Origin of the sequence: Bacillus sp. SIMBA_008 (assembly GCF_046535495.1) — a bacterium.
Taxonomy (GTDB): domain Bacteria; phylum Bacillota; class Bacilli; order Bacillales; family Bacillaceae; genus Bacillus; species Bacillus subtilis.
The window spans coordinates 916,596-974,266 of the sequence record NZ_JAWRWL010000002.1 but is presented as its reverse complement, the minus strand read 5'-3'; the positions used below and the strand labels follow the sequence as shown (position 1 = coordinate 974,266).

At 43.8% G+C, this 57,671-nt stretch carries 61 protein-coding genes, 1 tRNA gene, 2 pseudogenes and 1 riboswitch (1 of these 65 only partly in view); of the genes and pseudogenes, 51 read left to right on the top strand and 13 right to left on the bottom strand.

Annotated elements, in window-relative coordinates; all coding sequences use genetic code 11:
* Positions 1-22: 22 nt before the first annotated feature.
* Positions 23-226 carry a hypothetical protein gene (locus SB658_RS10550; RefSeq protein ID WP_014479229.1) on the top strand — a complete coding sequence of 68 codons (204 nt, stop codon included), beginning with the start codon at positions 23-25 and terminating at the stop codon, positions 224-226.
* A gap of 88 nt (positions 227-314) precedes the next feature.
* Here the strand turns inward: SB658_RS10550 and SB658_RS10545 are convergent, their stop codons facing one another.
* Complete coding sequence (locus tag SB658_RS10545) at positions 315-587, bottom strand: spore coat protein (protein ID WP_410601576.1); 273 nt, start codon at positions 585-587, stop codon at positions 315-317.
* Between the two features lie 41 nt (positions 588-628).
* Between SB658_RS10545 and SB658_RS10540 the strand changes: the two genes are divergently transcribed.
* Positions 629-1,321, top strand: coding sequence for a Type 1 glutamine amidotransferase-like domain-containing protein (locus SB658_RS10540; protein ID WP_144500841.1), 693 nt, complete (start codon positions 629-631; stop codon positions 1,319-1,321).
* 69 nt (positions 1,322-1,390) lie between these two features.
* A riboswitch (TPP riboswitch) is annotated at positions 1,391-1,498 on the top strand.
* Between the two features lie 132 nt (positions 1,499-1,630).
* Positions 1,631-3,403 (top strand): phosphomethylpyrimidine synthase ThiC, encoded by a 1,773-nt coding sequence (thiC, locus tag SB658_RS10535; RefSeq protein ID WP_144500806.1) that lies wholly within the window; start codon positions 1,631-1,633, stop codon positions 3,401-3,403.
* 38 nt (positions 3,404-3,441) lie between these two features.
* Here the strand turns inward: thiC and SB658_RS10530 are convergent.
* Positions 3,442-3,613, bottom strand: a pseudogene (locus SB658_RS10530) (BBE domain-containing protein); the annotation flags it as partial.
* Between the two features lie 313 nt (positions 3,614-3,926).
* On the opposite strand from SB658_RS10530, the gene senS reads away from it, so the two are divergent.
* Positions 3,927-4,124 carry a transcriptional regulator SenS gene (gene senS / locus SB658_RS10525; RefSeq protein ID WP_003245192.1) on the top strand — a complete coding sequence of 66 codons (198 nt, stop codon included), beginning with the start codon at positions 3,927-3,929 and terminating at the stop codon, positions 4,122-4,124.
* Between the two features lie 26 nt (positions 4,125-4,150).
* On the opposite strand, the gene katA is transcribed toward senS, so the two are convergent.
* Complete coding sequence (gene katA / locus SB658_RS10520; protein WP_144500807.1) at positions 4,151-5,602, bottom strand: catalase KatA; 1,452 nt, start codon at positions 5,600-5,602, stop codon at positions 4,151-4,153.
* 406 nt (positions 5,603-6,008) lie between these two features.
* Here katA and SB658_RS10515 point away from each other — a divergent pair, with 406 nt between their 5' ends.
* The 6 genes from SB658_RS10515 (at position 6,009) to rpsN (ending at position 10,792) form a co-directional block, all read left to right on the top strand.
* Positions 6,009-6,776 carry an ABC transporter ATP-binding protein gene (locus SB658_RS10515; protein ID WP_021479704.1) on the top strand — a complete coding sequence of 256 codons (768 nt, stop codon included), beginning with the start codon at positions 6,009-6,011 and terminating at the stop codon, positions 6,774-6,776.
* 17 nt (positions 6,777-6,793) lie between these two features.
* Positions 6,794-7,792 (top strand): aliphatic sulfonate ABC transporter substrate-binding protein, encoded by a 999-nt coding sequence (locus SB658_RS10510; protein WP_072176039.1) that lies wholly within the window; start codon positions 6,794-6,796, stop codon positions 7,790-7,792.
* Positions 7,789-8,619: an ABC transporter permease gene (locus SB658_RS10505; RefSeq protein WP_072176038.1), complete on the top strand. Its 831-nt coding sequence runs from the start codon at positions 7,789-7,791 to the stop codon at positions 8,617-8,619. The genes SB658_RS10510 and SB658_RS10505 overlap by 4 nt, the downstream gene beginning before the upstream one ends.
* Positions 8,620-8,641: 22 nt before the next feature.
* Positions 8,642-9,772, top strand: a complete 1,131-nt coding sequence (ssuD, locus tag SB658_RS10500; protein WP_029726354.1) for an FMNH2-dependent alkanesulfonate monooxygenase — start codon at positions 8,642-8,644, stop codon at positions 9,770-9,772.
* 102 nt (positions 9,773-9,874) lie between these two features.
* Positions 9,875-10,411 carry a hypothetical protein gene (locus SB658_RS10495; protein WP_003233457.1) on the top strand — a complete coding sequence of 179 codons (537 nt, stop codon included), beginning with the start codon at positions 9,875-9,877 and terminating at the stop codon, positions 10,409-10,411.
* Positions 10,412-10,522: 111 nt separating this feature from the next.
* Positions 10,523-10,792, top strand: a complete 270-nt coding sequence (gene rpsN / locus SB658_RS10490) for a 30S ribosomal protein S14 (RefSeq protein ID WP_003233455.1) — start codon at positions 10,523-10,525, stop codon at positions 10,790-10,792.
* Between the two features lie 17 nt (positions 10,793-10,809).
* On the opposite strand, the gene SB658_RS10485 is transcribed toward rpsN, so the two are convergent.
* Complete coding sequence (locus tag SB658_RS10485; protein ID WP_003245008.1) at positions 10,810-11,283, bottom strand: lipoprotein; 474 nt, start codon at positions 11,281-11,283, stop codon at positions 10,810-10,812.
* A gap of 1 nt (position 11,284) precedes the next feature.
* A complete protein-coding gene (locus tag SB658_RS10480) occupies positions 11,285-11,485 on the bottom strand; it encodes a helix-turn-helix transcriptional regulator (protein ID WP_009966860.1) in 201 nt (66 codons plus the stop codon).
* Positions 11,486-11,678: 193 nt separating this feature from the next.
* On the opposite strand from SB658_RS10480, the gene SB658_RS10475 reads away from it, so the two are divergent.
* A tRNA-Gly gene (locus SB658_RS10475) sits at positions 11,679-11,752 on the top strand.
* A gap of 90 nt (positions 11,753-11,842) precedes the next feature.
* Here the strand turns inward: SB658_RS10475 and SB658_RS10470 are convergent.
* On the bottom strand, positions 11,843-12,466 hold the full coding sequence (locus SB658_RS10470) for a B3/B4 domain-containing protein (RefSeq protein ID WP_003245517.1): 624 nt from the start codon (positions 12,464-12,466) through the stop codon (positions 11,843-11,845).
* Between the two features lie 82 nt (positions 12,467-12,548).
* Here SB658_RS10470 and queG point away from each other — a divergent pair, with 82 nt between their 5' ends.
* From queG to SB658_RS10375, 19 genes are all read left to right on the top strand, one after another.
* Positions 12,549-13,709: a tRNA epoxyqueuosine(34) reductase QueG gene (gene queG / locus SB658_RS10465; RefSeq protein WP_032677424.1), complete on the top strand. Its 1,161-nt coding sequence runs from the start codon at positions 12,549-12,551 to the stop codon at positions 13,707-13,709.
* 66 nt (positions 13,710-13,775) lie between these two features.
* Positions 13,776-14,711: an amidase domain-containing protein gene (locus SB658_RS10460; protein WP_080010597.1), complete on the top strand. Its 936-nt coding sequence runs from the start codon at positions 13,776-13,778 to the stop codon at positions 14,709-14,711.
* A 37-nt stretch (positions 14,712-14,748) separates the two neighbouring features.
* Positions 14,749-15,231, top strand: coding sequence for a tRNA (uridine(34)/cytosine(34)/5-carboxymethylaminomethyluridine(34)-2'-O)-methyltransferase TrmL (trmL, locus tag SB658_RS10455; RefSeq protein ID WP_121572548.1), 483 nt, complete (start codon positions 14,749-14,751; stop codon positions 15,229-15,231).
* A 125-nt stretch (positions 15,232-15,356) separates the two neighbouring features.
* Positions 15,357-15,998 carry a YhbD family protein gene (locus SB658_RS10450; protein WP_003233440.1) on the top strand — a complete coding sequence of 214 codons (642 nt, stop codon included), beginning with the start codon at positions 15,357-15,359 and terminating at the stop codon, positions 15,996-15,998.
* Positions 15,989-16,702, top strand: a complete 714-nt coding sequence (locus SB658_RS10445) for a bactofilin family protein (RefSeq protein ID WP_003233438.1) — start codon at positions 15,989-15,991, stop codon at positions 16,700-16,702. The genes SB658_RS10450 and SB658_RS10445 overlap by 10 nt, the downstream gene beginning before the upstream one ends.
* Before the next feature lie 11 nt (positions 16,703-16,713).
* Positions 16,714-17,421, top strand: a complete 708-nt coding sequence (locus tag SB658_RS10440; RefSeq protein ID WP_144500808.1) for a hypothetical protein — start codon at positions 16,714-16,716, stop codon at positions 17,419-17,421.
* 348 nt (positions 17,422-17,769) lie between these two features.
* On the top strand, positions 17,770-19,665 hold the full coding sequence (prkA, locus tag SB658_RS10435) for a serine/threonine protein kinase PrkA (RefSeq protein ID WP_003239626.1): 1,896 nt from the start codon (positions 17,770-17,772) through the stop codon (positions 19,663-19,665).
* Between the two features lie 179 nt (positions 19,666-19,844).
* Complete coding sequence (gene yhbH, locus SB658_RS10430) at positions 19,845-21,023, top strand: sporulation protein YhbH (RefSeq protein WP_003233432.1); 1,179 nt, start codon at positions 19,845-19,847, stop codon at positions 21,021-21,023.
* Between the two features lie 159 nt (positions 21,024-21,182).
* Entirely contained in the window at positions 21,183-21,647 is a 465-nt protein-coding gene (locus tag SB658_RS10425; protein ID WP_003233431.1) for a MarR family transcriptional regulator, read from the top strand.
* 35 nt (positions 21,648-21,682) lie between these two features.
* Positions 21,683-22,348, top strand: a complete 666-nt coding sequence (locus SB658_RS10420; protein ID WP_014476241.1) for a biotin/lipoyl-containing protein — start codon at positions 21,683-21,685, stop codon at positions 22,346-22,348.
* A gap of 40 nt (positions 22,349-22,388) precedes the next feature.
* The gene (locus tag SB658_RS10415) at positions 22,389-23,987 is read left to right on the top strand and encodes an MFS transporter (protein ID WP_003233429.1); all 1,599 of its coding nucleotides are present in this window, start codon (positions 22,389-22,391) and stop codon (positions 23,985-23,987) included.
* 22 nt (positions 23,988-24,009) lie between these two features.
* A complete protein-coding gene (locus SB658_RS10410; RefSeq protein WP_015252498.1) occupies positions 24,010-24,540 on the top strand; it encodes an NAD(P)H-dependent oxidoreductase in 531 nt (176 codons plus the stop codon).
* A 12-nt stretch (positions 24,541-24,552) separates the two neighbouring features.
* Positions 24,553-24,927 (top strand): hypothetical protein, encoded by a 375-nt coding sequence (locus SB658_RS10405; RefSeq protein ID WP_003233427.1) that lies wholly within the window; start codon positions 24,553-24,555, stop codon positions 24,925-24,927.
* Positions 24,927-25,082: a hypothetical protein gene (locus SB658_RS10400; protein ID WP_003233426.1), complete on the top strand. Its 156-nt coding sequence runs from the start codon at positions 24,927-24,929 to the stop codon at positions 25,080-25,082. The genes SB658_RS10405 and SB658_RS10400 overlap by 1 nt, the downstream gene beginning before the upstream one ends.
* Positions 25,083-25,086: 4 nt before the next feature.
* Positions 25,087-25,848 carry a hypothetical protein gene (locus SB658_RS10395; RefSeq protein WP_029726352.1) on the top strand — a complete coding sequence of 254 codons (762 nt, stop codon included), beginning with the start codon at positions 25,087-25,089 and terminating at the stop codon, positions 25,846-25,848.
* Positions 25,849-25,850: 2 nt separating this feature from the next.
* Positions 25,851-26,216, top strand: coding sequence for a GntR family transcriptional regulator (locus tag SB658_RS10390; protein ID WP_015252495.1), 366 nt, complete (start codon positions 25,851-25,853; stop codon positions 26,214-26,216).
* A 1-nt stretch (position 26,217) separates the two neighbouring features.
* Complete coding sequence (locus SB658_RS10385) at positions 26,218-26,916, top strand: ABC transporter ATP-binding protein (protein ID WP_015252494.1); 699 nt, start codon at positions 26,218-26,220, stop codon at positions 26,914-26,916.
* Between the two features lie 16 nt (positions 26,917-26,932).
* The gene (locus SB658_RS10380) at positions 26,933-27,850 is read left to right on the top strand and encodes an ABC transporter ATP-binding protein (RefSeq protein WP_033883016.1); all 918 of its coding nucleotides are present in this window, start codon (positions 26,933-26,935) and stop codon (positions 27,848-27,850) included.
* Positions 27,843-28,784 (top strand): ABC transporter permease, encoded by a 942-nt coding sequence (locus SB658_RS10375; protein ID WP_015715559.1) that lies wholly within the window; start codon positions 27,843-27,845, stop codon positions 28,782-28,784. The genes SB658_RS10380 and SB658_RS10375 overlap by 8 nt, the downstream gene beginning before the upstream one ends.
* Positions 28,785-28,875: 91 nt before the next feature.
* Here SB658_RS10375 and cspB read toward each other — a convergent pair whose 3' ends face one another.
* Positions 28,876-29,079 carry a cold shock-like protein CspB gene (gene cspB / locus SB658_RS10370; protein ID WP_003224086.1) on the bottom strand — a complete coding sequence of 68 codons (204 nt, stop codon included), beginning with the start codon at positions 29,077-29,079 and terminating at the stop codon, positions 28,876-28,878.
* 435 nt (positions 29,080-29,514) lie between these two features.
* Between cspB and SB658_RS10365 the strand changes: the two genes are divergently transcribed.
* Positions 29,515-30,345 (top strand): MetQ/NlpA family ABC transporter substrate-binding protein, encoded by an 831-nt coding sequence (locus tag SB658_RS10365; RefSeq protein ID WP_003245726.1) that lies wholly within the window; start codon positions 29,515-29,517, stop codon positions 30,343-30,345.
* A gap of 2 nt (positions 30,346-30,347) precedes the next feature.
* Here SB658_RS10365 and dgcK read toward each other — a convergent pair whose 3' ends face one another.
* On the bottom strand, positions 30,348-31,427 hold the full coding sequence (gene dgcK / locus SB658_RS10360; protein ID WP_015252491.1) for a diguanylate cyclase DgcK: 1,080 nt from the start codon (positions 31,425-31,427) through the stop codon (positions 30,348-30,350).
* 171 nt (positions 31,428-31,598) lie between these two features.
* Between dgcK and tcyP the strand changes: the two genes are divergently transcribed.
* Positions 31,599-32,990: an L-cystine transporter TcyP gene (tcyP, locus tag SB658_RS10355; RefSeq protein ID WP_003244685.1), complete on the top strand. Its 1,392-nt coding sequence runs from the start codon at positions 31,599-31,601 to the stop codon at positions 32,988-32,990.
* Between the two features lie 40 nt (positions 32,991-33,030).
* On the opposite strand, the gene SB658_RS10350 is transcribed toward tcyP, so the two are convergent.
* Positions 33,031-33,477 (bottom strand): hypothetical protein, encoded by a 447-nt coding sequence (locus SB658_RS10350; RefSeq protein ID WP_015252490.1) that lies wholly within the window; start codon positions 33,475-33,477, stop codon positions 33,031-33,033.
* Between the two features lie 149 nt (positions 33,478-33,626).
* On the opposite strand from SB658_RS10350, the gene SB658_RS10345 reads away from it, so the two are divergent.
* Together SB658_RS10345 and SB658_RS10340 are read left to right on the top strand one after the other, a co-directional pair.
* The gene (locus tag SB658_RS10345) at positions 33,627-34,196 is read left to right on the top strand and encodes a YhcN/YlaJ family sporulation lipoprotein (protein ID WP_033883018.1); all 570 of its coding nucleotides are present in this window, start codon (positions 33,627-33,629) and stop codon (positions 34,194-34,196) included.
* Between the two features lie 120 nt (positions 34,197-34,316).
* Complete coding sequence (locus SB658_RS10340; RefSeq protein WP_038428666.1) at positions 34,317-35,285, top strand: hypothetical protein; 969 nt, start codon at positions 34,317-34,319, stop codon at positions 35,283-35,285.
* On the opposite strand, the gene SB658_RS10335 is transcribed toward SB658_RS10340, so the two are convergent.
* Positions 35,217-35,870 carry a spore coat protein gene (locus tag SB658_RS10335; protein ID WP_009966881.1) on the bottom strand — a complete coding sequence of 218 codons (654 nt, stop codon included), beginning with the start codon at positions 35,868-35,870 and terminating at the stop codon, positions 35,217-35,219. The two genes, SB658_RS10340 and SB658_RS10335, sit on opposite strands and share 69 nt — an antisense overlap.
* A gap of 148 nt (positions 35,871-36,018) precedes the next feature.
* On the opposite strand from SB658_RS10335, the gene yhcR reads away from it, so the two are divergent.
* Entirely contained in the window at positions 36,019-39,606 is a 3,588-nt protein-coding gene (gene yhcR / locus SB658_RS10330; protein ID WP_038427546.1) for a sortase-dependent nonspecific endonuclease YhcR, read from the top strand.
* On the top strand, positions 39,603-40,199 hold the full coding sequence (srtA, locus tag SB658_RS10325; protein ID WP_072175840.1) for a sortase SrtA: 597 nt from the start codon (positions 39,603-39,605) through the stop codon (positions 40,197-40,199). Before yhcR ends, srtA begins: the two co-directional genes overlap by 4 nt.
* A gap of 29 nt (positions 40,200-40,228) precedes the next feature.
* On the opposite strand, the gene SB658_RS10320 is transcribed toward srtA, so the two are convergent.
* A complete protein-coding gene (locus SB658_RS10320; protein WP_003233404.1) occupies positions 40,229-41,137 on the bottom strand; it encodes an RluA family pseudouridine synthase in 909 nt (302 codons plus the stop codon).
* A 110-nt stretch (positions 41,138-41,247) separates the two neighbouring features.
* Between SB658_RS10320 and SB658_RS10315 the strand changes: the two genes are divergently transcribed.
* From SB658_RS10315 to yhdA, 14 genes and pseudogenes are all read left to right on the top strand, one after another.
* Entirely contained in the window at positions 41,248-41,643 is a 396-nt protein-coding gene (locus SB658_RS10315) for a YhcU family protein (protein ID WP_003233401.1), read from the top strand.
* A 136-nt stretch (positions 41,644-41,779) separates the two neighbouring features.
* Complete coding sequence (locus SB658_RS10310; RefSeq protein WP_003245462.1) at positions 41,780-42,202, top strand: CBS domain-containing protein; 423 nt, start codon at positions 41,780-41,782, stop codon at positions 42,200-42,202.
* A gap of 127 nt (positions 42,203-42,329) precedes the next feature.
* A complete protein-coding gene (locus SB658_RS10305) occupies positions 42,330-42,992 on the top strand; it encodes an HAD family hydrolase (protein WP_003233396.1) in 663 nt (220 codons plus the stop codon).
* 15 nt (positions 42,993-43,007) lie between these two features.
* The gene (locus tag SB658_RS10300) at positions 43,008-44,549 is read left to right on the top strand and encodes a bifunctional GNAT family N-acetyltransferase/carbon-nitrogen hydrolase family protein (protein WP_003233394.1); all 1,542 of its coding nucleotides are present in this window, start codon (positions 43,008-43,010) and stop codon (positions 44,547-44,549) included.
* Positions 44,550-44,719: 170 nt separating this feature from the next.
* Positions 44,720-44,821 (top strand): annotated as a pseudogene (locus tag SB658_RS10295) (AEC family transporter); the annotation flags it as partial.
* Between the two features lie 145 nt (positions 44,822-44,966).
* Complete coding sequence (locus SB658_RS10290; protein ID WP_003233390.1) at positions 44,967-46,319, top strand: aspartate aminotransferase family protein; 1,353 nt, start codon at positions 44,967-44,969, stop codon at positions 46,317-46,319.
* Positions 46,320-46,346: 27 nt separating this feature from the next.
* Positions 46,347-46,925, top strand: coding sequence for a glycerol uptake operon antiterminator GlpP (glpP, locus tag SB658_RS10285; RefSeq protein ID WP_003233388.1), 579 nt, complete (start codon positions 46,347-46,349; stop codon positions 46,923-46,925).
* Positions 46,926-47,103: 178 nt separating this feature from the next.
* Positions 47,104-47,928, top strand: a complete 825-nt coding sequence (glpF, locus tag SB658_RS10280) for a glycerol uptake facilitator protein GlpF (RefSeq protein ID WP_003233386.1) — start codon at positions 47,104-47,106, stop codon at positions 47,926-47,928.
* An 18-nt stretch (positions 47,929-47,946) separates the two neighbouring features.
* A complete protein-coding gene (glpK, locus tag SB658_RS10275; RefSeq protein WP_003233384.1) occupies positions 47,947-49,437 on the top strand; it encodes a glycerol kinase GlpK in 1,491 nt (496 codons plus the stop codon).
* A 140-nt stretch (positions 49,438-49,577) separates the two neighbouring features.
* Positions 49,578-51,245, top strand: a complete 1,668-nt coding sequence (gene glpD, locus SB658_RS10270; protein WP_021479678.1) for a glycerol-3-phosphate dehydrogenase — start codon at positions 49,578-49,580, stop codon at positions 51,243-51,245.
* Positions 51,246-51,376: 131 nt separating this feature from the next.
* Positions 51,377-53,122 (top strand): phospho-sugar mutase, encoded by a 1,746-nt coding sequence (locus SB658_RS10265; RefSeq protein ID WP_032721227.1) that lies wholly within the window; start codon positions 51,377-51,379, stop codon positions 53,120-53,122.
* Between the two features lie 148 nt (positions 53,123-53,270).
* Complete coding sequence (gene yhcY / locus SB658_RS10260; protein WP_085186397.1) at positions 53,271-54,410, top strand: two-component system sensor histidine kinase YhcY; 1,140 nt, start codon at positions 53,271-53,273, stop codon at positions 54,408-54,410.
* Positions 54,407-55,054 carry a two-component system response regulator YhcZ gene (yhcZ, locus tag SB658_RS10255; RefSeq protein ID WP_085186395.1) on the top strand — a complete coding sequence of 216 codons (648 nt, stop codon included), beginning with the start codon at positions 54,407-54,409 and terminating at the stop codon, positions 55,052-55,054. Before yhcY ends, yhcZ begins: the two co-directional genes overlap by 4 nt.
* Positions 55,051-55,575, top strand: coding sequence for an FMN-dependent NADPH-azoreductase (gene yhdA / locus SB658_RS10250; RefSeq protein ID WP_085186393.1), 525 nt, complete (start codon positions 55,051-55,053; stop codon positions 55,573-55,575). Before yhcZ ends, yhdA begins: the two co-directional genes overlap by 4 nt.
* 14 nt (positions 55,576-55,589) lie before the next feature.
* Here the strand turns inward: yhdA and SB658_RS10245 are convergent, their stop codons facing one another.
* A complete protein-coding gene (locus SB658_RS10245; RefSeq protein WP_003233373.1) occupies positions 55,590-55,832 on the bottom strand; it encodes a YhdB family protein in 243 nt (80 codons plus the stop codon).
* A gap of 200 nt (positions 55,833-56,032) precedes the next feature.
* On the opposite strand from SB658_RS10245, the gene SB658_RS10240 reads away from it, so the two are divergent.
* Entirely contained in the window at positions 56,033-56,356 is a 324-nt protein-coding gene (locus SB658_RS10240; protein WP_014476269.1) for a YqzG/YhdC family protein, read from the top strand.
* Positions 56,357-56,397: 41 nt separating this feature from the next.
* Here SB658_RS10240 and lytF read toward each other — a convergent pair whose 3' ends face one another.
* Positions 56,398-57,671 carry the 3' portion of a peptidoglycan endopeptidase LytF gene (gene lytF, locus SB658_RS10235; RefSeq protein ID WP_032721232.1) on the bottom strand. 193 nt of this gene lie beyond the right edge of the window, so the window shows 1,274 of its 1,467 coding nt (coding positions 194-1,467); its start codon lies beyond the right edge, outside the window; its stop codon occupies positions 56,398-56,400.

Below are 57,671 nucleotides of genomic sequence, written 5' to 3'. Positions count from 1 at the left end.
AATATTGAAAATAAAGGAGTGGATGGAAGTGAATAAAGAAAGTTTGGTTGCAGATGAATTACACAGAATGTTTTTGGCTGGTGAGCTGCAAATCACAGTAGAGGAGGATATAAACAATATTTCCGAAAGGCTGAGAAACGGCGATCTCAGTTTAGACCGATTAAGCGGTGAAGACGCGTTTATAAAAGAAACGGTAAATGAGGCTTTAAGAAGAGTGGAGCAATAAAAAAGAGACGGCATCTCATCTTTGAGATCCCGTCTCTTTTTGTGGTCTTTGCTGTAAGATAAATCTAATCGATTTGATTTGGAATTGCTCACCCGAGCCATCCCTTTTCTAACAGAAGATCTGACAGTTCATCATGGAGATAAACAGTTGTATCTAATTGATCATGCAATGATCTTCTGATGTGGGGATTTTCGGCTTCTGTTATTGCGACAGTGTATTTGTTAATGCTGGTTTTTATTGTTGTTAACAAATCAAGAATATCTTTGGGACAAAAACTTTGTTCAATGGGAAACCACCTCCTTTGTTTTTTTAGCAGCTCCTGATAAGAAAGTATTTGGCTTTGTTTCTTGCTTCTATACAAAATGCTATAATAAGCAACAAATTTTGTTGGGGGGTGTGATGATGAAGCAGATTATTTCGATGGGGGGCGGGGGTTTTTCGATGGAGCCGGATAATTTGTCCCTCGATCAATATATCCTCAATCAATCAAAACGAGAGCAGCCTCGTATTTGTTTTTTGCCGACGGCGAGCGGAGATTCCCAAAACTATATTCAGCGGTTTTATCATGCATTTCAAACACTGGATTGTGTGCCGTCTCACTTATCTTTGTTTAAGCCGCCATCAACAGATTTAACTTCTTTTGTTATGGAAATGGACGTGATTTATGTTGGCGGGGGAAATACGCGGAATTTACTTGTGTTATGGAAAGAGTGGGGGCTTGACCAGATTCTCAGGGAAGCATGGAAGAACGGTGTGGTTTTAGCTGGATTAAGTGCCGGTGCGATCTGCTGGTTTGAAGAAGGGGTGACGGATTCAGCCGGACCGCTGACAAGTTTGAAAAGTTTAGGTTTTTTGCAAGGGAGCTTTTGTCCCCATTATGACGGGGAAAAGGATCGGAGACCGGCATACCACCAGCTGATATCTAACAAGTTCTTATGCAGTGGCTATGCAGCGGATGATGGGGCTGCTCTCCATTTCATAAATGATCAGCTGTTTCAGACTGTGAGTTCAAGGTCGGGTGGAAAGGCATATCGGGTGATGATGGCTGAACATGAAATAGCTGAAATCCCGTTGCCGGTCAAATATTTAGGGTGAAATTGGCTGAATATTATCTATATTCCTCTTTTTTTCAGATTGATTTTATGATAAGATGAGTGCGAAATCAATAGTTACTGGGGGTGCCCGCTTTCGGGCTGAGAGAGAAGGTAAGCTTCTTAACCCTTTGGACCTGATCTGGTTCGTACCAGCGTGGGGAAGTAGAGGAATTGTTTTTGTTATTGTCTTGCTGGGCAATAATATGTTTCTTTCTGACTGTAACCGGGTTCATTTATATGAATCCGGTTTTTTGTGCTGGTTATGGGCTTGATTTTGTCCTTTCAAACGTAGAGAGGGGAAGGAAAAGTAATGCAAAACAATTCAGTGCAGCAAGCCAACATTTCCATTATGTCAAGTTTTTCAGGCAGCAAGAAGGTATACGTGGAGGGTTCTTCTTCGGACATCCAAGTGCCGATGAGGGAGATCCTATTGAGTCCGACGACGGGATCGTTCGGCGAAGAGGAAAACGCGCCTGTGCGTGTCTATGATACAAGCGGACCGTATACGGACCCTGAAGTAACCATTAATATTCAAGAAGGATTAAAGCCGCTCCGCCAAAAATGGATCACAGAGCGCGGTGACGTGGAAGAGTATGAAGGTCGGGCTATAAAACCAGAAGATAACGGTTATAAAAAAGCAAATCCAAACGTAAGCTACCCAGGATTAAAGCGGAAACCGCTGAGGGCGAAGGCAGGTCAAAATGTCACACAAATGCACTATGCAAAAAAGGGGATCATTACACCTGAGATGGAATTTATCTCCATTCGTGAGCATGTGTCTCCTGAATTCGTCAGAGACGAGGTAGCTAGCGGCCGGGCGATTATTCCTTCAAACATTAATCACCCTGAAAGTGAGCCAATGATTATCGGCCGGAATTTTCATGTGAAGATTAATGCGAATATCGGGAATTCAGCGGTTACGTCATCCATTGAAGAAGAAGTGGAAAAAATGACGTGGGCCATCCGCTGGGGAGCGGATACGATGATGGATCTCTCTACCGGAAAAGATATTCATACGACGCGTGAATGGATTATCCGCAATTGCCCCGTGCCTGTGGGAACTGTTCCGATTTATCAGGCGCTTGAAAAAGTAAACGGCGTAGCGGAGGATTTAACGTGGGAGATTTATCGTGATACGCTAATCGAGCAGGCAGAGCAGGGAGTGGATTATTTTACGATTCACGCGGGTGTTTTGCTTAGGTATGTACCGCTGACTGCCAAACGGACAACTGGTATTGTGTCACGCGGGGGAGCGATTATGGCGCAGTGGTGTCTGGCTCATCATCAAGAAAGCTTTTTATACACACATTTTGAAGAAATATGTGAGATTATGAAAATGTATGATATTGCTTTCTCACTTGGGGATGGTTTGCGTCCCGGATCAATTGCTGATGCCAATGACGAAGCGCAGTTTGCTGAATTAGAGACGCTTGGAGAGCTGACGCAAATTGCCTGGAAGCATGATGTTCAGGTGATGATTGAGGGGCCTGGACATGTTCCGATGCATAAAATCAAAGAGAACGTCGATAAACAAATGGACATTTGTAAAGAAGCGCCTTTTTACACATTGGGGCCGTTGACAACGGATATTGCGCCGGGATATGACCATATTACTTCAGCGATCGGAGCGGCGATGATCGGTTGGTATGGGACAGCAATGCTTTGTTATGTAACGCCGAAGGAGCATTTGGGGCTGCCAAACCGTGATGATGTTCGTGAAGGAGTCATTACATATAAGATCGCTGCGCACGCTGCGGACCTTGCAAAAGGGCATCCCGGAGCGCAAATCCGGGATGATGCGTTATCGAAAGCCCGTTTTGAATTCCGCTGGCGGGATCAGTTTAATTTATCTCTTGATCCGGAGAGAGCCCTTGAATACCATGATGAAACCCTGCCTGCTGAAGGAGCAAAAACCGCTCACTTTTGTTCCATGTGCGGTCCGAAATTTTGCAGCATGAGAATTTCACAGGATATTCGGGATTATGCAAAGAAAAACGATCTCAGTGAAGCAGAAGCCATAAATAAAGGATTAAAAGAAAAAGCAAAAGAGTTTGTCGATACGGGAAGCAATTTATATCAATAAATAAGATGAAGATGGAGAATGCTCCATCTTCATTTTTTTTAGAAAAACAGAGAGCGTCGAAGCGGAGGAATACTCTGTTCAAAGCGGAAAACATTTTCTGGATCATATTTCGTTTTGACACGGCGGAGTCGTTCAACGTTTTCGCCGTAATATGTTCTTGGCCAGTTTCTGATTTCCGATATCTGGCCAATTTACGTAGTCTCCCATCGTTTAACTCGAAAGTCCGGATCATCCCGTGTCACGATACGTCCGGTCAATTTTGTCTTTTCCACACACCCACATCTCTTTCTCTCGTATTCTAGTTTCTCTAGCTTATGCGTCAGGGGATAAGAGTGTATAAGGAAAAAGCGGGGATGCAATCTGATACAGTATCAACACCCTCAAAAAAATAGTTGACAGGTCGGTATTGTATGAATTAACATGGTCAGTACAAATTTTTCAAATTTATCGCGCTGATCGGGACACCGAAGGCTCTTATCTTTTAGATAAGGGCCTTTTTTGTATGAAAAAGGAGGGATTATTGATGGGAGTCAAAAAAGAAAAGGGGAGAAAACGATTCAGGAAGCGAAAAACCTACGGGAATCAGATTTTGCCGCTTGAGCTGCTGATTGAAAAAAACAAACGAGAGATTATAAACAGCGCGGAACTCATGGAAGAAATTTATATGAAGATTGATGAGAAGCATACGCAATGTGTAACTAAATATAAAAAAACCCGCTGACTACAGCGGGTTTTTGCATTTCTCCATTAAGCATCTTTTTTAATCGGCAATCCAAGGCCTTCTGCCACGCGTTTTCCGTATTCAGGATCCGCTTTGTAGAGGTGCTCGATTTGGCGCAGCTTGATTTCTTCTTTTTCTACCGGCTTCATAGCATTAACGATATTTTCAACAAGGCGGGTACGTTCATCTTCACTCATTAAACGATACAGATCACCGGCTTGAGTGTAGTGATCGTTGTGATCGTAGCTTACGCTGTCAGCGATACCTTGTACCGGATATGCTGCTTGCTTATCCTCAGGTGACTCTTTTGGACCGCCGAAGCTGTTAGGCTCGTAATACACAGATCCGTCGCCGTTATCATCAAAACGCATTTGCCCATCACGCTGATAATTGTTTACTTTGTTGCGTGCGCGGTTGATTGGCAGCGCTTGATGGTTTGCACCGACACGGTAGCGGTGTGCATCATGATAAGCAAAAAGTCGGCCTTGAAGCATTTTATCCGGTGAAACATCAATACCAGGCACGAGGGTTCCAGGTGAAAATGTCGCTTGTTCTACCTCTGCAAAGTAGTTTTCCGGATTTCTGTCTAGAACCATGCGTCCGACCTCGATTAACGGGTAGTCTTTTTGAGACCAAACTTTTGTGACATCAAACGGATCGAAACGGTACGTATTTGCATCTTCTAAAGGCATGATTTGCACATATAGTTTCCATGCAGGATAATCACCGTTTTCGATTGCGTTGAAAAGGTCTTCTGTATGGTAATCAGGGTTTTCACCGGCAATTTTTGCTGCCGTATTGACATCAAGGTTTTTCACGCCTTGTTCTGTTTTAAAGTGATATTTAATCCATACGCCTTCGCCTTCGGCATTTGTCCATTTGAATGTATGGCTTCCGAAGCCGTGCATGTGGCGAAGTGTCGCAGGAATTCCGCGGTCAGACATCAGGATTGTCACTTGGTGCAGTGACTCTGGTGAAAGTGACCAGAAATCCCATACAGCCGTAGGGTTTTTCAGGTGTGTTTTTGGATCTCTTTTTTGTGTATGGATGAAATCAGGGAACTTAATCGCATCGCGGATAAAGAATACAGGCGTATTGTTGCCGACGATGTCGTAGTTTCCTTCTTCAGTATAAAATTTAACAGCAAATCCGCGCGGGTCGCGAACTGTGTCAGCAGAGCCAAGTTCACCGGCAACTGTTGAGAAACGGATGAACAACGGTGTGCGTTTGCCGACTTCAGAAAGGAAAGCGGCTTTCGTGTATTTTGTTACGTCGTTTGTCACTTCAAAATATCCGTGTGCGCCTGCTCCTTTGGCGTGAACAACACGTTCAGGAACACGTTCTCGGTTGAAATGGGCCAATTTTTCGAGTAAATGTACATCTTGAATTAAAGTTGGTCCGCGAGAACCGGCAGTCATTGAGTTTTGATTATCTCCAACCGGAGCGCCCCAGCTAGTTGTCAGTTTATTTGAACTCATGTTATCACCTCTTGGAATTTATAAGAACATAATATCATCTCTAAGTAAAAAGTCAATATTATTTTATAATTATTATAAAATAGTTATCTCTATTAATCGATATCTAGTATCGAAAGTGTTGAAAAGCCTTGTTGTAACAGCTTTTTATGACACTTAATAATTTTTGGAGAAATAATTTTTCCTTCTCTATTTGCGAAACAAGCAGAGTAAGTGATAAACAAGGATATCAAAAATCGTATTTAAAAAAGAGTTGACATATCGGAATAATTTGAATTAACATGTTATTCAAACAAAAAAACAATTGGGCAGCTGATCGGACCGCCGAAGGCTCTCATCTCTACAAGAACAGAGATGGGGGCCTTTTTGTTTTTTTGAAGGCGGGGTTGGCAGAAAGAGAGGGATAAAAGTGGCTGTGACCATCAGCATCAAAGAAAAGGCATTTGTTCAAGAGGGCCGCAAAAACACGGTCTTAGAGAACATAGAATTATCAATCGCACCAGGCGAATTTCTAACGCTTATCGGACCGAGCGGGTGTGGAAAAAGCACCCTGTTAAAGATTATTGCAGGGCTTGATTCTGAATATGACGGGAGTGTGGAAATTAACGGCCGCAGCGTAACAGCTCCGGGTATTCAGCAAGGATTTATTTTTCAGGAACACCGCCTCTTTCCTTGGCTGACTGTTGAGCAGAATATTGCAGCCGACTTGAATTTGAAGGACCCAAAAGTCAAACAAAAGGTGGATGAACTGATCGAGATTGTCAGATTGAAAGGATCGGAAAAAGCATATCCGCGCGAGCTGTCAGGCGGCATGTCACAAAGAGTAGCCATCGCCCGGGCCCTTCTGCGGGAGCCTGAGGTGCTACTTTTAGATGAACCGTTTGGTGCACTCGACGCTTTTACAAGAAAACACCTGCAGGACGTGCTGCTGGATATATGGAGGAGGAAAAAAACAACGATGATTCTCGTGACTCATGATATAGATGAATCTGTTTATTTAGGAAATGAGCTTGCGATCCTTAAGGCCAAACCGGGGAAAATCCATAAGCTGATGCCCATTCACCTGGCGTATCCGCGGAACCGGACGACTCCGGATTTCCAAGCGATCAGACAGAGAGTGCTGTCGGAATTCGAGAAAACAGAAGATTTGGAGTACGCAGAAGGATCAGGGATATAGAAAGGGCGGAAGCGGAAATGAAAAAAGGACTCATTGTATTGGTTGCCGTTATTTTTCTGCTCGCAGGCTGTGGAGCAAATGGAGCCAGCGGTGACCACAAACAATTGAAGGAAATTCGTATTGGTATTCAGCAAAGCTTAAGCCCGCTTTTGATCGCAAAAGAAAAAGGCTGGTTCGAAGATGCATTTGAAAAAGAAGGCATCAAAGTGAAATGGGTGGAGTTTCAAAGCGGTCCGCCCCAATTTGAAGGCCTTGCGGCAGACAAACTTGATTTTTCTCAAGTCGGTAATTCGCCTGTGATCGCTGGACAGGCGGCAGGCATTGACTTTAAAGAAATCGGTTTGTCTCAGGACGGCTTGAAAGCAAACGGCATCCTTGTCAATCAAAACAGCGGCATTCAAGACGTTAAGGACTTAAAGGGGAAGAAAATTGCAGTCGCCAAAGGCAGCAGCGGGTTTGATTTTTTGTATAAAGCGCTTGATCAAGTGGGGTTGTCAGCTAACGATGTGACAATTATTCAGCTTCAGCCTGATGAAGCAGCTTCCGCATTTGAAAACGGATCTGTTGATGCCTGGTCCATTTGGGAGCCGTACTTGTCCTTAGAAACAATGAAACACGGAGCAAAAATCCTTGTGAACGGAGAAAGCACAGATTTATATTCACCGGGTTTTACTTTAGTAAGAACAAAGTTTTCAGAAGAGCATCCAGACGAAGTGGTCCGTTTTCTGAAGGTATTTAATAAAGCCGTTGTATGGCAAAAGGAACATCTGGATGAAGCAGCGGACTTGTATTCTGACATTAAAGATCTCGATAAAAAGGTCGTCGAAAATGTGCTGAAAAATACTGAACCTCTGAATGAGGTCATCAGTGACGACATTGTGAAAGCGCAGCAGGAAACAGCAGATTTTCAATTTCGAACAAAGGCGATAGATAAGAAGATTGATGTGAAGGATGTTGTCGATAACACTTTTATCAAAAAAGCATTAGAGGAACATTCCTCAGGAGGTGATCAATGATGAAAGCAGAGGCTGCGGGCTCGCTGCCCAAAACGAATGCGGAAGCGGTGCGAAAAAAGCCCGGAAGGAAGAGATACGGCTGGATGAAGGGGCTTTTACTGCCCGCTGTCATCATTGCCATCTGGCAGATCATCGGCGGGCTGGGAGTTGTGTCCGCTACAGTGCTGCCTACACCTGTTACGATTGTTCTGACCTTTAAGGAGCTTATTTTGTCCGGCGAACTGTTCGGCCATCTGCAAATCAGCATTTATCGGGCGGCGCTTGGTTTTTTGCTTGGCGCAGGGCTTGGATTGATGATCGGGATTTTGGCCGGATTCTCCAAACGGACGGAGCTGTATCTTGATCCGTCGTTGCAAATGCTTAGAACCGTACCTCATCTGGCCGTCACGCCGCTGTTTATTTTATGGTTCGGATTTGACGAAGTATCTAAAATTTTGCTGATTGCGCTCGGTGCCTTCTTTCCTGTCTATATCAATACGTTTAACGGCATCCGCGGGGTTGACGCGAAGCTGTTTGAAGTCGCCCGGGTGCTTGAATTTAAATGGCATCAGCAGATATCCAAAGTGATATTGCCGGCAGCCCTGCCCAACATATTGCTAGGCATTCGCTTATCGCTCGGCATTGCATGGCTCGGGCTCGTTGTGGCAGAGCTGATGGGCTCAAGCTCGGGAGTCGGCTATATGATCATGGATGCGAGACAGTTTTCACAAACGAATAAAGTCTTTGCAGGGATTATCATTTTTGCAGTGGTTGGAAAGCTGACGGATTCCTTCGTCAGGCTGCTTGAACGAAAGCTGTTAAAGTGGAGAAACAGCTACGAAGGATAAAAGATATAAAGGGGAGATGAATATGGAAATTCTTTGGTTTATACCGACTCATGGAGACGCGAGATATTTAGGATCTGAAAGTGATGGACGGACTGCGGATCATCTTTACTTTAAACAAGTCGCGCAGGCGGCAGACAGGCTGGGATATACAGGAGTTCTTCTGCCAACGGGAAGATCGTGCGAGGACCCGTGGCTTACAGCGTCGGCACTGGCAGGAGAAACAAAGGACTTAAAGTTTTTAGTCGCGGTGAGACCTGGTTTAATGCAGCCTTCTCTGGCAGCCAGAATGACATCCACCCTAGACCGCATTTCAGACGGCCGGCTGCTGATCAACGTTGTGGCAGGGGGCGATCCGTATGAGCTGGCAGGCGATGGCCTGTTTATCAGCCATGATGAGCGCTACGAGGCAACAGACGAATTTTTAACCGTTTGGCGGAGACTTTTGCAGGGAGAAGCGGTTTCCTATGAAGGAAAGCATATAAAAGTGGAAAACAGCAATCTGCTTTTCCCGCCGCAGCAAGAGCCGCATCCGCCCATCTATTTCGGTGGTTCGTCACAGGCTGGGATTGAAGCTGCCGCAAAGCATACAGACGTATACTTGACATGGGGGGAGCCGCCTGAACAAGTAAAAGAAAAGATAGAAAGAGTCAAAAAGCAAGCGGCAAAAGAAGGGAGATCCGTTCGATTTGGCATTAGGCTGCATGTCATTGCCCGTGAAACTGAACAAGAGGCATGGGAAGCGGCAGAGCGCTTGATCAGCCACTTGGATGATGACACCATTGCCAAAGCGCAGGCAGCTTTGAGCCGTTACGACTCTACAGGCCAGCAGCGGATGGCCGTCCTTCATCAAGGCGATCGGACGAAGCTTGAAATCAGTCCGAATCTGTGGGCGGGGATCGGCCTAGTCAGAGGAGGGGCAGGAACAGCTCTTGTCGGTGATCCGCAGACGATTGCCGACCGGATAGCGGAGTACCAGGCACTCGGCATAGAATCGTTTATATTCTCAGGCTATCCGCATTTAGAAGAAGCGTATTATTTTGCAGAGCTTGTATTTCCGCTTTTGCCGTTTGAAAATGATCGGACGAGAAAGCTTCAGAACAAAAGGGGAGAAGCGGTAGGAAACACTTATTTTGTCAAAGAGAAAAATGCATGAGTTTAATAAAAATACAGCCCCCAAACATGGTATGATATTCAAAAAAAGGGGGCTTTTTTTCTGAAAACATTGAGAAGCGCGGCAGTCATTTGCCTCATAGCTATGCTGTCAGCATGCGGACATTCAAAACAGATGGAAATCAAAGCGGCGGACATATCAGAACTTGAAAAAAACAGAATGGATGTCGCAGCTTCACAGGCATTCACTGCCGAAGCCGTCAATATCGGTGAAGGTGTTTCTTCAGCTGACATGTACATCGAACATTATCAAAAGGGAAAGCTTGTTGAGAGGTTTGGACCGGCTAGTGCAGATTATTCAGAGGAAAAACCCGATACCATACAATTTGTTTATTTTGAGAAGGAAGAGGGGGAAGGAAAGAATAAACATACCACCATTCATTTTGGCATTGTGGATAAACAGGGAAATATAGCGGCTGATTCATCGGTGAAACGTGACGATAGCACAACACAGGAAATGACTCAGAATATTTCATCGCCGGAACCGATTACTTTCGAGAAGCCTGCTTTGATCGGCAGCAGTATTAGAGGGACTGACGAGACAATGCACACCTCTGAACATAAAAAAGAGCTCATTAAGCATCAAGATGCGTTACTGTATTATGTGGAATTGCATCATTAGAATGGGCGGCTTCAGGCCGTCTGTTTTACAAAGCGGTATGCTTGCTTTTTTGAATGGTGCATGATACATTTTAAATCGTAACAATTTCGATTTAAAGGGAGGCTATGTGACTTGGCTAAAAAATCAAAAGTGGCAAAAGAGTTAAAACGCCAACAGCTTGTTGAGCAATACGCTGGTATTAGACGCGAGTTGAAGGAAAAAGGAGATTACGAGGCACTCAGCAAGCTGCCAAGAGATTCAGCACCGGGAAGGCTTCACAACCGCTGCATGGTAACGGGGCGCCCGAGAGCATATATGAGGAAGTTTAAAATGTCCAGAATCGCTTTCAGGGAGCTGGCCCATAAAGGCCAGATTCCCGGTGTGAAAAAAGCAAGCTGGTAAGAAAAAACTCCGGCCGATTACAGCGCGCCGGAGTTTTTTTCGTTTTTCTTGAAAGAGATGACGTAGGAAAGGTGCTGGATGATCATGATGATAAACACAATAATAATAGGGAAAAACGGAATGCGCGATTGAAATAGCGGATAAAAAATGAGAAGAACCGCTGCGGCAGGCAGCGAGAAGTAGACAGCGATATATGACGCGCGACATGCTTTTGCCGTCATCATCTGCTCTCTTTCATCCTGCTCTTCAAACTCATCAGGCAGAAGTAGCTGCTTTCTGGCAGGGCGGCTTTTTTTCTGTAAGTACAAATAAACCGCAGACGCCGCAACAAACAGAATAAAGGGAGTGAGGTTTAAATCAAATACCATCCCGCCGCTCTTTGTGCCGAAAAAAGATGCTATGCCTTCTGAGGCTTCAAAGTATGAAATCAGCGCCCAGCATGCAAGGCCAAATAAAACAAGGTGAAAAGCTGCTTTTGTTTTCATGCTCATCTTAGTTTTCCTCCTCTAACCAAAAGACATCCTCCATTTTCATGGAGAAGGCTTTGCAGATTTTCAGTGCTAACAGCAGTGAGGGAACATAATCGCCTTTTTCAATCGCTGCCACAGTCTGTCTTGTGACGCCGACCGTTTCTCCGAGTTTTTCCTGAGAATAGCCGAAGCGTGCCCTCAGCTCTTTTACTTTATTTTTCATCATGACGTCTGTCCCCTTCACAATCTCGATTGATTATATTGTATAGTATACTTAACATTATGTAAATGGAACTTAACAACTTTACAAAAAGATAACTTTTTTTCGACAAAATTTTTATATTCCCTTGACGAAAAATAAATAAACATGTAATATAAAAAAAGTCAGAGCGGTACTGTTGCTGACAATCACAAATGCGGGTGTAGTTTAGTGGTAAAACCTCAGCCTTCCAAGCTGATGTCGTGAGTTCGATTCTCATCACCCGCTCCATACATACGTTATTAACGCAGTGTTTCGTTTCTCAGATAAACGAAGTATTGCGTTTTTTTATGTGAAAAAGAACACGGTATTCGTGTTCTTTTACGTAAGCCAATGTACTGTATGGGTGCCGCCGTGAATTTGTTCAAACATTTTCGTTAATGATGATAAGAGGTTAACAGCGCTGCTTTTCTCAATCGATGGCGGGAAAAAAATGATTTGCAGCATATTCTTAGTCTCGTTTGAAACGGGATAGTGGTTGACGCTGTTTTTGAAATCGCCAAAAATGCCGTTTTCATCAGAGAAAAGCAGTATGTTTTCTTTTTCTCCCAATGAGATCCGGACCGGCTCATGAAGCTTTCCGGCATCATAAATCATAATAGGCAGAGAATATTTTAATGCGAAAAAATCGATTGTGTCATGGGCCGAGTCTTTACTTTCCATGAATTGTTCCTTGGATATCGGGACCAGCATGTCCTCCATTGGGGTTGTTTCTCCCTCAAATGAAGGGTTAAGCTGTTTAAAGAGTTTCTGCCATTCCTTGACGAAGGATTCATCGGATATACCGCCGTCCGCATAGTCGAAAAACAAGGATTCTTGAAACAGGCGGAGTCTGCCTTTCAGCATTTGCGGTGAGGAGCCGACTTCGATATTCTCATAAATGACAGCAGCTGCATGTAAGCCGGCCGCACGTTCAGTAATAACAGAATCAAGTTTGATATTCACTAGCATTCACTCCAGTTACGTGATATCAACCTATTATAAACGCTGTATCGTTTTATCACAAAGAAAGGAGGCTGTGCAAAACATGAACGTTTATCAGCTCAAAGAAGAATTAATTGAATACGCGAAAAGCATTGGCGTGGACAAGATTGGTTTTACGACCGCTGATACTTTTGACAGTTTAAAAGACCGTTTGATTCTTCAAGAATCGCTCGGCTATCTCTCCGGCTTTGAAGAGCCAGATATCGAAAAAAGGGTGACGCCGAAGCTTCTTTTGCCGAAAGCGAAATCTATAGTTGCAATTGCTCTCGCATATCCTTCCAGAATGAAGGATGCGCCGAGAAGCACGAGAACTGAGCGCAGGGGCATTTTTTGCAGAGCTTCCTGGGGAAAAGACTATCATGATGTGCTGAGAGAAAAGCTTGATCTGCTGGAGGATTTTCTAAAAAGCAAGCATGAGGATATCAGAACGAAGTCAATGGTTGATACAGGTGAATTGTCTGATCGCGCCGTTGCGGAACGTGCCGGAATCGGATTCAGTGCGAAAAACTGTATGATCACAACACCCGAGTATGGCTCTTATGTGTATTTGGCGGAAATGATCACAAATATCCCTTTTGAGCCTGATGTGCCGATTGAAGATATGTGCGGGTCCTGCACGAAATGTTTGGACGCCTGTCCGACGGGAGCACTGGTTAATCCCGGGCAGCTTAATGCGCAGCGCTGCATCTCTTTTCTGACCCAGACAAAAGGATTTTTGCCTGATGAATTCCGGACAAAAATCGGAAACCGCCTGTACGGGTGCGATACGTGCCAAACGGTATGCCCTCTCAATAAAGGGAAGGATTTTCATCTACATCCGGAAATGGAGCCTGATCCTGAGATTGCCAAACCGTTATTGAAGCCGCTTTTGACCATCAGTAATCGGGAATTTAAGGAGAAATTCGGGCATGTCTCAGGTTCTTGGCGCGGGAAAAAACCGATTCAGCGAAACGCCATTCTCGCGCTTGCGCATTTTAAGGATGCTTCCGCACTGCCTGAATTGACGGAACTGATGCACAAGGATCCGCGTCCTGTCATCAGGGGGACAGCCGCATGGGCAATCGGAAAAATCGGAGACCCCGCCTACGCGGAAGAGCTTGAAAAAGCGCTGGAAAAAGAGAAGGATGAAGAGGCAAAGCTGGAAATTGAAAAAGGAATTGAGTTGCTAAAAGCTTCAGGCATGACTAAACAAGGCCTGTCCTGACATACGTATAGAGCAGAAGGAAAAAACACTTGAGATCATCCAAGTGTTTTTTCTCTATAAAAAAGTATGGCGGGTGGGGTGAGCTTGAAGTACATTTTAGAACAATTAGCGGAGGAGCGGCTGGGCTTTCTGGTTAACGGGCATGCTATGAGACAGGAGTCTCAAGTCGGAGACCTTAAAGTCATGGAGCGTAAGAAAAAGCTTCTGGAAAAACGTAAAGTTGACATCATAAAAGCGAAAGCAAAGGCCGTGATTAATCATGTGCGGGTTGAGGATGACGGAACGACCTGCCTTTCGTATACCATCCATTACGAATACGTGTGTAAGGAACAAGATGACAGCTTGTATATAGAAGAGCACATAGAGGAGCGGCTGGCTTTCCTGTATGATCACATTTTGATTAGTGATCAGGAAATTGCGAAAAAGCCGGCTGGATTTCATGAAGGGACCAGTATTATTGACTATTCTGAAGCTGAAGAGGAAAGAGAAGCGTTTGGCAGGGCTTTTCAATACGATCGTCTCGGCGCTGTCCAATATGCCGAGAAATTTTGGAACAAGCGCAATCCTGCTTATAAAAATTTCAGCGATAACTGTACAAATTTTATTTCTCAGTGTCTTCATGCAGGAGGCGCGCCGATGCGCGGTCATCCGAACAGGGGATCAGGCTGGTGGATGAAACAAAGCTCATGGAGCTACAGCTGGACGGTGGCGCACTCTATGAAAATGTATTTGTCGAATTCAAAGGCCGGACTGCGTGCGGTGCGGGTGAAATCAGCGGAAGAACTGATGCCGGGCGATGTGATTTGCTATGACTTCGAAGGAGACGGCCGCTTTAATCATACAACGATTGTCGTGGCAAAGGACAAAGGCAATATGCCGCTTGTCAACGCCCAGACCTATGACAGCCGGATGAGATATTGGTCATATGAGGATTCTACGGCATACACGCAGTCAATACGATATGCCTTTTTTCATATCGTTGATGATACGACAAAAGAGTAATTAATGTTATAATGATGGGCGGATAAGAAAAACAGAGGTGAACATTGTGGCATTACATGTCGTTTTATATCAACCAGAAATTCCCGCTAACACAGGGAATATTGCACGTACTTGTGCAGCAACCAATACAACGCTACACCTGATTCGTCCGCTCGGCTTTTCAACTGATGATAAAATGCTGAAGCGTGCCGGACTAGATTATTGGGAGTTTGTTAACGTTGTGTATCATGATTCGTTAGAAGAATTGTTTGAGGCATATAAAAAAGGCAAGTTTTTCTTTATTACAAAATTTGGCCAGCAGCCTCATACATCATTTGATTACACTGATCTTGACGAGGATTATTTCTTCGTGTTCGGAAGAGAAACAAGCGGTTTGCCAAAGGATTTAATTCAAAATAATATGGACCGCTGCCTGCGTCTTCCGATGACAGAGCATGTCAGATCGTTAAATCTGTCCAATACTGTCGCGATTCTTGTTTATGAAGCGCTGCGCCAGCAAAATTACCGTGATTTAAAATAGTGAAAAAACCCGCTCATCGATGATGGGCGGGTTTTTTTGCGGATGTTGAAATGCTTTGTTTCGTTTTTGGGCTTAACAACGTAACAGTGTTATGTTACAATGTACCCATCAAAGGAGCTGGACTTATGGAAGAACAATTAATCTCTAAAAAAGAATTACTTGAAAGAACATCGATTTCATACGGTCAGCTGTATCGATGGAAGCGGAAAAACTTAATACCTGAGGAATGGTTTATTCGTAAATCCACATTTACAGGGCAAGAGACGTTTTTTCCGAGAGAGGAGATTTTAAAACGTATATCAATGATTCAAAAGATGAAAGAAAATTTGTCTTTGGATGAAATGAGGGAAATGCTGTCGCCGAAAATGAAGGATGTCAGCATGACCGCTGATGAATTGCTTCATAAAGGTTTGGTTTCAAGGCCTGCTCTTGAAGCCTATTCAGAAGACGGAGGAAATCCGGTTTTTTCATCCAGCGATTTGCTTTCGCTGTATGTGCTTGAGGGACTGCTGCAGTCTGGAAATGTCAGCCTTGCAGAAGCAAAAATGGCTGCAGAGTTATTAAAGAAGCATGATACTGAAGAGATTGAAAAACAGACGGAGCTGATTGTGCTCCGCAAGCTCGGTGTCACAACTTGTTTTATAGCGGCTGCGGCGGACAGCATTTTGTTTGAATCATCCGTAAAGGTTGTGGAACGGGTAGATTTATTAAAAGCTTCAGAAGAATTAAAAACAACATTTATGCAGGAGGGCCATCAATGGATGTAGTGGAAAAGCTGGTGATAAACGGATCAGGAAGTTCAAAGGGAGGAACATTTCAATCTGTTGAGATTAATGGCAGCGGGACAGTGGCCGGGGACGTGGAGTGTGATACTTTTTCTTTTAATGGAAACGGAAAAGCTGACGGCAGCGTTAAAGCGAAAGCGGTAACCATCAGCGGTTCAGGAAAGATAAATGGAGACGTTGAAGCAGAATCTATCCGGATTAATGGCACTGGTTTTATCCAAGGAGAGGTATCTGCAAAACAATTGAAAATCGCTGGATCATCAACATTTGGCGGCACTGTCAAGGCTGATGGCATTGACATTAGCGGAAAAGCTGTCATGGAAGCAGATTGTGAAACGGAAACCTTTCAATCAGAAGGGAAATGCAAAATCAGCGGGCTTTTAAATGCAGACCAGGTGATCATTAAGCTTTCTGCAGGGGAAAGCTATGCGCGGGAGATCGGCTGCCGCCATCTTCAAGTGACCTGCAGAAAAGGAATGCTGACATTGCTCAGATTGATGCCGCAGCCTGTTCTAACAGCAGGGCTGATCGAAGGTGACGTGATTGAATTGACAAATACAAAGGCAAAAACCGTGCGCGGAAATAAAGTGATCATCGGCCCGGATTGCCAGATTGAAACTGTCGAATACAGCGGGGACTATACCTGTGATCCAAGCGCATCGGTTGAAACATCCACAAAGTTGTAAGGAGGATCGTAATGGAGACAACAAAACTGGGAAATTTAAAATTATATGGCGCTGGGCATGCCGCAGGAGGCGCGTATCACAATGTCAGCATCAAAGGAGAAGGTGTAGTTGGAGAAGGGCTGTCTGCTGTAGGCTGCCGCATATACGGAACGGGCCTTTTTCTCGGAAAAGCAGAGACTGAGCGGCTGCGTGTGCTCGGAGAAAGTGAATGTAAAGGCGATCTGACAGCCGGCAAAATCAATATATATGGGACAATGAAAGTCAGCGGCTCACTTCAATTTGATCGATTCAATCTGAAAGGCCAGACTGAAATTGGCGGGAATATGACTGGAGAATCCTGCGGTGTGAAAGGGAAGCTTAGCGTAAAAGGTGATTGTGAAACAGAAATGTTCCATGTCACAGGCTGTGTTGATGTATCGGGGTTATTAAATTCGGGTGAGATCAAGCTGGGATTGAGCCATGATATAAGCCATGTGCAGGAAATCGGCGGAACAACAATTACAGTGAAAAGACGCGCGAGTTTTTTTAGCCGGAAGAAAGGGAAGCTGATCGCCGATGTCATAGAAGGAGATCGGGTTTATTTGGAGAATACCGAAGCGGCAGTTGTCAGGGGAAAAGAAGTGATCATCGGGCCGGGATGCAGCATCGGAACGATTGAGTACGAAAACAAATGTGAATGCGATCCGCATTCACAGATTAAAGAAAAAACAAAACTGTAAAACATTGTTCTGTTATACAAAAAGGTGCTCTTTCAGGAGCACCCTTTTTTATTCTTTTCCAGGCTTGCTATCGTATCCTGCGGTAAAAATTGATACTAAAAAAGTGACAATGACACCCATCATGATGATTGTTTTCACCGTCTCTCCCCCTCTTCAATTTTTCCGTGCTGTCCGAGTCTGGATGATTCTGTATTTTTCTTTATTATGAACGGTCGCGGTCTGCCTTGTCAACGATGTATAAGTATCTTTATTTTTAAGAAACCAAAGCATGTATCACGGGATGGCGGCATAGATTGTATCAAAGTACCTTATTTGCATAGTGTATCAAACATGATAGAGGAGGTCCTTATGGATATATTAAAGAAAATTGAACAGTACAGAGAGGAAGAGCAGCGGCTGAAATGGGAAGGAACTTTCGCCGATTATTTGGAGATTATTAAAGAAAATCCGATGGTCGCGCAATCTGCTCATTCTCGAGTTTTTAATATGATAAAAGACAGCGGGATAGAGGAGATTGACGGACGCAAGAAGTACAGTTTTTTTGACCGCGAGCTGTTCGGGCTTGAAGAATCTCTGGAGCGTCTTGTGGAAGAGTATTTTCATCCGGCTGCCAAACGTCTAGATGTCAGAAAGCGGATTCTATTGCTGATGGGGCCTGTGAGCGGCGGTAAATCCACGCTGGTCACAATGCTTAAAAAAGGTCTCGAAGCGTACACGCTGACAGATAATGGCGCTGTATATGCGATTAAAGGCTGCCCGATGCACGAGGACCCTCTACATTTAATCCCCCATCATTTACGCGATGACTTTTACAGGGAATACGGCATTAGAATAGAAGGAAGTCTTTCTCCTTTAAATGTCATGAGGCTGGAGGAAGAGTACGGAGGAAGAATTGAGGATGTGAAGGTGGAGCGCATCTTCTTTTCAGAAGATAAGCGTACGGGAATTGGAACATTCAGTCCCTCTGATCCGAAATCTCAGGATATTGCCGATTTGACGGGGAGTATTGATTTCTCAACAATCGCCGAGTACGGTTCAGAATCAGATCCGCGTGCTTACCGGTTTGACGGAGAGCTGAATAAAGCGAACCGCGGGATGATGGAGTTTCAGGAGATGCTGAAATGTGATGAGAAATTTCTCTGGCATTTGCTTTCCTTGACACAGGAAGGGAATTTTAAAGCTGGGCGGTTTGCGTTAATTTCTGCTGATGAGCTGATCGTGGCTCACACGAATGAAACGGAGTATCGCTCATTTATTTCTAATAAAAAGAATGAAGCCCTGCACTCAAGAATCATCGTGATGCCAGTTCCTTATAATTTAAAAGTGTCTGAGGAAGAGAGAATTTATGAAAAAATGATCGCAGAAAGCGATGTGGCGGATGTTCATATTGCCCCGCATACGTTGAAGGTCGCCGCGATGTTCTCAATCCTTACCCGGTTAAAAGAGCCGAAACGGTCGGATATTGATCTGGTCAAGAAAATGAGACTGTATGATGGAGAAAGTGTGGAAGGATATAATTCTGTCGACGTTGAGGATATGAAAAAAGAATATAATGATGAAGGTATGAGCGGCATTGATCCGAGGTACGTGATCAACCGGATTTCTTCAACGATTATCAGAAAAAATATGGAATCGATTAATTCTCTCGATGTCCTTCGTTCCTTAAAAGAAGGTCTTGATCAGCACCCATCAATTTCAAGCGAGGACAGAGAGCGGTATTTGAATTTTATTTCTGCCGCTCGCAAGGAATATGACGACATTGCGAAAAAGGAAGTTCAAAAAGCGTTTGTGTATTCGTATGAAGAATCAGCAAAAACACTTATGGACAATTACCTCGATAACGTAGAGGCTTATTGCAATAAAAATAAGCTTCGTGATCCTTTGACAGGAGAGGAAATGAACCCTGACGAAAAGCTGATGAGATCCATCGAAGAGCAGATCGGCATTTCGGAAAACGCCAAAAAAGCGTTCCGCGAAGAAATTTTAATCCGCATCTCGGCCTATGCGAGAAAAGGCAAGCGGTTTGATTACAATTCCCATGAAAGACTGCGTGAAGCTATTCAGAAAAAGCTGTTTGCTGATCTGAAGGATGTCGTTAAAATTACGACCTCAACAAAAACGCCGGATGAGCAGCAGCTGAAAAAGGTAAATGAAGTCGTGGCCCGTTTAATTGATGAGCACGGCTACAACTCGACGAGCGCCAATGAGCTGCTGAAATATGTCGGCAGCCTGCTGAACCGATAAGCAACGTGACCCGTCCGAATAGGGCGGGTTATTTTGTCCCATTTTCTAAATAGTTTGTCAATTAAATGTGCTTTTATGCATATGATGAATATAAATCTTTTCGAAAGACTTGTTTCATAATCTGGCACAAGCCGGAATACGTATGTATCACGACCACAAATGGTTAAGGAGGGGAATTCATGTCCCAAAATGACAGCGGCCATTTTTTGATTTCTGAGGAAAACTGGTCCCTCCATCGCAAAGGCTTCGATGACCAGCAGCGCCACCAGAAAAAAGTGCAGGAAGCGATCAAAAACAATCTTCCGGACCTCGTAACTGAGGAAAGCATTATTATGTCTAATGGAAAAGATGTAGTGAAGATCCCAATCCGTTCACTTGATGAGTATAAAATCCGTTATAACTATGATAAAAATAAACATGTAGGGCAAGGAGACGGCGAGAGCCAGGTTGGAGATGTTGTGGCCCGGGATGGATCAGACAAAAAACAAGGGCCTGGAAAAGGGCAGGGTGCCGGTGATCAGGCAGGCGAGGATTATTATGAAGCGGAAGTTTCATTAATGGATTTAGAAGAAGCGCTTTTTAAAGAATTAGAGCTTCCGAATCTCCAACAAAAAGAGCGGGACAATATCATTCATACAGATATCGAGTTTAATGATATCCGTAAAACAGGGTTAACCGGTAATATTGATAAGAAAAGAACGATGATGTCAGCCTTTAAACGAAACGCAATGTCAGGAAAACCGTCGTTCTACCCAATTTATCCGGAGGACCTGAAATATAAGACGTGGAATGACATCACAAAGCCCGAATCAAAAGCCGTCGTTTTAGCCATGATGGATACAAGCGGCAGTATGGGGGTTTGGGAAAAATACATGGCCAGAAGCTTCTTTTTCTGGATGACCCGTTTTTTGCGGACAAAATACGAGACTGTGGAAATTGAATTTATTGCCCATCATACAGAAGCAAGAGTGGTCTCGGAGGAGGATTTTTTCTCAAAGGGAGAAAGCGGCGGAACAATTTGTTCTTCCGTATATCGGAAGTCGCTTGAGCTTATTGATGAAAAGTACAATCCCGCCCGCTATAACATTTACCCGTTTCATTTTTCTGACGGTGACAACCTAACATCTGATAACGCGCGCTGTGTGAAACTGGTCAATGATATTATGAAGAAGGCCAATCTATTCTGTTACGGCGAGGTCAATCAGTACAACAGGCATTCAACGTTAATGTCTGCATATAAAAATGTAAAAGATGAGAAATTTAAGTACTATATTTTAAAACAGAAATCTGATGTTTTTCAGGCTCTAAAGAACTTTTTCAGAAATGAAGAGTCTGGTGTAAGCCATCAATTTTCGTAATGAAAAGCCCATTTCAGGGCTTTTTTTTATTTAATAAAAGCAAGAAAACGCTTGCGAAAAAAATACGGGAGAAAAAGAAATTTTTCCTTTGACAAATCTTCTTTCATTTATTAATATTTTATCTTGTGAACTATTATTGAGGAATGAGGTGAAAAGGAGTTGACTGAATCAGAACGTGCTTTGCTCACTTTTGAACAGCTCTTCGATACGTCTCGGGCGATATATAAAAAACAGAAGAAGATATTGGAGATTGTGCTTGAGCCTTTTGATATTACAGTCCTTCAATATTTGCTGATGTTTAAAATTCATCAAAGCGGAAGCACCCCGCTAAGCAAGCTGGCAATGTCGCTTGATCTTAAGCCTGCTTCTGTGACGCGGATGACAGATATTCTGTATAAGCGCCAATTGATGAATCGATATGACAGTCCGGATGACCGCCGTATCGTCATGATTCAGTTAACCGAAGAGGGGGAAGAACTGATAGAAAAAGCCGCTGTGCAATATGCAAAAATGGGTGCGGGCTTGTACCAAAAGCTTGATACCTCCCAGCTGCAGTATTTGCGCAAACTAGCCGGAAGCTTAACGAAGCTTGCTGAAGGCTGTTCAGAAAAAAGCGGTAATTAAAAACTTCTCACATATTTTCACCAGCTTTCCGCAAAATGATAGAGGATGAAACGAAAGGAGAAAACAAAATGAACAGAGGACGTTTAATTCTGACCAACATTATCGGTTTGATTGTTGTTCTTGCAATTATAGCTGGAGGTGCTTACTACTATTATCAAAGCACAAACTACGTAAAAACAGATGAAGCAAAAGTAGCGGGCGATATGGCTGCTATTACTGCTCCAGCAGCAGGTAAAGTATCTGACTGGGATCTGGATGAAGGAAAAACAGTGAAAAAAGGCGATACAGTTGCAAAAATCAAAGGCGAACAAACTGTTGACGTAAAATCCATTATGGATGGAACAATTGTGAAAAACGAAGTGAAAAACGGACAAACCGTACAAGCTGGTACAACAATTGCACAAACGATTGACATGGATAACCTATACATCACAGCAAATATTAAAGAAACAGATATTGCGGATATTGAAGTAGGAAATAGTGTAGACGTAGTAGTTGACGGAGACCCTGATACAACATTTGACGGTACTGTAGAAGAAATTGGCTATGCGACTAACTCAACTTTTGATATGCTTCCTTCTACAAATTCAAGCGGAAACTACACAAAAGTAACACAAAAAATTCCTGTGAAAATTTCAATCAAAAACCCATCTGATAAGGTGCTTCCTGGAATGAATGCATCTGTTAAAATTTCTGAGTAAAACAGATCAGTCATCAAACCATGAAAGGAGGTTGTCTTAGATGGCTACAGGCAAAGAAAAAAATGCAAAAAACCCTATGTCATTGCTGATTGTGCTAATGGCGGGTTTATTTTTGGCAATCCTAAACCAAACACTGCTTAATGTTGCAATGCCGCACTTAATGACTGAATTTGGCGTAAGTGCAACGACGATTCAGTGGCTGACAACAGGTTACATGCTTGTTAACGGTGTATTGATTCCGTTATCTGCTTTCCTGATTACACGATTTGGCCAGCGGAGTCTCTTTCTCGTCGCGATGTTTTGTTTTACGCTCGGTACGTTAGTCTGCGGTATCGCACCTAACTTCTCTACAATGCTGATCGGCCGTTTGATTCAGGCCGTGGGCGGAGGTATCTTGCAGCCGCTCGTTATGACAACCATTCTGTTAATTTTCCCGCCTGAAAGCAGGGGGAAAGGAATGGGGATTTTCGGGCTAGCGATGATGTTTGCTCCAGCGGTCGGCCCGACTCTTTCCGGGTGGATTATTGAGCATTATACATGGCGCATTATGTTTTACGGACTTGTGCCGATCGGCGCAATTGTTATCATTGTGGCTTTCTTCATCTTTAAAAATATGGTGGAGCCGCAAAAAATCAAACTCGATACTCTTGGCGCAATCCTCTCGATTGTCGGATTCGCTTCCTTATTATACGGAGTCAGTGAAGCCGGATCTGACGGCTGGACCGACCCGATTGTATTGTCTACAGTTATTATCGGAGCCATTGCAATTGTTGCTTTTGTGGTTCAGCAATTGCGTCATGATGATCCGATGCTTGATTTCAGAGTGTTTAAATATGACATTTTCTCACTCTCGAGTGTCATTAATATCATTATTACAGTGGCACTTTACACTGGTATGTTCCTTTTACCGATTTATCTGCAAAACCTGGTCGGCTTTACGGCGCTTCAATCCGGTCTGCTTCTGCTTCCGGGTGCGATCGTTATGCTGATTATGTCACCGATCTCAGGTATTTTGTTCGATAAATTCGGACCGAGACCGCTTGCGATTATCGGGCTTCTCGTGACAGTGGTAACAACGTATCAATACACGCAATTGACAATTGATACACCATATACACACATCATGCTGATCTATTCAATTCGTGCATTTGGTATGTCTCTCTTAATGATGCCAGTCATGACAGCCGGGATGAACCAGCTTCCTGCCCGTCTGAACAGCCACGGAACGGCGATGAGCAACACGCTTCGCCAAATCAGCGGATCAATCGGAACAAGTTTAATTACGACGATTTATACAAACCGGACGACATTCCATTATTCACAAATTGCAGATAAAACAAGCACGGCGGACCCGAACTTCCTCCATGCGTTCCAAAATGCAGTTTCGAATTTAATGGTGAATATGAATGTGTCTTATGATACGGCGAAAACATATGTGTACTCACATATTTATAAACACGCATCACTCGATTCCAATGTCATGGGGATAAATGATGCCTTTATGTGGGCAACCTTATTCTGTGTAGCAGGTTTGATTTTAAGTATCTTCCTGCGTGACGTCAGAAAAGATAAATTGCGTAAGAAGAAAAAAGAGGAGCTTTCATTACTTCCTGCTCCAAAAGAAGCTAAGGAATCTTAATCTGTAAAGGGAGGTTTCCTGAATGAAAATTTATGTAGTGTATGATAGTGAAGGCGAACATACTAAAGTGCTTGCAGAAGCGATTGCTGAAGGCGCGAGAGAAAACGACACGGCTGAAGTGTTCATCGACCATGTAGATCAGGCTGATATCCGCAAGCTTAAAGATATGGATGCGATTATTTGGGGATGCCCAGGGCATTTCGGAACAATCAGCTCCGGTCTTAAAACTTGGATCGACAGACTTGGCTACTTGTGGGCTGAAGGCGAGCTGATCAACAAAGTCGGTGCTGTCTTCTGCACAACGGCAACGACACACGGCGGCTTGGAAATGACAATGCACAATTTAATCACGCCGATGTTCCACCAAGGCATGATCGTTGTCGGACTGCCTGGCAACGTGCCTGAAAACGCACTTTATGGCTCTTATTACGGAGCAGGTGTCACTTGTCCGGTAGACAGTGATGAGTTAATGTCTGAGGAAGGTATTCAGCTTGGACGCGCGTTGGGAAGACGTGTCAGCCAAGTCACAGGAAACCTAACAGCAGGACAGTAAGGAGAGGTTGAAATGGCCATTATTATAGCAATAATTGCTGCTGTCATTGTCATTGCGGCCCTTATTACATTTAACGTCCGCAACGCCTCACCTGGACCTGAGAAGCAAGAAGCAACCGATAGAATCGCACCTCCAGAAGAGGAAAAAAACGAAGCGCATTACCCTGCTGAAGCAAGGGCTGCCGAGCATACGCCATCCGTTGTCAAAAACGATTCTCCAAAAGAGAAGCGTGACACAATGGGTGATGATATTTACAGGCAGGCGCTGCAAAAGTTTAAGCATTCTGATGAAGTTCATGCAGAAGAAGAGGTCACTGAGGAAAGTGACAAAATGCAGGACCGCAGCTATCGTGATGCGCTGCTCTCTATGAAAAATAAGAAAAAGTAATGAAAAAGGCAAATCCGTTTACTCATGCGGGTTTGCCTTTTTTGCTGTTTCCATCAATTATGTTTTTATCAAATAAATCCATGGAATATGTTGTATTCCACCTTGATCTAGTGTACTATGTTACTCATACACCGAGGATTTTTTCCGGGAGGTAAAGACATGAATTCTTTTTTAGGTTTATTAAAGAAAGATATCAAGCTTTCAAGAATGTGGCTGCTAGTATGGATATGCGGAATCATTTTCTTATTGGGAACAGGCCATATTATAGCTTCTCGCACGAAAGAACCTCTAGTCATTTTTGGTTTTTTTGTTGCAGTTGCTTTTTTTCTGCTTTTCTTATCTCCTGTTTTTGTGTTTTATCACCTTCGCAAGGAAGGGAAATCACAGCTTTGGCTGTACAATCCAAATGGCGGCTTATGGCTGTTTTCTTCTAAATTGGCAGCATCTTTGCTCTATCAATTTGTGATTCAGTTGGCATTAACAGCCTATGGCATATGGATGTATCATATGCTCTCTGTAAAAAATCTGCTGGAGCATCAAGTTGATATAACGAGTACAGTGGCTTTGCTGAATATGTATGGGCTTATTTCTTCGTTAGATATGTCAGTAACAGTCATTGTGTTTTGGACTGTTTTTCACTCTCTCAGAAATTGGCGCGGAATGCGGTGGGCTGCGATGGTTCTGTTGGTTGCAGTGTGGTTATTCTTCGATGAATACATCATAAGCCCTTTGGTTGAATCTCAAAAGCATTTCTGGCCTGTAACAGTCTATTGCAATTTTGATTTCCACTTCCACAATGTTTGGAGATTGGAATTAAAACCTATCCATCTGTCTGTGCTAGGGTTGCCTATTACTTTAGTCATCACATTCTTGCTGCTCATTATGGCTTCAAAACTGCTTGATCGTAAAGTAGAGGTGTAAATATGGACAATCAATTCCAATCCTCGAAACCGATTTATCTGCAGATCGCTGATCAGATCTTTTATAGGCTGGTCAGGAAGGAGCTGCTCCCAGGAGACAAGCTTCCTTCAGTAAGAGAAATGGCGATTCAAACTAAGGTAAATCCCAATACAATTCAAAGAACTTACAGTGAGATGGAAAGGCTGGGTATTGTGGAGACAAGAAGAGGTCAAGGGACGTTTATTGCGGAAAAAGCAGAAATCGTAGACGAGCTGAAAGACAAGCTGACACGAGAGGTGCTGGAAGGCTTTGTCAAGCAAATGAAAGAGCTGGGGCTAACGAAAGAGGAAATGGTAGAAGGGATTAAAACATTCACAGAGGGAGGCTAAAATGGAAATCAAGCTAGAACATGTATCAAAAAAATACGGCCGCCATACGGCCGTCAATGATGTGTCAATCACCCTATCATCCGGACGGATTTATGGCCTGATCGGACCGAACGGCAGCGGCAAGTCAACGACCCTGAAAATGATGGCTGGCCTTCTGTTTCCGACTTCAGGATTTGTGAAAGTTGATGAAGAGCAGGTTACGAGAGAAATGGTGCGTCAAACGGCTTATCTTACTGAGCTTGATATGTTTTATCCGCATTTCACTGTTAAAGATATGGTGAATTTTTATCAGTCGCAGTTTCCTGATTTTCAAACAGAACAGGCTTATAAGCTATTGAATGAGATGCAGCTGAATCCGGAAAAAAAGATCAAAAAGCTATCAAAAGGAAATCGGGGCAGGCTGAAAATCGTTCTTGCTTTAGCGAGACGGGCAGACGTCATCTTGCTTGATGAACCTTTTTCCGGGCTTGATCCGATGGTCAGGGACTCCATCGTAAACAGCCTTGTGTCGTACATTGATTTTGAGCAGCAGATTGTCGTGATCGCGACACATGAAATTGATGAAATTGAGACTTTGTTAGACGAAGTAATCATCCTCGCCAATGGAGAAAAAGTTGCGCAGCGTGAAGTAGAAGATATTCGTGAACAGGAAGGCATGTCTGTTTTGCAATGGTTTAAATCAAAAATGGAAGTTTGCTAGAAAGAGGAGGAATATGATGAAAACAGTGTTGGAATTGAAAAACGTGACTAAAAACATCAGAGGCCGAACGATCATTGATGATCTCAGTTTTACGATTCGTGAAGGCGAGGTATTCGGTTTTTTGGGACCAAATGGAGCTGGGAAAACGACAACCATCCGGATGATAGTGGGGTTAATGAAGCTGTCGAAAGGTGATGTCCTCATTTGCGGCCAATCAATTACGAAAGAATATGCCAAGGCGATTAAGCATATCGGAGCGATCGTTGAGAATCCCGAGCTGTATAAATTTTTGAGCGGATATAAAAATCTCCAGCAATACGCAAGGATGGTCAAGGGTGTCACGAAGGAAAAAATTGATGAAGTTGTTGAACTGGTCGGTTTAACAGACAGAATCCACGACAAGGTGAAAACATATTCTCTGGGGATGAGACAGCGTCTTGGCTTGGCACAATGCCTTTTGCATGATCCGAAAGTGCTAATTCTGGATGAACCGACAAACGGCCTTGATCCGGCGGGGATCAGAGAAATCAGAGATCATTTAAAGAAGCTGACCCGAGAAAGAGGAATGGCTGTCATCGTTTCAAGCCACCTGCTGTCAGAAATGGAACTGATGTGTGATCGAATTGCGATTCTGCAAAAAGGAAAGCTGATCGATATTCAAAATGTAAAAGATGAAAACATTGATGAGAATGATACATATTTCTTCCAGGTTGAGCAGCCGAGTGAAGCCGCTGCTGTTTTAAATCAGTACGATTTGCTGAGTAAGACAAATGGTGTAGAAATCAAACTGGCTAAAGAGGAAGTCCCTGCGGTTATTGAATTGCTGGTGATGCAGCAAATCCGTATTTATGAGGTCAAGGTCATAACAAAATCATTAGAGGACCGTTTCTTAGAAATGACAGGTGAAACAAAAGAGGAGGTTCAGCATGCTTAATTTGATTTATAATGAGTGGCTCAAAATTTTCAGCCGTGCCGGAACATGGGTGATGATCGGAATTCTGGGGCTGACAATGGTTGGATTTGCATTTTTGGCGAATCATTTTTCTGCTGGTGAATCAAATTCCCATTGGAAACAAGAGCTTCAAGCACAAAACGCCGAATTAAAGAAAGAAATCAAAGAAGATCCTTCACTGAAAGATGGGTATAAAGAAACAATCACACTCAACGACTATCGCATCGAGCATAATATCCCTAGTGACACGGGCTATACGGCATGGTCTTATGTAACGGATTCGGCAAACTTTACCATCCTTACCGGTCTGTTTACTATTATCATCGCGGCCGGAATTGTCGCTAACGAATTTAATTGGGGAACGATTAAGCTATTAATGATTCGGCCGCTCAGCCGTTTTCAAATTTTGATGTCCAAATATATTACAGTTCTCCTGTTTGGGCTCCTGTTGCTGTTGATTTTATTTATCGGTTCTACTTTATTAGGGTTGATCTTCTTCGGGACGGGTGGTGAAACCGCCGCGAACATTCATTTAATCTATAAGGATGGCCATGTCATTGAGCAAAACATGATGGGGCATTTGGCCACAACGTATCTTTCTGAATCCGTCTCGGCTTTAATGGTGGCGACGATGGCGTTTATGCTGTCTGCGGTATTCAGAAACAGCTCTCTTGCGGTTGGTTTTTCCATCTTCTTGTTGGTTGCCGGTACGACTGCAACTGCATTTATTGCAGCGAAATTTGACTGGGCAAAATATATATTGTTTGCTAATGTCGACTTGACTCAGTATGTGGATGGCACACCGTTAATAAAAGGGATGACTATGACGTTTTCTCTCGTCATGCTGGCGATCTACTTTATCATCTTCCTGTTGCTTGCTTTCGGAATCTTCATGAAGCGGGATATTGCAAACTAATAAAGAAAGCTGTTTTGCTTATGCAAAACAGCTTTTTTGTCAAAATAAAAACTGCAGGTTTGCACCTGCAGTTTTTCATATCAATTTATGCTTACGCTTCTTTAGTAACGTTAGCAGCTTGTGGTCCGCGGTTTCCTTCAACGATTTCAAAAGAAACAGCTTGGCCTTCTTCTAAAGTTTTGAAGCCTTCGCCTTGAATAGCAGAGAAATGAACGAATACATCGTCTTGACCTTCTACTTCGATGAATCCGAAACCTTTTTCAGAGTTGAACCATTTTACTTTACCTTCTAACATGAAATTTCCTCCTAAAGCGATCATAACGCTTAAATTCACTATTCTTGCTCTTAACAAACTTTCAAGACGAAAACTCTTACAAAACTTTCTTCTTAAAGATAGTTCGAACAAAAATAATTACCTTTACTCTACCAGTAATCTTCAGAAAAAACAACTGCTTATTGAAATTTTTTTCGGAAAATACCATATTTATTTTTCAATTTGATATTTATTTACGGAAATTCATCTGTTTTCTCGATATGTGATCATACGTTTGCCTTAGTATTCCTTCATTTTGGGAAGATAAGTAATAGGAATTGACAACCTTATTGGATATGAGTAAGGTAAAAGTTAATCAATATTACAAATGACAACGTTTATCAACTAAGAGAGCGTATGATTTTTATGTCTGATATTGCTTGCATGCTCTAATACATAGATAGGAGTATGGTCACAATGAAAAAGTGGCTTATATGCAGTTTCGTCCTTGTTCTTCTCGTTTCATTTACTGCATGTTCACCGTCTGCAGAACATGAATCGATAAAAATCGGGATTGCTGAGTCTGACGGGGCAATATGGAACTATATTGCTCAAAAGGCTGAAGAGGCAGGGCTGGATATTCAGCTGATCCCTTTTTCTGATTATGCGGAGTCTGATATCGCACTTGCTAACAAAGAAATTGATGCCAACGCCTTTCAAACCATTTCATATTTTCAGTCGTTCACTGAAAAATACAAACTTAATTTGGCACCGCTCGGGACGACATACATAACGCCCATGGGCATTTATTCAAAACGATATGAACGAATCCGAGATATATCGCGGGGAGCTGTCGTTTCTGTTCCGGATAAAGCGTTCGATTTTGGCAGGGCGCTTACGGTGCTCCAGGAAGCGGGTTTGCTAACGCTGAAAAACGGATTTAACGGAACAGGTTCAGTTGATATGATTAAAGATAATCCGAGACACCTGAAATTAAAAGCTGTCCGGCAACAGGATGCAGTGAGCGGTGCCGACGTGTTTGTCATGAAACCATCAGAAGCAAAAAAAGCGGGCTTGAACCCGAAAAAGCATACGCTAAAGAGCGGCGGACTCATGTCTGAGGAAGAGATGAATTTGATTGTTGTCAGAGCGGAGGATCAAGATCGGGAAGCGCTGCAAACCATTCTTGAGCTTTATCAAGCTGATGATACAGCGGCATTTATAGAAAAAGAATATCAGGGAGATCTTGTCCCGGCTTTTCTGCCTTTGAAACGTCTTTCAGATTGGAAGAATGAATTCGAACATTGAATTCATTCTTTTTTTTCTGAAAAACACACTCTGTTCCGTCCCGTTTCTTTCGCTTTGTAAAGCATTTGATCGGCAAGAATGGGCAAGGATCCTGGCTGTTCCGTATTATTGGGGTAATGAGCGGCCCCTAGTGATATCGTAACTGAAAGCTCGTCGCCGTTTGTTAATACAATCGGTGCATCACTTACAGTGCTCCTGATCCGTTCAGCGATCCGGGCTGCTTTATCAAGAGAACAGTTCGGCAGGAGCACGGCAAATTCTTCACCGCCGATCCGAGCGGCAGGATCAGTATTTCGGATGCTCTGCTTCAGACGTAACCCTAGCTCTTTGAGCACCTGATCTCCTTCATGATGGCCATATTGGTCATTGATGGTCTTAAAATGATCGATATCCATATAAATCAGTGCAAATTGAAAATGCGGGGTATCGGCCGCCTGCTGATACAGAGCTTTTGTGGTTTCTTCAAACTTTCTTCGGTTATACACGCCTGTTAAAAAGTCAAAGTGCGCCTGAAACTTATATTGTTTAAAAAGAAGATGTGCATTTGTTTCATGATCAATAATATATAAACTGAGCATGCCGCCCGCTATTGATATGATCCAAAAATACAAATGAAGTTCGTATGAATGTAAATCTATAAGAAAATAAAAGGAAAAGGAGATCAAGCTATTTGTGATTATTAAAAGATAGAAAGCATGTTTTAGTTGAACTTTTTTTCTTCTAGAAACAATGAGTGACGGGATGGCAGCGATACAAATGATAATAACCGAGTATAGTGCAGATGTGTTCATTGTAATCAGCAAGCGGCCTGCAGTGATCATGGCCAGGGCCGTTGCCGTTGAAACCCAGCCTCCATAAAGAGCGGCAATCATAATAGGGATATTTCGAAGATCAATAATTGAATGCTGATAGGTAAATCCAAAAACCATCAGAATAACCCCGAGTAAACCGCAGGCCAGTCCCTTAACAGCTTGAAAAGATATGCTGTCTTTTTTATGTACTAACCTTTCTTTAAACAGGTGGGTGAAGAGATAATTAAATGTGATTAAAATGGTCAAATTTACAAACAGTTCTTTCAGCAATATTATCACCCTTATATAAGGTACTAAAGATGGAAGGGAAAGAAAAGAACAAAAAAGGCATTATATAAGGTTTTTTTACTTGAATTGATAAGTTAAAATAATTCGCACTTGACCCATCGGAATTAGTGTAATATAGTAAATGAGAAAATTTGAAGGGAGAGTTTACCTGCTTTGGAGACTTTACTGGTTGTATTACATGTATTTATTTTATTTTTACTTATCTTAGGGCTCTTTGTTATGCAGAAAAAACATGTTTCCTTCTCTAAACGTGTATTTACTGCGCTGGGGCTGGGAATTGTATTCGGATTTGCGCTTCAGCTGATTTACGGCCCGACTTCAAATATAGTCATTCAAACAGCCGACTGGTTTAATATTGCCGGGGGCGGATATGTCAAATTGCTTCAGATGGTTGTCATGCCGCTCGTCTTTATTTCGATTCTCGGCGCATTTACAAAGCTGAAGCTGACAAAAAATCTTGGGAAAATCAGCGGTTTGATTATCGGGATTTTAGTAGCAACAACAGCAGTTGCTGCAGCTGTCGGTATCGCGTCCGCGCTTTCATTTGATCTGCAGGCGATTCAGGTTGACCAAGGAAGTACAGAGCTTTCACGGGGGCAGGAGCTTCAGCAGAAATCAGAGGATATGACAGCGAAAACGCTGCCGCAGCAGATTGTTGAACTGCTGCCTGGAAACCCGTTTTTAGATTTCACGGGAGCTAGACCGACTTCAACAATCGCTGTCGTTATTTTTGCCGCTTTCCTTGGAGTGGCATTCCTCGGCGTCAAACACAAACAGCCGGAACAGGCAGAAACATTTAAAAAACTGGTTGATGCCGTTTATGCCATTGTCATGCGTGTTGTCACACTCATTTTGAGACTGACGCCTTATGGGGTGCTGGCAATCATGACAAAAACAATTGCCACGAGTGATCTTGACAGCATTTTAAAACTGGGCATGTTCGTGATTGCTTCATATGCCGCGTTAATCACTATGTTTATCATTCATTTGCTGCTGCTGACGTTCAGCGGCTTGAATCCGGTGATTTATTTGAAAAAAGCGGTGCCTGTACTTGTATTTGCATTTACGTCAAGATCTAGCGCAGGTGCTTTACCGCTGAATATTAAAACACAGAGAAGCATGGGTGTACCGGAGGGAATCGCAAACTTTGCCGGTTCGTTCGGTCTTTCGATCGGCCAGAATGGATGTGCCGGGATTTATCCTGCGATGCTGGCGATGATGATTGCTCCGACTGTCGGCCAAAATCCATTTGACCCGGTGTTTATTATCACTGTTATCGCAGTCGTTGCCATCAGCTCCTTCGGTGTTGCCGGAGTCGGCGGCGGAGCGACATTCGCGGCGCTTCTTGTTTTATCATCATTAAACATGCCTGTCGCGCTCGCTGGTTTGTTAATCTCAATTGAACCGTTAATCGACATGGGGCGTACTGCTTTGAATGTCAGCGGAAGCATGACATCCGGTCTTATTACAAGTAAGGTCACAAAGGAAATTGATCAAGGGGCATTTCATGATCAATCCAGAGTGATTGAAGCTGAAGAAGCGTAATATATGAAAACGTGTAATCCCAACAGGATTACACGTTTTTTTAACGGCCGGGTTCTAAGTCCTCCAGCATTTCCATCATCGTGTTGTCGTCCATGACATTCATTGCGCTTTGTTCAAAATGAATGGGTTCAGCATAATGCGGCTGTCTTTTTTTCGCGGGTGTCTCAGTTTGCCTAGTTTGAGACTGTGTATGCTGATGCTGTGGTTGCTGCTGTCCTGCGTGCTGGTGCTGACGGCCATTTTGCCGCTGGCTTTGATGTTGCGAACGGTCTTGGTTATCACCGCTGCTTCTGCTAAATGCTTGTTTGACCATGTTTCCTACATTAGAAGCATCAAACGTGTTATTTTCTGAATTTCGTCTGTTCATTTGTCCTGTGATAAACCCGCTGATTCTTTGGCGGATCTGAGGTGATAATGCAGCAATAAGCATAGTTGATCCTATGATCAATGCTGCGGGGCTGATTCCTCTTCGCTGGTTGAACAACATGATCCCTCCTTTGCAGTGTATTCATATTTTCCCCCTCGTTAGACAAATTAACCGTTATATTTCCCGGGAAAGCATTTCCTCCAGATTTGCATGCATAATTAAAGCCAGTTAGAAAAACCTATAAGTAAAGTGATAAAGGAGGAATTCACATGTTTGGAAAAAAACAAGTCCTTGCGTCTGTGCTTCTTATCCCTTTGCTTATGACTGGCTGCGGTGTAGCCGACCAAGGTGAGGGCAGACGTGATAATAATGATGTAAGAAACGTAAATTATCGAAATCCGGCCAATGACGATATGCGGAATGTAAACAATCGGGATAACGTTGACAACAATGTTAATGATAATGTCAATAACAATCGTGTAAATGACGATAATAACAACGACCGAAAACTTGAGGTTGCTGATGAAGCAGCTAATAAAGTAACAGACCTAAAAGAAGTAAAGCATGCCGATATCATTGTGGCTGGAAATCAAGCCTACGTTGCAGTCGTTTTAACCAATGGAAATAAAGGTGCAGTAGAAAACAATCTGAAGAAAAAAATAGCCAAAAAGGTAAGATCTACTGACAAAAACATTGATAATGTTTACGTTTCAGCTAACCCTGATTTTGTAGAGCGTATGCAAGGATATGGAAAACGTATTCAAAATGGTGACCCAATCGCCGGATTATTTGATGAATTTACACAAACTGTACAGCGCGTATTCCCTAACGCTGAATAAATAAAAAAAGCCGCACAATTTGTGCGGCTTTTTCTTTGCGTTAATGACACACTGCGAACTCAGGCTGCATAGAGTAAAAATAAAAAGGTACAAGACGGACCGGCTCAGGGAGGGAGACGTTTGCGGGATGGCATAGGAAAGCGTGCGGCATCCGCTCTATTCCTGTGCGGAGTCCTTGTGATGCTGGCTGTGAGCTCAGCCATCGTATCAAGCGCGATGTATATCCTGTCTTTTCCAGGTCAGGCATCTGGAATAACAAAAGAACAAGTGACGAAGCACATGAAGAAAGAGTCATTCAAACAGGCCGATATTTATTACACTTCTAAGGAAAAGTCCTTACTGCCATTGACGAAAGAAACGCTTGAATATGCGGTCAGTATTAATCAGATTATGATTGGATATTCGAATCAAAAGCCTATTGACATTATTTTTTTTCCTAATGAAAAACAGATGGAGGCTTACTCCGGTTTATTGGATGTAGTTGGTTTTTATTCTGAACGGGAGCAGCTGATCGGATTGTTGCCTGAAGAGAAAAAGAAACTGTTAGAAGGGGACGAGGTAGCGGTTTATTTGTACCAGAGATTGTTGATTCATGAATACTCGCACCATGCGTTTCACCAGAAATTGAAGGAGCTTGAGACGGATCCCGATGAGTTTCCGTTATGGTTTCATGAAGGGTTAAGCGAGTGGATTGCGAACTATGAATTGCTCATAGATCCGATCACGTTTTCTGTCGTGCCCTTTGACCGTTTGCAGACTGATCGAGACTGGCAGGAAGCCAGAGCCGAATATGACACTGATGTCTATTTGCAAAGCTTTTATATGATCGATGAGCTGACGGACAAATACGGGAAAGACATTATTTCAGAAATAATTAAGGAAACGGCAAAAAAAGGGGACTTTGAAAAAGGGTTTAAATCAGCAACAAAGGAAAGTCTTGATCAATTTGAAAAAGATTTCAAGAAAAAATTTGAAAAAAACAGTGCGGCATTGGATAGTATCTATCCAATGCCTTTGTTATTAGTGAAGTCCTTGCTGACCCATTCCGCCTTGTGTCGGAGGCATTTGTCCTTGGGCAGGGGCGAATGAATTTCTCAGCTGTTCCATATCCTGCGCATCAAGCTGAGGAACCTGGTAATAGCCGTGTTTGTTTTGGTATAGGAAAATTTCAAATGCCATTTCAACATACTCCTGAATTTGCGCAGACAGTACGCGTCTTACGGCCGGATTTGTCATTTCCAGAGAAGCCATCGTCAGCATAGAAGCTTGTGCTTTAATCGCGCAAAGCATTTGTCGGCTGATGATGCTGTCATCAATATCATTCATGGATTGAACAGGTTTTTTAGGCTGTGACGGCTGCATGCCGTAAACAGTCTGGTTGTCCTCCTTCATCATATAAGTTGCTGTTTTTTGTGAAGGTTCGCTTCCTGTTTTGAAGCATTCTGCAGTTATATTGTATTGAGATGTAATGAATTGATGTTGACGATCAAGGATGTTTAGTAATTCTTGATCCTTACAGAATTGTCTCAGCATCATAAACTGATCTAGCACAGTAAGTGTTCCGGAAAGCACCTCATGCATATCAAACATTTCATGTCCGCCGTGGTTTTTATGCGGTTTGCCAGGAATACCTTTGTTCATTTGGGATTGTTGCTGCTGATTGAACTGATCCAAACCGAATTCCTCCTTTTTTTTCAGATCAGCTGTATTTTGTGTCAGTCTGCCGTGTATTATGCAGAAGCCTGAAAGGATTTATATGCTGTCTGTCGAAATGATAAGCAGACAAAATCGTTGTCATTATGTGTATAAGGGAGGAAATATGATGAGGCGTATTCTGCATATTGTGTTGATCACGGCATTGATGTTCTTAAATGTAATGTACACGTTCGAAGCTGTAAAGGCAGCTGAACCGCAACAGCCTATATCGATTGAGAAGGCAATACAGCAAAAAGAAGGACAGGCGCTTGTCGAAGGATATGCAGTCGGCCAGGCTGTTTCCCCACAGCATTATAAGCTGACAAGCCCTTTTTCAAATGATTATAATGTTGCGCTGGCAGACCGTAAAAACGAGACATCGCCCGAACACATCCTTCCTGTGCAAATCCCCTCCGCCTTCAGAAGCCAATTTGGGCTGCAAACCAATCCGCTTCTTCTTGGGAAAAAGATAACGGTTCAAGGAAAGCTTGAAAATTACTTTAACACGACAGGACTTAAAAACGTTCAGTCGATGAACGTAACCGATGACACGAAAACTCCGCCGGCTGAACAGCAAGTGACCATAAATGAAGCACGGGGAAGGCTGAATGAAGAAGTAACGATAAAAGGGATCATTACAGCTGATCAAAACGCAATCGGAGGCGGGAAGCTGTCGACCTTTTTGCAAGATGAAACCGGAGGCATTAACATTTATTCGCCATCCCCTGAACAATTTCCCGAATTAAAAGAGGGTATGGATGTCACGGTGACAGGGAAAATCATGTCTTACCAGGGGCTGAAAGAAATCGTTCCAAGCTCATCAGGCATCAAAATCAACCAGTCAAATCAATCCCTCCCCGCCCCCAAACACTTAACAATCAATGAACTTATTAACGGCAGCCTAGGTGATCAGTATGAAGGACGCCTTGTGAAACTAACCGCTTTTGTTTCCTCAATTCCAAGTTCTCCTGCCGGCGGCGGTTACAATGTAACAATGATTGATGACGACCATCATGCAATGACGCTCCGGGTTATGAATGAAACAGGGGTGATAGACGAGCTTGATGAGGGCAAATGGTATGAATTTACCGGTGTGTTAAGCAGATACCAAACCTTTCAGCTGCTTCCGCGAAAATCGGCTGACCTGAAGCTGCTTGAAGAGCAGCCTGCACCTCCGTCTGCGGAGGGAGAATATGAAGGGATTGTTGACCGGGTAGTTGACGGCGATACCATTCATCTCAAATCTCCGGTGCTTGGAACGACAAAAATCCGGTTTGTAAATGTAGATACACCCGAAACATATCACACACCAAAAAATGACGCAGATGAAAATCAATTAAGATTTGGCAAAAAAGCATCTGACTATCTAAAAACGGTTCTGTCCCCGGGTGATAAAATTACTGTCAAGGTCGGGAGTGAAGCCAAGGACAGCTATGGCAGATTGCTTGGACAAGTCATAACCGAATCAGGTTCCAACGTAAACTTAGAGCTTGTAAAAAATGGCTATGCTCCGACGTATTTTATTTGGCCGGTTGACAATGAAGAGGATTATCAGCAATTTCAGGCCGCAGTAGCCGCTGCAAAAAAAGATCAAAAAGGAATTTGGAATGAAAACGATCCCCTCATGGAAATGCCGTTTGAATTCAGAGCCAGAGAGCAAGGGAAAGGCTTAACAAGATATGTGGGGGACTCGTCGAATAAAACATATGTGCAGCCAGCTGACTGGAAGAAGGTAGCTGTGGAAAACAGAATTTTCTTCGCTTCAGCAAGTGAAGCGGAGAGCGCGGGATATAAAAAAAGGCAAACGGCACCTCAAGAACATGTGCCGCTTAGAATTCTCAGCATGAATGATTTGCATGGCAAAATCGATCAGCAATATGAGCTTGATCTTGATGGAAATGGAATTGCAGACGGCACGTTTGGACGCATGGATTATGCCGCCGCATATTTAAAAGAAAAAAAGGCTGAAAAGAAAAACTCGCTGATTGTGCACGCGGGAGATATGATCGGCGGAAGCTCTCCAGTTTCCTCTCTTCTTCAAGATGAACCGACTGTAGAACTGATGGAGGACATCGGATTTGATGTCGGAACCGTGGGAAACCATGAATTTGATGAAGGCACGGATGAACTTCTGAGGATCTTAAATGGCGGTGATCATCCGAAAGGCACAAGCGGATATGATGGACAGAACTTTCCCCTTGTATGTGCCAATTGTAAAATGAAATCAACTGGAGAGCCCTTTTTGCCGGCTTATGACATCATAAATGTGGAGGGCGTACCCGTTGCTTTTATCGGGGTTGTCACACAGTCGGCAGCTGGCATGGTTATGCCTGAAGGAATAAAAAATATCGAGTTTACAGATGAAGCAACAGCGGTGAATAAGGCGGCCGAAGAGCTCAAGAAAAAAGGCGTGAAGGCCATCGCGGTTCTCGCACATATGTCAGCTGAACAAAACAGCAACGCCATTACCGGTGAGTCTGCTGATCTTGCAAACAAAACAGATTCTGAAATTGACGTGATTTTTGCCGCGCATAATCATCAGGTTGTTAACGGTGAAGTGAATGGAAAACTGATTGTTCAAGCGTTTGAATATGGAAAAGCGATAGGTGTCGTTGATGTAGAGATCGATAAAACGACAAAAGACATTGTCAAAAAGTCCGCGGAAATCGTATATGTTGATCAAAGTAAAATCGAACCGGATGTCAGCGCGTCAGCCATTTTAAAGAAATACGAAACAATTGCGGAACCGATTATCAGCGAGGTAGTCGGCGAAGCCGCTGTTGATATGGAAGGGGGGTATTCAAATGACGGCGATACACCTCTTGGAAACCTGATTGCGGATGGCATGAGAGCTGCCATGAAAACGGATTTTGCCCTTATGAATGGCGGCGGCATACGTGAAGCGTTGAAGAAGGGCCCGATTACGTGGGGAGATCTTTACAATATTCAGCCGTTTGGAAATGTGTTAACGAAGCTTGAGATTAAAGGAAAAGATTTAAGAGAGATTATCAATGCTCAAATCTCGCCGGTTTTTGGGCCTGACTACAGCATCAGCGGGTTTACGTATACGTGGGATAAAGAAACCGGAAAAGCAGTTGATTTGAAAATGGCAGATGGCACCGAGATCCAGCCCGATGCCACATATACATTGACCGTCAACAACTTTATGGCGACGGCGACAGGAGCCAAATATCAGCCAATCGGACTGCTGGGAAAAAATCCGGTGACAGGGCCTGAGGATTTGGAAGCGACAGTTGAGTACGTGAAGAGTTTTGATGAGCCAATTGCGTATACAAAAGAGGGAAGAATTAAGCTTGCTGAAGCCAGTGATATTGAAGACCCTGTAACAGAAGACCCGATTACGGAAGAGCCTGGAGATGATCCGGGGACGGAAGATCCGATTAAAGAGGATCCAAGGCCAGATGAAGATTTGCCTGATATAAAAGAAACTCCGGGAACAGCACCGGTTCATCAGCTTCCGCCTTCAGCCATTTCGAGATTCAATGAAATACCAATCAACAACACAAAAACCGCTGATACTGCTAATAGCATCAGCACATTGCCGTTACAAACCGAGACTGCGGAAAGCGGGTCTGATCATCAGCTTCCGGATACGTCAGCGGGCTACTATAACTTTATGGTAATCGGTGCTGCGGTGACATTGTCAGGAACTTATCTATATGTCAGAAGAAAAAGGAGCGCCTCCAGAACGTGAAAAAAGTTATTCCACTATTCATCATTGCTGCCGGCCTAGTGATCGCAGGCTATGGAGGCTTTAAATTAATCGATACGAATATGAAAACGGAACAGACATTAAAAGAAGCAAAACTGGCGGCAGAAAAGCCGCAGGAACTTTTGGGGACGAAAAATAGCACAGATCAAGCAAAGAACAAAGCATCATTTAAGCCTGAGACCGGCCAAGCGAGCGGCATTTTGGAAATACCGAAAATCAATGCAGAGCTTCCAATCGTGGAGGGCACCGATGCTGATGATTTAGAAAAAGGTGTCGGGCATTACAAGGACAGCTATTATCCTGATGAAAACGGACAAATTGTGCTGTCGGGGCATCGGGATACCGTGTTTCGCCGGACGGGAGAGCTGGAAAAGGGGGATCGGCTCCGCATTCTCCTGTCATATGGAGAATTCACATATGAAATTGTAAAAACAAAAATTGTCGATAAGGATGACACATCTATTATCACGCTCCAGCATGAAAAGGAAGAGCTGATTCTGACGACCTGTTATCCGTTTTCATACGTCGGAAATGCCCCGAAGCGCTATATTATATATGGAAAACGAGTGACTTAAAAAGCCGAGGCAGTGCCTGCGGCTTTTCTTCATGAAAAATATGTGCGACAAAGGTTTTTCATATCAGCAGGGAAAGGGGCTTCAGCAACTATGAGCTCGTCTGTTATCGGGTGAACCGCTTGTACTTTATTGGCGTGCAGTGCCTGCCTGTTTAGCAGCTTGCTCCCGCCTCCGTAAAGCGAGTCTCCTGTCAACGGATGGCCGAGGCTCGCCAGATGAACACGGATTTGGTGTGTTCTGCCTGTTTCCAGCTCTAATTCAACGAGCGACAGCCGTTCTTTCGCATTGCTGGCCATTACCTTGAAATGAGTGACGGCTGTTTGCCCGCCTGGTGAAACCCGGCGTCTTGTCGGGTGTGATCGGTCTCTGCCGATTGGTGAATTAATTGTCCCTTTTTTCGTCCGTAGCTTACCTTCAGCGATGGCGGTATACGTACGCTTCAGCGTCTTTTTCTCTAACTGCTGGTCTAAGATGGCGTGTGCCAAACGATGCTTGGCAAAAACGATAGCGCCAGATGTATCCTGATCAAGACGATGGACGTGGCGCACCTTACATGTTTCGCCATTTATCTGATAATGATACGCGATCAAATTAGCCAGTGTGCCGGTCTGCCCATCCTCATTCGGATGCGTCGCGATGCCAGCGGGTTTATTGACGATGAGCATATGATTGTCCTCATATAAAATATCAAGCTCGCCATACTCCGGAATGACCGAAGATGCTTCACTTTCCTGAAGATCAATGAACACACGGTCTCCCTTTTTTACAATCATATTGTTTAAGACGGATTCGTGATTGACCTTTATCTGTTGATGGGACATCCAGTCTTGTATCACTGGTTTAGAAGCTTTGAGCGCTGTTTTGAGTACGGAAAACAGCCATTGGCCGTCCTGTTTTTCATTGATGAGGATCTCAAGCCCTCTGCCTTTTTGGTTCATGTTAAATGGCTCCTTTTCGAAGCGGAAGGCTGCTGTTTCTCATAGGAAACACTTACCTTAGCTTTCGCGTTTTTTTCTGTGCTATTCTTGAGTAAGACTTAGGATATTCGATGGCAAGAAAGGTGATTGACGTGAGAATTGTGAACGCAGCAACTGCAGAACAGGAGAGCTTTATCAAGGAGCTGTCTATGGAGCTGATCCATGATGTATTTCCTCTTTATTTCTCCGAACTGGACATTCAGCGCTTTAAAAAGAAAGGCGTTCTGTCTTTAAATAACCATTATTACCAAGGAACATTAAAAGAAGCATTTCAAATTATGGCTTGTCTGCAAATGATACATATTATCCTGACCAAGCCTTCGCCGCACTCTGATTTGAGTGATCAGGCGATTTTTGAAAAAAACAGCAAGATGCTGAATGATTTTGGGATTTATTTTCCGTTTGCTTTTTCTGACTTTCAAAAGAAGACTAACAAAGCCTTTTTCGGTCAAAGAAGGCTGATATAATCATGTGGCAAGAGCTTTTCTATTTTTAGAAAAGCTCTTTTTGTATCAGAGAAATCATATCATAAAACCTTTCCTCTAACTCCCTTTTTAAACGGCTCGTGTCTGAACATACTAATGATTGAAAGGGGTGCTGACAATGAGTTCAGTTAAAGATACAATGACAACGCAGGTGGCAACCGTTTCTCCGAATCAAACGATTCAGGAAGCGGCTTCTCTAATGAAACAGCATAACGTCGGGGCGATCCCCGTTGTAGAGCAAGGTGTTTTAAAAGGAATGCTGACTGACCGTGACATTGCATTAAGAACTACAGCTCAGGGCCGTGATGGCCAGACACCCGTTTCAGAAGTGATGTCAACAGAACTCGTATCAGGAAACCCTAATATGAGTCTGGAAGACGCGTCGCAGCTGATGGCCCAGCACCAAATCCGCCGCCTTCCTATTGTAGATCAAAACAATCTAGTCGGGATCGTTGCGCTTGGAGACCTGGCAGTCAATCAGATGTCGAACGAGTCTGCGGGATCAGCGCTGACAAACATTTCTCACCAAAACATTCATTAATAAGAAAGAGCTTGCAGTGTGCAGGCTCTTTCTTCACATAAAACCTTACTTTTTGAAAGCAGACTTGTTTCGGGGTATAGTTGAGTGTATACATATGTCTCAATTCGGACTAAAGGAGTTGTACCCAGTGATTAAAGCGTTAATTTTTGATTTTGACGGGCTTATTCTAGATACAGAAACACACGAATATGAGGTTCTTCAGGAAATATTTGAAGAGCACGGCTCAGTGCTGCCGCTATCTGTCTGGGGGAAGGTCATCGGAACTGCTGCGGGTTTCCGGCCATTTGACTATTTAGAAGAGCAGATCGGGAAAAAGCTGAACCATGAAGAGCTCACACAATTGAGAAGAGAGCGGTTCGCCAAACGCATGGAAACAGAAAAAGCGAGACCTGGTGTCGAAGCGTATTTGAATGCGGCAAAGGATTTAGGCTTAAAAATAGGCCTTGCCTCCAGCTCTGATTATAAATGGGTTTCCGGCCATTTGAAGCAAATCGGCCTGTTTGATGATTTTGAAGTTATTCAAACGGCTGATGATGTGGAAGAGGTGAAGCCGAATCCTGAACTCTATTTATTGGCGGCAAAGAACCTCGGGGTATCGCCAGCGGAATGTCTCGCGTTTGAGGATTCTGTCAATGGTTCGATTGCTGCGAAACGTGCAGGCATGAAGTGTGTCATTGTCCCGAATAAAGTAACGGGTACCTTGATGTTTGAAGACTATGATCACAGGCTTGAATCAATGGCGGAGATGGAGCTCGCCCTATTGCTTGATCATCTGAACTCACAAAACTAGAAAGGAGCGAGTAGGTTGTCTGAGAAATTAGATTTGACCCGGTTTGAAAAGAAAATGGTTATCCGCAATATCGAAGAGAAAGACATCGACAAGATTATCGATCTTCAAAAGGACTGCTTTCCAGGAATGGAGCCTTGGAAGCGGGAGCATTTAATCAGCCATTTGGAGCATTTTCCAGAAGGGCAGTTTTGTGCAGAATTCGAAGGTGAAATTATCGGTTCGTGCTCAAGTCTCCTGATTAACTTTGATGAATATGATGACCGTCATACATGGCAGGACATTACAGATGACGGTTATATCACCAACCATAATCCTGACGGCTTGAATATGTATGGAATTGAAGTCATGGTGGACCCGAAGTACAGACGAATGAAGATTGGCCACCGTTTGTACGAGGCGAGAAAGGACTTAGCCAGACGCTTAAACCTGAAAAGCATCATCATAGGCGGACGGATTCCAAACTATCACAAATATGCAGAGGAAATGACAGCGAGAGAGTATGTTGAACAGGTGACACGCCACCAAATTTACGATCCGGTTCTTTCTTTTCAGCTGATGAACGGCTTTACCCTTATGCGAATTAACCCGAACTATCTCCCGGATGATACAGCTTCGATCAAGTATGCGACGTTGATGGAATGGAATAATGTGGATTATCTACCGCAGCAGACAAAACGCTATTATAAATCGGCGTTCCCTGTTAGAATTTGTGTGATCCAATACGAAATGAAGAAAATTTATTCCTTTGAGGAATTTGCGAATCAAGTAGAATACTATGTCGATGTTGCTTCCGACGCAAGATCTGATTTTGCGGTGTTCCCGGAAATTTTTACAACCCAGCTGATGTCCTTCCTTGAGGAACGGTCACCGAGCTTGGCGGTGCAGAGAATTACCGAGTATACAGAAGATTACATCAGCCTGTTTACTGACTTGGCTGTGAAGTATAACGTCAACATTATCGGCGGATCTCATTTCGTCGAAGAGGAAGGCAAGATCTATAATATCGCTTACCTGTTCAGACGGGACGGAACGATCGAGAAGCAATACAAACTCCATATTACGCCGAATGAACGCAAATGGTGGGGGATCAGCGCAGGAGACCAAGTTCGCGTGTTTGATACGGACTGCGGGAAAATCGCGATCCAGATCTGTTATGACATTGAATTTCCTGAGCTTGCCCGGATTGCGGCTGATAAAGGAGCCAAAATCATCTTTACGCCATTTTGTACAGAAGACCGTCAAGGCTATCTGCGTGTCAGATACTGTTCGCAGGCTAGAGCGGTTGAAAATCAAATTTATACGGTTATCTCTGGAACGGTCGGAAACCTTCCGCAAACGGAAAACATGGATATCCAATACGCCCAGTCAGGCATCTTTGCCCCGTCTGATTTTGAATTCGCTCGTGACGGCATTGTCGGCGAAACAAACCCGAATATTGAAATGGTCGTCATCGGCGATGTTGACCTGGAAATTCTCAGAAGACAGCGCCAAAACGGTACAGTGCGCCAGCTAAAAGACAGACGGCGTGATATTTTTCATATTCAATATAAAAAATAATTCCCAAAAAACCCGCCTGAATTGGCGGGTTTTTTAAAACAAAAGCGTAATTGTTTAGGTGCTATCTTTAAAATAAAAGTAGGTATAGTGGAGGTGCCTTATGGAGTTTCTGTATTTTCGCCATTTCCTATATCATACAGAAAACGGCTAGGCTTCACATTGCTATTGCAATGGCTGTCCAAGTTGTTTCGAGTGCGACCTTTATCAGTACGATGCTGAGCATTGTCACTTTGCCTGTTTTGCTTTGGAAGCTGCATCCTCTTTCTTCTTGAGAAAGGGGATGTTTTATTATTTACGCGGTTTATTGACTCTGACCCGGTCTGGCTTTATATTGAAGGCAGGGAAATCATCACCAAGACATCACATAAAGAGAAGGTCTGTTTCAATTGAATTGGCATTATAGGGAACGCTAATGAAATGGAGATGATGGGGATGGAAAACATTCAGCAAAATCAGGGATTAAAGCAAAAAGATGAGCAATTTGTGTGGCATGCCATGAAGGGAGCGCATCAAGCGGACAGCCTGATAGCCCAGAAGGCTGAGGGGGCCTGGGTAACCGACATAGACGGACGCCGCTATTTGGATGCGATGTCCGGTTTGTGGTGCGTCAACATTGGTTACGGCAGAAAGGAGCTTGCGGAGGCTGCCTATGAGCAACTAAAGGAGCTGCCTTACTACCCGTTAACGCAAAGTCACGCACCCGCAATCCAACTGGCGGAAAAGCTGAATGAATGGCTTGGCGGCGATTATGTTATCTTTTTTTCCAACAGCGGATCGGAAGCAAACGAAACTGCTTTTAAAATTGCCCGCCAGTACCATCTGCAAAACGGCGACCACAGCCGTTATAAATTCATCTCAAGATATCGGGCATACCACGGCAATACATTGGGAGCGCTCTCAGCTACCGGACAGGCGCAGCGGAAATATAAATACGAGCCTTTGAGCCAAGGGTTCCTGCATGCAGCTCCGCCAGATATATACCGGAATCCTGATGATGCAGACACGCTTGAAAGCGCAAATGAAATCGACCGCATCATGACATGGGAATTAAGCGAAACGATTGCCGGGGTCATTATGGAGCCCATCATTACAGGCGGAGGCATCCTAATGCCGCCGGACGGATATATGAAGAAGGTGGAGGACATTTGCCGGCGCCACGGAGCCCTTTTGATTTGCGATGAAGTGATCTGCGGGTTTGGACGGACCGGCGAGCCGTTCGGGTTTATGCACTACGGTGTGAAGCCTGATATCATTACGATGGCAAAGGGAATCACAAGCGCGTATCTGCCATTGTCAGCGACTGCTGTGAAACGGGACATTTTCGAAGCGTATCAGGGGGAAGCTCCTTATGACCGTTTCCGCCACGTAAACACGTTCGGCGGAAGCCCGGCTGCCTGTGCTTTGGCGTTGAAAAACCTGCAAATTATGGAGGACGAACAGTTGATTCAGCGATCCCGCGATCTTGGAGCAAAGCTTTTAGGTGAGCTTCAAGCTCTGAGAGAACACCCGGCAGTCGGGGATGTTAGAGGAAAAGGGCTGCTGATCGGAATCGAACTCGTCAAAGACAAATTGACTAAAGAGCCGGCTGATGCCGCCAAAGTAAACCAAGTGGTTGCGGCGTGCAAAGAAAAAGGGCTGATCATCGGCAAAAACGGCGATACAGTCGCCGGCTACAACAATGTCATCCAGCTTGCGCCGCCATTTTGCCTGACAGAAGAGGACCTTTCCTTTATCGTGAAAACGGTGAAAGAAAGCTTTCAAACGATATAATATAAAAGTGAATTATTAAAGGAGCACATGATGAGTTTTCACAACCAGCCGATCTTACCGGCTATTCGCAATATGAAGCAATTTGATGAGTTTTTGAACAGTTCGTTCTCTTACGGTGTTATTCTTGATATTCATCTCGGCCAGCTGAAGGGCGTGATCAAAGAAGCGCAAAAGCACGGAAAGAACATGATGGTGCACGTCGATCTCATTCAAGGGATTAAGCATGACGAATACGGTGCGGAATTTATATGCCAGGATATCAAGCCCGCTGGGATTATTTCCACAAGATCGAATGTGATTGCCAAAGCGAAGCAGAAGAAAATTTATGCCATTCAGCGCCTGTTTTTGCTTGATACAAGCGCGATGGAGAAAAGCATGGAGTTTATCGGCAAGCATAAGCCTGACTTCATCGAAGTGCTTCCCGGCATCGTTCCGTCACTCATTCAGGAAATAAAAGAGAAAACAGGGATTCCCATCTTTGCCGGGGGTTTCATCCGTACGGAAGAGGATGTAGAGCAGGCATTGAAAGCGGGGGCTGTAGCTGTCACAACGTCTAATACCAAATTGTGGAAAAAATATGAAAACTTTTTGACGGAAAGTGATTGACACCGCTTTCATGCACTGATACAATTGCACTAGGTTAATACATTGTGATGGAGAACTCGGAGACCACAGCAGCTCTTTACGGCAAATGTTTATGCACCCGTAAAGCGGTTTGTTGTGGTTTTTTTATTCTCTTCTTCTCTATCATGCTTTTTAATCGTGACTTTAGGAGGAATGTGCTATGACAGCATTTTGGGGAGAAGTCATCGGTACGATGCTGCTTATCATTTTTGGTGCAGGTGTTTGTGCAGGTGTCAATTTAAAGAAATCGCTTTCATTCCAGTCTGGCTGGATTGTTGTTGTATTTGGATGGGGATTGGGTGTTGCCATGGCGGCATACGCGGTTGGCGGCATCAGCGGTGCCCATTTGAATCCGGCGCTAACGATAGCGCTTGCATTTGTAGGAGATTTTCCTTGGAAAGAGGTTCCGGTTTATATTGCGGCGCAAATGATCGGAGCGATCATCGGTGCGGTGATTATTTATCTGCATTACCTCCCGCACTGGAAGTCAACGGATGATCCCGCTGCCAAGCTGGGTGTTTTCTCAACAGGGCCCAGCATTCCGCATACATTTGCAAACGTTTTAAGCGAAGTGATTGGGACATTTGTCCTTGTACTTGGAATCTTGGCCATTGGGGCAAATCAATTTACAGAAGGACTTAATCCTTTAATCGTCGGTTTCCTCATTGTAGCAATCGGTATTTCTCTGGGAGGCACCACCGGCTATGCTATCAATCCTGCACGTGACTTAGGTCCGCGGATAGCCCACGCTTTTCTTCCGATTCCGGGGAAGGGCTCATCAAACTGGAAATACGCATGGGTTCCGGTAGTCGGCCCGATTTTAGGCGGATCATTCGGCGGCGTATTTTACAACGCTGCATTTAAAGGGCACATCACAAGCAGCTTCTGGATTGTAAGCGTTATATTGGTTGTGGTATTGTTAGGACTCTATGTTTATACGAAATCACATTCTGCTAAAACATTATCAAATTCAAAATATATTTAATCAAAGGGGAGACATCTTATGGAAACGTACATTTTATCCTTAGATCAGGGGACGACAAGTTCAAGAGCGATTCTGTTTAATAAAGAAGGCAAAATCGTTCACTCTGCTCAAAAGGAATTTACACAATACTTCCCGCATCCTGGCTGGGTTGAGCATAATGCCAATGAAATTTGGGGCTCTGTCCTCGCGGTTATCGCCTCAGTCATCTCTGAATCAGGAATCAGCGCTTCTCAAATTGCCGGCATCGGCATCACGAACCAGCGCGAGACGACGGTTGTGTGGGATAAAGATACAGGAAGTCCTGTCTATAATGCAATCGTTTGGCAGTCCAGACAGACGTCCGGCATTTGTGAGGAACTTCGTGAAAAAGGATATAATGATAAATTCAGAGAAAAAACTGGGCTTTTAATCGATCCATACTTCTCCGGCACGAAGGTGAAGTGGATTTTAGACAATGTGGAAGGCGCAAGAGAAAAAGCGGAAAAAGGCGAGCTGCTGTTTGGAACGATTGATACGTGGCTCATTTGGAAAATGTCAGGCGGAAAAGCGCATGTGACCGATTACTCCAATGCCTCAAGAACACTGATGTTTAATATTTACGATTTAAAATGGGACGATGAACTGCTCGACATTCTAGGCGTACCGAAATCCATGCTCCCTGAAGTGAAGCCGTCCTCTCATGTGTATGCGGAGACTGTTGATTATCACTTCTTCGGAAAAAATATCCCGATTGCTGGAGCGGCAGGCGACCAGCAGTCCGCATTGTTCGGCCAGGCATGCTTTGAAGAAGGCATGGGGAAAAACACTTACGGCACAGGATGTTTCATGCTGATGAATACCGGGGAAAAAGCAATTAAGTCCGAACATGGGCTTTTGACAACAATCGCTTGGGGCATTGACGGAAAAGTGAACTATGCGTTAGAAGGAAGCATTTTTGTCGCAGGCTCTGCCATCCAGTGGCTTAGAGACGGTTTGAGAATGTTCCAGGATTCATCGCTAAGCGAATCTTATGCAGAAAAAGTGGATTCAACTGACGGCGTGTATGTTGTTCCAGCATTTGTCGGACTGGGAACGCCTTACTGGGACAGCGATGTGCGCGGTTCGGTTTTCGGCCTGACAAGAGGGACAACAAAAGAGCACTTTATCCGTGCGACACTGGAGTCATTGGCTTATCAGACCAAAGATGTGCTTGACGCAATGGAAGCAGATTCAAACATTTCATTAAAGACGCTTCGTGTAGACGGAGGAGCTGTAAAAAACAATTTCCTAATGCAGTTCCAAGGAGACCTGTTGAATGTTCCTGTGGAGCGCCCGGAAATTAATGAAACGACTGCACTTGGCGCGGCTTATTTGGCAGGTATCGCTGTGGGATTCTGGAAGGACCGTTCTGAAATCGCGAACCAGTGGAATCTGGATAAACGGTTTGAACCTGAATTAGAAGAAGAAAAACGAAATGAGCTGTATAAAGGCTGGCAAAAAGCCGTAAAAGCAGCTATGGCTTTCAAATAAAGTAATACTATGGTATAATGATTACAAGTTAATAAGAACGGTCCTGAGATGAGGAGAGACCACAGCACCAAAGTGTAAGCATGCACTTTGGCTGTTGTGGTCTCTTTTTCTATTTACCGTGACAACAAGGAGGAAACGTAATGATGAAACATCAATTTTCAAGTCTTGAAAGAGATCGCATGCTGACAGACATGACGAAAAAAACATATGACCTATTTATTATCGGAGGAGGAATTACAGGAGCCGGAACAGCTCTTGACGCGGCATCAAGGGGAATGAAGGTCGCACTAAGCGAAATGCAGGACTTTGCGGCGGGAACATCAAGCCGATCAACGAAGCTGGTACATGGCGGCTTGCGCTATTTAAAACAATTTGAAGTGAAAATGGTCGCTGAGGTAGGAAAAGAGCGGGCGATTGTGTATGAAAACGGCCCGCATGTCACTACACCGGAATGGATGCTGCTTCCGTTTCATAAAGGCGGCACATTCGGTTCATTTACAACATCTATCGGGTTAAGAGTTTATGACTTCCTTGCAGGTGTGAAAAAGTCAGAACGAAGAAGCATGCTTTCAGCAAAAGAAACGCTGCAAAAAGAGCCTTTGGTGAAAAAAGACGGCTTAAAAGGCGGCGGGTACTATGTGGAATACCGCACTGACGATGCGAGACTGACCATCGAAGTCATGAAGGAAGCGGTGAAATTCGGGGCAGAGCCTGTGAATTACTCCAAAGTGAAGGAGCTTCTTTACGAAAAAGGCAAAGCCGTCGGCGTATTAATTGAAGATGTGCTGACAAAGAAAGAATATAAAGTGTATGCGAAAAAAATTGTCAATGCTACAGGCCCTTGGGTCGATCAGCTCAGAGAAAAAGACCATTCGAAAAACGGAAAGCATTTGCAGCATACAAAAGGCATTCACCTTGTATTTGACCAGTCTGTCTTTCCGCTGAAACAGGCTGTATATTTCGATACACCTGATGGCCGGATGGTATTTGCGATTCCTCGTGAAGGCAAAACATACGTGGGAACAACAGACACTGTTTACAAAGAGGCGCTGGAGCATCCGCGGATGACAACGGAGGATCGTGATTATGTCATCAAATCAATCAATTACATGTTCCCGGAACTGAATATTACTGCGAATGACATCGAATCCAGCTGGGCGGGGCTGCGTCCGCTGATTCATGAAGAAGGCAAAGATCCTTCTGAAATTTCACGGAAAGACGAGATTTGGACATCTGACTCAGGCCTGATCACCATTGCCGGCGGAAAACTGACTGGATACAGAAAAATGGCGGAGCACATCGTTGATCTTGTCCGTGATCGCTTAAAAGAAGAGGGCGAAAAGGATTTTGGACCATGTAAAACGAAAAACATGCCAATCTCTGGCGGGCACGTCGGCGGTTCGAAAAATCTTATGTCCTTCGTTACCGCGAAAACAAAAGAAGGAATTGCAGCTGGTTTATCAGAAAAAGACGCAAAACAGCTTGCGATCAGATACGGCTCTAACGTAGATCGCGTCTTTGACCGGGTAGAAGCGCTGAAAGATGAGGCCGCGAAACGCAACATTCCGGTTCATATTCTTGCTGAGGCAGAATACAGTATAGAAGAAGAGATGACTGCAACCCCTGCTGACTTCTTTGTCCGCAGAACGGGACGTTTATTTTTTGATATCAATTGGGTAAGAACATATAAAGATGCCGTTATTGATTTTATGAGCGAGCGATTCCAATGGGATGAGCAGGCGAAAAACAAACATACAGAAAACCTCAACAAGCTTTTACACGATGCGGTCGTACCGCTTGAGCAATAAATCATAACGGGCTGTCTGCAGCCCGTTATTTCTTTTTACGTGCCGAAAGGGCCAGATCTCAGGTTATCAAGTGACAGAGGCACCCGCTTCATATAAAATAATGGCATAAGCTGATACATAGGAGGACGAATATGACTTGGAGAAAGAGCTATGAACGCTGGAAACAGACAGAACATTTAGATCCGGAATTAAAAGAGCGCCTTATTGAATTAGAGGGGGATGAACAGGCCCTTGAGGACTGTTTCTATAAAGACCTTGAATTCGGTACCGGCGGAATGCGCGGGGAAATCGGCGCCGGGACAAATCGGATGAATATTTACACTGTGCGCAAAGCATCGGCCGGGTTTGCGGCATACATCTCGAAGCAAGGTGAGGAAGCGAAAAAACGGGGCGTTGTCATTGCTTATGATTCCCGCCATAAATCTCCGGAGTTCGCGATGGAAGCGGCAAAAACACTTGCGACACAAGGCATTCAAACATACGTGTTTGATGAGCTTCGCCCGACGCCAGAGCTGTCATTCGCTGTCAGACAGCTGAACGCTTATGGGGGAATTGTGGTAACGGCAAGCCATAACCCGCCTGAATATAACGGCTACAAAGTATACGGGGATGATGGCGGCCAGCTGCCTCCAAAGGAAGCGGACATCGTCATTGAGCAGGTAAACGCGATTGAAAATGAGCTGACGATCACAGTGGACGAAGAAAATAAGTTAAAAGAAAAAGGCTTAATCAAAATCATCGGTGAAGATATTGATAAAGTTTATACAGAAAAACTGACGTCGATTTCTGTACATCCTGAATTATCGGAAGAAGTAGATGTAAAGGTTGTTTTCACACCGTTGCATGGAACTGCAAATAAACCGGTCAGACGCGGACTTGAAGCACTCGGCTACAAAAATGTAACGGTTGTCAAAGAACAGGAACTGCCGGATTCAAACTTCTCCACTGTTACATCGCCGAACCCGGAAGAGCATGCGGCATTCGAATATGCCATTAAGCTTGGGGAGGAGCAGAATGCAGATATTCTCATCGCGACAGATCCTGATGCTGACCGCCTCGGCATCGCGGTGAAAAACGATCAAGGCAAATATACAGTGCTGACAGGAAACCAAACCGGAGCGCTGCTGCTTCATTACCTTCTTTCTGAAAAGAAAAAACAAGGCATCCTGCCTGATAATGGTGTTGTTCTCAAAACGATCGTCACAAGCGAAATCGGCCGTGCTGTAGCTTCTTCATTCGGCCTTGATACGATTGATACGCTGACAGGCTTTAAGTTTATCGGTGAAAAGATTAAGGAATACGAGGCATCAGGCCAGTATACCTTCCAATTCGGTTATGAAGAGAGCTACGGTTATTTAATCGGGGATTTTGCCCGCGATAAGGACGCCATTCAGGCTGCGCTTTTGGCAGTTGAAGTTTGCGCGTTCTATAAAAAACTGGGAATGTCTTTGTATGAGGCGCTCATCAATCTCTTTAACGAGTATGGTTTTTATCGTGAAGGGCTGAAATCCCTGACGCTGAAAGGCAAACAAGGAGCAGAGCAAATTGAAGCGATTCTTGCTTCCTTCAGACAAAATCCGCCGCAGAAAATGGCGGGCAAACAGGTTGTCACAGCAGAAGATTACGCTGTAAGCAAACGGACGCTTCTGACTGAAAACAAAGAAGAAGCTATCGACTTGCCAAAATCAAATGTACTGAAATACTTCCTGGAAGACGGGTCTTGGTTCTGTCTTCGTCCTTCTGGAACTGAGCCGAAGGTGAAATTTTATTTCGCCGTAAAAGGGTCATCTTTGGAAGACAGTGAAAAGCGACTTGCCGTCCTTTCTGAAGATGTAATGAAGACGGTTGATGAAATTGTTGAGTCGACGGCAAAATAATTCAAGTATGAGCTGGGTCATTGTAAATGATCCAGCTTTTTCTTTTTCTCATCCAAAAGTCTGAAAGAAAATCATCCCATCAGTGAAGTAATGAAATACAAAAAACTGGTATAATCTTAAATACAAGATCAATGCCGGAGTGAGAAACGTGAGCAAAACGAGGATGGAAAAATTAAAAACGCTGAAAACGATTGCGGAAACCTTAAATCAAGGGCACGATATCAAAGCAACACTGGATGAGGTTTTAAAAGAGTTGCTGAGTCTGACAAACCTTCAATCCGGATGGATTTTTCTGATCGAAGAAGATGGGTCTTATACGTTAGCGGCCGACGCTTATCTGCCCCCGGCTTTAAGCCGCAAGGAAAAAGTGCTGATGTGCGAAGGGGAGTGTTACTGCCTGACGAAATTCAATAACGGAGGGCTTAGAAAGGCTGCAAATATCATGAACTGCAAACGCATCGAATCAGCAGAAAACCTGCATTGTTTTGACACAGAAGGGATTACGCATCATGCAACTGTGCCTTTAGAAGACGGGGACAGAAGATTCGGATTGTTAAATGTAGCGGCGGCCGGAAAAACCATGTTTGATGAGGAAGAGCTGCATTTACTCGAGTCTGTCGCCTTTCAGATCGGAACGGCAATCCAGCGTATGAGGCTTTCTGAATATCAACAAAAAAATGCTCTTTTAATGGAGCGTAACCGCCTCGCTCAGGAGCTTCACGATTCAGTCAATCAAATGCTGTTTTCCGTCAGTTTAACTGCCAAAGCTGCGAAGACACTAACAAAAGATGAGAATTTACAGCAGATGATTGATTTCATCCAAAACCTATCACAGGACGCGCTCGCAGAAATGAAAGCGTTAATTTGGCAGCTTCGCCCCGGAGGATTGGAAAAAGGGCTGGCTGAAGCCATTAAAAGCTATGGTGCGCTCATTGGATTGAAGATCATTTTTACACAAAAAGGCTGTCCTGTTCTGACTGATGAGCAGGAGCATATGCTATGGCGTGTCGTACAGGAAGCTTTAAGTAACTGCAAAAAGCATGCCGGAACGGATACGGCGTATGTTAGTCTGACTGCTTCTTTGTGCCATGCGGAGCTGGATATCATTGATCATGGGGCAGGATTTCGCTATGAAGCGCATGCCGATCTGCCTTCACTTGGCATCAAGGGTATGAAAGAACGAGCGGAAAAAGCCGGAGCTAAGTTTTGGATTGAGTCAGCGCTTGGAACAGGAACAAAGCTATCCATCAGGCTTCCGCTAACAAGCCGAAAAGGAGGGGCGGTATGAAAATTGTCATTGCTGATGATCATCATGTTGTCAGAAAGGGTCTGCGTTTTTTCTTTGCCACCCAGGATGATATTGAAGTTGTCGGAGAAGCTGCAACTGGATTAGAAGCTCTCCGTGTCATCGAAGAGACAAAGCCGGATCTTGTGCTAATGGATCTGTCTATGCCCGAGATGGACGGCATTCAAGCCATTAAAAAAGCAATACAGCAATTTCCGGATACGAATATCATTGTGCTGACGAGCTACTCTGATCAGGAGCACGTCATCCCCGCGCTTCAGGCGGGCGCGAAGGCGTATCAATTAAAGGATACGGAGCCCGAGGAATTGGTGAAAACACTAAGACAAGTGCATGCTGGCGAATACAAGCTTTCTACAGCTATTATGCCCCATGTGCTGACACATATGAAAAATCAGCACGACCCGGAAAAAGAAAAATACTATCAATTAACAAGAAGGGAAAAAGACGTTCTGACTGAAATAGCGAACGGGAAAAGCAATAAAGAAATCGCAGCAGCCTTGTTTATTTCAGAAAAAACAGTAAAAACCCATGTATCGAATCTTTTAGCAAAACTTGAAGTGGCCGATCGCACGCAAGCAGCGCTTTTCGCAGTGAAATATAACCTGAATGGAGAGATCTTAAAATGAACATGTTAGTCATAAATGGCACGCCTAGAAAACATGGCAGAACAAGAATTGCAGCATCCTATATTGCAGCTCTGTATCACACGGATTTGATTGATCTAAGCGAGTTTGTATTGCCGGTTTTTAACGGTGAAGCGGATCAATCTGAACTGTTGAAGGTACAGGAGCTTAAGCAACGCGTTACGAAAGCGGATGCGATTGTATTATTATCGCCTGAATATCACAGCGGCATGAGCGGCGCTTTAAAAAATGCCTTGGATTTTCTAAGCAACGAACATTTCAAATATAAGCCCGTTGCATTATTGGCAGTAGCGGGAGGCGGAAAAGGCGGCATCAATGCGCTGAACAATATGAGAACTGTGATGCGGGGTGTCTACGCCAATGTCATCCCAAAGCAGCTGGTGCTTGATCCGGTGCATATTGATGTTGAAAATGCTACAGTGGCTGAAAACATTAAGGAAAGCATAAAAGAGCTTGTCGAAGAACTCAGCATGTTCGCAAAAACAGGAAATCCCGGCGTCTAAACGCCGGGATTTGTTTATGTGAGAAGGGCTATTTGATCTTCATAAGTCAGCTCTGTGGCATGATCAATATAACGGAGAAGGGAATACAGCATCTTTTCTAAAACGGCGTAATCCTGTTCAAAATGATACGCATGCAGAAAATGCTCAATTCGTTTTGATAACAAATCGTCCTCTGTACGCACCATTAAAATTAATAAATTATCCCATTGAGAACGATGGGTGTAATAAAGCGCTTTATCGTAATCGGCATAATCCATGAATCGCTTCTCCTTTCTTGGGTGAGAAGTTCATGATTAGTTTATGCCGCATCCTCTGTTATTGACGGGGCAAAACTTGGCGTCTGCGTCAGTAAAGGGGTAGCAATATGAGGGAGACATAAAATCAAAATGCCTGAATGAAGATATCGCTTTTGGTAAACCTATGAGGGAACATATTCTGGGTACAGGAGACTGAAAAAATGAAATCTCTGCCGTATACCATTGCGCTTCTTTTTTGCGGATTGATTATCGTGTCAATGGCTGCAAAAGGTCATTCAACGGACACAAACGAGTCCGTTCAAAAGTGGGAACAGCTTGCCTGGAGCAAAATTCAGGATGAATATAAGGGTGCTTCATTTTCTGATTATGCTTATATGGGGCGTACAGAGGTGAATGATCAGCAGACGAAAGATGTCTTTCGGGTGACAGTCAGACAAAAAGATGACACTTTTTCTGTTCGGGCCGAAGTCTATTTTCATCCGGTGACAAATCATATGATCAGCATCAACGTCTTTAGGCTCTAATAAAAAACTGTACAGCCGTTAAGGCCGCACAGTTTCTGTTTTTAGAAATATCGTTTTGCACCGAGATAGCGCTGTTTCCAGTAAGAGTTATTCATATTGGAAATGACAACTCCGGAATCGTTGGCATTTATGAATTCCCCGTTGCCTAGGTAAATTCCGACGTGGGAAGGGCCGGCTTTATATGTTGTAAAGAAAACAAAATCTCCGACAGCAGGCTGGCTAACTGATTTCATTGTGTTCCAATATCCCGCTGCCGTTAATCTAGATACGGATGTGACTTTGTTCAGTACATAGTAAATGAATCCGCTGCAGTCAAACCCGGACGGTGTCGTGCCTCCCCAGCGATACGGAACCCCAAGCTGCGCTTTAGCGGCCGAAATCATTGTGTTAATCTTCGCACTCGTTGAGCTGGTGGTGTTTGAAGAACCGGATGAAGACGATGATGAAGCTTTTCCGGAAATGACCAGCTTTTGGCCAACCTGCAAGACATCCGTTTTTAAATTGTTTTTCTCACGAATCTGCTGAGCTGTTACATTAAATTTTTGAGCAATCACCCATAAGGAATCACCGCTTTTCACCGTGTATGTAGTCGTCGTGCCGGAGCTTGCATTTGACGAAGAAGACGACGATGATGAAGAGCCTGAAGATGCTTTACCTGTCAGCTTCAATACTTGTCCAACGTAAAGCACATCTGATTTCAGATTGTTGATATTTCGGATTTGCTGTACAGTCAGGTTATAGTTGTTTGCGATTTTCCAAAGTGAATCACCGCTTTTAACGGTATATTTAGTTGTTGCTGAAGTTTGGTTCGATTTGGATGAATTGTCTTTAGAAGACGTATCAGAGCCGCTTGATTTTGTTTTCAACACCTGATTCACGTAAATGGTGTCTGATTTTAAGTTGTTCAAGACCTTCAATTCAGCGATGGACATATTGACTTTGTTTGCAATTTTCCAAAGTGAATCTCCAAGCTGCACCTTATATGTTCCCGTAGAAGATGAAGAACTTGAACTCTTATTAGAACTGCTTTTTGAACTGGAGCTTGAACTCTTATTAGAGTTGCTTTTTTTACTGGAACTAGAGCTTGAAGAAACAGTACCGGACACCTTTAATTTCTGCCCAGCACGAATTAAATCGCTGCTTAGTCCGTTTAATTTTTTCAGTTCCTGCACCGTCATTTTAAACTCATTTGCGATCAGCCAAAGTGAATCTCCGCTTTTCACTGTGTAAACAGAACTTCCGCTCTTCTTGGTTGTTGAGCTTGAAGTAGATGAAGAAGTGCTGGATTTGCTGCCTGGAATAGTAAGCGTCTGGC

Coding starts and splice junctions, on each gene's coding strand:
- SB658_RS10550 (WP_014479229.1), top strand. CDS start 23: ATGGAAGTGAATAAAGAAAGTTTGGTTGCAGATGAATTACACAGAATG.
- SB658_RS10540 (WP_144500841.1), top strand. CDS start 629: ATGAAGCAGATTATTTCGATGGGGGGCGGGGGTTTTTCGATGGAGCCG.
- thiC (WP_144500806.1), top strand. CDS start 1,631: ATGCAAAACAATTCAGTGCAGCAAGCCAACATTTCCATTATGTCAAGT.
- senS (WP_003245192.1), top strand. CDS start 3,927: ATGGGAGTCAAAAAAGAAAAGGGGAGAAAACGATTCAGGAAGCGAAAA.
- katA (WP_144500807.1), bottom strand. CDS start 5,602: ATGAGTTCAAATAAACTGACAACTAGCTGGGGCGCTCCGGTTGGAGAT.
- SB658_RS10510 (WP_072176039.1), top strand. CDS start 6,794: ATGAAAAAAGGACTCATTGTATTGGTTGCCGTTATTTTTCTGCTCGCA.
- SB658_RS10505 (WP_072176038.1), top strand. CDS start 7,789: ATGATGAAAGCAGAGGCTGCGGGCTCGCTGCCCAAAACGAATGCGGAA.
- ssuD (WP_029726354.1), top strand. CDS start 8,642: ATGGAAATTCTTTGGTTTATACCGACTCATGGAGACGCGAGATATTTA.
- SB658_RS10495 (WP_003233457.1), top strand. CDS start 9,875: ATGCTGTCAGCATGCGGACATTCAAAACAGATGGAAATCAAAGCGGCG.
- SB658_RS10485 (WP_003245008.1), bottom strand. CDS start 11,283: ATGAGCATGAAAACAAAAGCAGCTTTTCACCTTGTTTTATTTGGCCTT.
- SB658_RS10480 (WP_009966860.1), bottom strand. CDS start 11,485: ATGAAAAATAAAGTAAAAGAGCTGAGGGCACGCTTCGGCTATTCTCAG.
- queG (WP_032677424.1), top strand. CDS start 12,549: ATGAACGTTTATCAGCTCAAAGAAGAATTAATTGAATACGCGAAAAGC.
- SB658_RS10460 (WP_080010597.1), top strand. CDS start 13,776: ATGGCGGGTGGGGTGAGCTTGAAGTACATTTTAGAACAATTAGCGGAG.
- SB658_RS10450 (WP_003233440.1), top strand. CDS start 15,357: ATGGAAGAACAATTAATCTCTAAAAAAGAATTACTTGAAAGAACATCG.
- SB658_RS10445 (WP_003233438.1), top strand. CDS start 15,989: ATGGATGTAGTGGAAAAGCTGGTGATAAACGGATCAGGAAGTTCAAAG.
- SB658_RS10440 (WP_144500808.1), top strand. CDS start 16,714: ATGGAGACAACAAAACTGGGAAATTTAAAATTATATGGCGCTGGGCAT.
- prkA (WP_003239626.1), top strand. CDS start 17,770: ATGGATATATTAAAGAAAATTGAACAGTACAGAGAGGAAGAGCAGCGG.
- yhbH (WP_003233432.1), top strand. CDS start 19,845: ATGTCCCAAAATGACAGCGGCCATTTTTTGATTTCTGAGGAAAACTGG.
- SB658_RS10420 (WP_014476241.1), top strand. CDS start 21,683: ATGATAGAGGATGAAACGAAAGGAGAAAACAAAATGAACAGAGGACGT.
- SB658_RS10415 (WP_003233429.1), top strand. CDS start 22,389: ATGGCTACAGGCAAAGAAAAAAATGCAAAAAACCCTATGTCATTGCTG.
- SB658_RS10410 (WP_015252498.1), top strand. CDS start 24,010: ATGAAAATTTATGTAGTGTATGATAGTGAAGGCGAACATACTAAAGTG.
- SB658_RS10405 (WP_003233427.1), top strand. CDS start 24,553: ATGGCCATTATTATAGCAATAATTGCTGCTGTCATTGTCATTGCGGCC.
- SB658_RS10400 (WP_003233426.1), top strand. CDS start 24,927: ATGAAAAAGGCAAATCCGTTTACTCATGCGGGTTTGCCTTTTTTGCTG.
- SB658_RS10395 (WP_029726352.1), top strand. CDS start 25,087: ATGAATTCTTTTTTAGGTTTATTAAAGAAAGATATCAAGCTTTCAAGA.
- SB658_RS10390 (WP_015252495.1), top strand. CDS start 25,851: ATGGACAATCAATTCCAATCCTCGAAACCGATTTATCTGCAGATCGCT.
- SB658_RS10385 (WP_015252494.1), top strand. CDS start 26,218: ATGGAAATCAAGCTAGAACATGTATCAAAAAAATACGGCCGCCATACG.
- SB658_RS10380 (WP_033883016.1), top strand. CDS start 26,933: ATGAAAACAGTGTTGGAATTGAAAAACGTGACTAAAAACATCAGAGGC.
- SB658_RS10375 (WP_015715559.1), top strand. CDS start 27,843: ATGCTTAATTTGATTTATAATGAGTGGCTCAAAATTTTCAGCCGTGCC.
- cspB (WP_003224086.1), bottom strand. CDS start 29,079: ATGTTAGAAGGTAAAGTAAAATGGTTCAACTCTGAAAAAGGTTTCGGA.
- SB658_RS10365 (WP_003245726.1), top strand. CDS start 29,515: ATGAAAAAGTGGCTTATATGCAGTTTCGTCCTTGTTCTTCTCGTTTCA.
- SB658_RS10350 (WP_015252490.1), bottom strand. CDS start 33,477: ATGTTGTTCAACCAGCGAAGAGGAATCAGCCCCGCAGCATTGATCATA.
- SB658_RS10345 (WP_033883018.1), top strand. CDS start 33,627: ATGTTTGGAAAAAAACAAGTCCTTGCGTCTGTGCTTCTTATCCCTTTG.
- yhcR (WP_038427546.1), top strand. CDS start 36,019: ATGAGGCGTATTCTGCATATTGTGTTGATCACGGCATTGATGTTCTTA.
- SB658_RS10320 (WP_003233404.1), bottom strand. CDS start 41,137: ATGAACCAAAAAGGCAGAGGGCTTGAGATCCTCATCAATGAAAAACAG.
- SB658_RS10315 (WP_003233401.1), top strand. CDS start 41,248: ATGGCAAGAAAGGTGATTGACGTGAGAATTGTGAACGCAGCAACTGCA.
- SB658_RS10310 (WP_003245462.1), top strand. CDS start 41,780: ATGAGTTCAGTTAAAGATACAATGACAACGCAGGTGGCAACCGTTTCT.
- SB658_RS10290 (WP_003233390.1), top strand. CDS start 44,967: ATGGAGATGATGGGGATGGAAAACATTCAGCAAAATCAGGGATTAAAG.
- glpP (WP_003233388.1), top strand. CDS start 46,347: ATGATGAGTTTTCACAACCAGCCGATCTTACCGGCTATTCGCAATATG.
- glpF (WP_003233386.1), top strand. CDS start 47,104: ATGACAGCATTTTGGGGAGAAGTCATCGGTACGATGCTGCTTATCATT.
- glpK (WP_003233384.1), top strand. CDS start 47,947: ATGGAAACGTACATTTTATCCTTAGATCAGGGGACGACAAGTTCAAGA.
- glpD (WP_021479678.1), top strand. CDS start 49,578: ATGATGAAACATCAATTTTCAAGTCTTGAAAGAGATCGCATGCTGACA.
- SB658_RS10265 (WP_032721227.1), top strand. CDS start 51,377: ATGACTTGGAGAAAGAGCTATGAACGCTGGAAACAGACAGAACATTTA.
- yhcZ (WP_085186395.1), top strand. CDS start 54,407: ATGAAAATTGTCATTGCTGATGATCATCATGTTGTCAGAAAGGGTCTG.
- yhdA (WP_085186393.1), top strand. CDS start 55,051: ATGAACATGTTAGTCATAAATGGCACGCCTAGAAAACATGGCAGAACA.
- SB658_RS10245 (WP_003233373.1), bottom strand. CDS start 55,832: ATGGATTATGCCGATTACGATAAAGCGCTTTATTACACCCATCGTTCT.
- SB658_RS10240 (WP_014476269.1), top strand. CDS start 56,033: ATGAAATCTCTGCCGTATACCATTGCGCTTCTTTTTTGCGGATTGATT.